This is a genomic window from Lactiplantibacillus xiangfangensis, assembly GCF_001438845.1.
GTDB lineage: Bacteria > Bacillota > Bacilli > Lactobacillales > Lactobacillaceae > Lactiplantibacillus > Lactiplantibacillus xiangfangensis.
Genome location: NZ_JQCL01000103.1, coordinates 225379 through 283049 on the forward strand (window position 1 = coordinate 225379; position 57671 = coordinate 283049).

Here is a 57671-nt window from a genome sequence, read left to right on the forward strand (position 1 = left end):
CGCGGTGCCAGACCGTACTTTGGCAGGCACCGTCCCCCCATAGCACACCAGGGTTGCCCGACAAAGCGAATACTTAGGAATAACTATCGCAACTGTTACGGTGTTAATAGCAATTTTAGACTTTTCAACCTTTAGTTAAATAACTAAAAGTTAAAAGTCATAAAAATCGGTAAACATGTCGCTTACATGCCGTCAAAATTCATTTAATTGAACGGCTGATATTGGAAAGCAATCCGGTCCGTTCGTGGTTGCCCCGGACGCAAGACGATGTTACCAAACCCAGTATGGTTGATGGCATCTGGAAGGGTCTGTGCTTCAACCGCAACTGCGTTATAGTCACCCCGCTGCTCCGCCGCGCTATCGAACGGATTGGCGGTAAAAATTACTAAGCCGTTCCGGTTTGAAAACACTTTAACTTGGTGATTACCGTTTGCATCCCCCAAGATAGCAATGGGTTGCCGCTCATCTGGCCGAACGACAAACGTCTCGTCGATTTCCTTTTTAGCCGTCATATTGACCACATCGTCTACGGCCACTTTCAACAACCGTGGACGGTTAAAATCAAAGGCCGTTCCCTTAACGGCAATCATTTCACCCGTGGGGACCTTTTGTTCGTCACAGACCAACCGTTGTTGACTATTAACTTGAAGTGACTGCTGAGCCAATGTGCACCGATCAATTGTCGTATTCCAATAAACGTGACTCGTTGGGTTGAATAACGTGGGCGCATCGGTCTTTCCCGTAAATTGAATCGTGACCCGATTACGGTTATCCAAACTGAACTTAATCACAACATCCAGGTTACCGGGGTACTGGTCAGTCGTACTCAAAATGTGTTTGGACAAGGTCACACTCACCGTCTCGTTTTCTTGCTCAAGCGCACCATCAAAATTAAGGGTGTTAAACCCGTGCGCTCCACCATGAATGGAAAAGCCCGTTCGGTTCATATCGACATGATAAGTTTTCTGATCAATTTTGAATTTTGCACCACTGAGTCTCCCTGCCACGCGGCCAATTGACTGTCCGACACAATAACCCACGCGCTGATAATCTGCAATCGAATCTAGTCCCCAAATCAACGGAACTTTTTGTCCCTTTTCATAAACGTTAAATGATTGCCAAATCCCACCATAACTTAGAATTGTAATTTCAGTCTTGGCGTCATTCGTTAACGTATACTGCGTGACTGTCTCACCATCAACGACTTCCACAATCTTTTGCTCCGTCTTCAACTTTCATCGCCCCTTATAACGTCTTAGTGATTTTAAAAAAAAGAAACCAATCACGTCATCGGCAACTGGTTTCTGAATTCACTTGATTACCGGCTTAATTCTCGCCCACTTCATCTTGGTAAGCCGCGTGTGCCTGCGTCAACCAATCTGCTGGTAACTCCTTTGTCGTCATCAAGTACTGATAGTCATACAAATTGGGTAGAAAAGGTAACTTTAGAAAAGCTTTGGTAAACGCATTGGCCGCAATCTCACTTGTCCGTAAGATCGTGCCGTAGCGTTGCCAACCAAATACTTTCGTTAACTTGACCTTGGCAAGCTGTTCATTAACGGGCGTGGCTTTTTCCATTTCCCAATAGTGGAAAAATTCATGTGCTAAGTGAATCTTCAACGCTTGATCATAAGATAACCCACCTGAACGCGCCAAATTTTCAATTGATTCTTTGTAATAAGTCACTTTTGCCGTATGGTTAGGCCCTTCTTCATATTGTGCTCGTAGTTTAGTTTTAAAGAGCTGACCCGATTTTTCGACCTTAACGATTTTAATACTCGCCTGCTCGTATAAACGCGTAATTGAGGCGGTCGATACTTGTGAAGCTGCTTCCTGACCAATTTCCAGCGCCTGAGTAATGTAACTCTTTCGTGCTTCAGGGGGAATCTTATTGAACAGCAGATCCTGTTTGAGCTCTAAATATCCTAAAAATTCATCTGAATATGCCATTAGTTTCCTCCTAAAGTTAGGTTACTTATAAGCAACGGCGATGAGGTGGTCGTCATCCTTCACCATTTCTAGTTCCACGTCGACAATTGACATTAATTGTTCAATCGTTTGCATCCCCGTCAAGTCTAGCATCTTTTCTTTGTAGAATAAGAAGACCTTGGGGATAGTCGCATTGGCATCCGAATACGTCGTGTGATCGTCAATAAATGGCACTAGCGCATCATCGACTTCGTTCTTCTTACAATGCAACGTAAACGTGTTCTTCTGTTTAAAACGAATCACACCTTCACGGTCAATGACACAACTGTCGGTCTTCTTACGCTTAAAGAACAACATGCCACTAACGGTCGTCGCGTTTAGCAGTTTCCAACGCCCCGTTTCACTATCTAAACCAACACTGTTGATATCGGCGCCAAGCGCATTAGCCGCTAATTCGCGGTACTGTTGTTCATCCAAAGCCGCTTCACTGAAATTCTTTTGCCGCAGTTCAGTTGCACCAGTTGCTACCGCCCGCACAACGTTGTGCTGTGCATCAATTTCAATGTTCACATCAACGGTATCTTCATTGGCACCAGATTGAGTAATCTTTTCGATAACGTCCGCCCGAATTTGCTTAATATCCTGGTCAGTTGGGTTAGTCAATGACCGTTCGATCTGTTCACGCACCATTGCTAAAGCGACCCCAATCGTTGAGATATATGGCGCATTTTTTGCGATTTTAAACTTATTTTTAAACGCTTCCGCTAATGGTGGCGTTACGATTGAAGCACTTCCGCCGCCACCAATAAAGGTAACCATGTGCGGATCAAGATCGTAATCCGCAATCAAATCTTGAATGGTTGGTGATAGCTTCGCAATGGCCCTGTCAACGACTTGGCGAGCCGCTTCCTTGCCCGTGATACCTAAATGCTGACCTAACGCCTCCCAAGCAATCGCATTACTCTCATCAATACCGTGCGCGTAATCGTCATCCGGCACGTAGCCTAATAAGTTAGCCGCGCCAGCAAGGGTGTACGAATACACTCCCTCATCCGTTTTAACAACGGCGTATTCCGCCGGGTCACTTGGACGTGGTGAAACGTATTCCACCGTCGGATGACTAAACTGATCTGCCGGTGTAAAGCATTCATAATCTAAGTTTGCAATGTGCGCACTCCGCGGACCAACGTCTACGATTTTGCCATCGGTAATTCGAACCATACTACCACCGGCAACACCTAGCGTCCGCACATCCAGTGAACGTAGGTAAGTCTTATGTCCACCAACCTGTGCGTATTTGATCATGACTTTCCCATTTTTAATAACAGAAATGTCCACACTGGTCCCACCGACTTCGAAGAAGATCCCATCACTCACTTTTTCGTACATCAGGGCACCGGCAACTCCCGCTGCTAGTCCTGAAAGCATCGTCAAGATTGGCCGTTTACGAACTTCATTGATACTCATGACACCGCCATCGCAGCGCATGATCATCAAATTACTTTTAATATTCGTATCAATGACCGCTTGTTCCGTCATGTTAGCAGTTTGCATCATCTTAGGAATTAACGACGCATTGATGACCGCCGTCCTTGTCCGCATTTTCAGCCCATATAATTCTGAGATTTCATGTCCACCAGTGGCGTACAGGCCCTTTTTCTGGGCAACATCGATCACCGCTAATTCATTAGTTGGGTCATCAACGCTGTACGCTTCACTGGCCACCATAACTTCACAGTTGTCCTTCTTTAAATCATCAATCGTGTCCGAAACAAGCTGTTCGGTCAACTTACCAGAATCAAGAAACCGGCTTTCCGTTTTGAGAAACTTTTTAGGTGCTAATTCGATTGGTGGCACCTTGGTTTCTTTTTGAGCACCTTTACCATCTAACCCGGTTCCCATGCCAATGATACCGACACTTGCAACGTCTCCTTCGAGTAACGCGTTGGTGGCTTGGGTCGTGCCATGAGCAATAAAAACAACGTCTTCAGGCGCAATGTGCCCTTTTGCTAGTAGTTCCTTAATAATTCGGACAATCCCAACGGCCACGCCTTCTTCGTGCGTCGTCGGAATTTTAATTTTGTTAACGATTTCATAAGTTTCGTCGTCAATGGCAACGGCATCCGTAAACGTCCCACCAACATCAATTCCAATTCTAACTTTTCTACCCATCAAGATCACCCTTTACTAATAAAGCATAAATGACGCAACAATCAGTCCAACAAAGGTTGAGGCTGCTAACCAGAACAACGTTTTCTTCAAAATATCATTAACATCCGTCTTGGTAAAATCAGCAACCCAGACGTTTTGTGAGTTAGTTGGGTCACAAACCGCTTGGACGTTACTATCTAACCGTAAGGCAACCATTGCGGCAACTGGGTTCATTCCACCAGCGACTAATAACGTTAAGATTCCTGAACCTAATCCCCAAACGTTTAACGGGCCACGATAAATCGCTAACGGTGATAATAATCCAAAAATCAGGATAAACATCAATTGGTTTTGTGGCACGATTAATTGAATGGCTGGTTTCAAGATTGCTGCAACTTGAGGTGCCATAACACTGTTGAGTAACATCCCAATTCCCATCATCAAACCAATCGCACCCGCAACATCTTGAATCCCTTCTACGGCAGCGCTGCTGACCACGTGCACTGGCTTTTTCGGTGTGCTTAAAATTAACGCTGCAATAATCCCGATAATAATAGAAATAACTAATGGCATCTTAAATGCAAACACGAGAACAACCGGAACAATTGGTGCAATTAAAGCAATCGAACGAACTTGCTTTGAGCCACCGCCCATGTTGCCGTTGGGCATTGCCCAGGCACGACGTTTTTTGCCGGAAAATTTGACGAAGAAAACAATCATTAAGATAGCAACGATAATGAGTGGAATCCCACAAATCCAAGACCATTTAGTAACCGTTGCGAGTGGTAATTTCAAAACATCAATATAAACGGCTAAAGTTGAAACTGAGAAAGTAACCCCAATCCCATTTGCTAGTAATAAGATAATCCCTGCAAGCGTGGGGGTTAATCCGGCTGAAATCATAATTGGAATAATAATGGTCCCAACTAAGATGACCATCCCTAAACCATTACTTGCGGCAAAGATAATGGAACAAACTGCAAGAAACCCTAGTGAAATTGCTAATGTCCGATCACCAGCCAATTCTGCGGCTTTTTTGATAATCGCTTCCGTAACACCAATTTTGCTCAAGACTTTCCCAAAAATTGACCCGAAGATCAATCCCGAAATAGCCGTGGACATTCGCATTGATCCGAGTTCCAACACATCTTTGGCAATGGTATATACCTTCTCATCACCTGAAATAACTGGGACCCCAGCAATCAGTGCCATAATAATCGCCATGATTGGCAGGGCTAGCAAAGTCGGTAATTTTCTGGCCATCATCAACGCAACCATGATGGCAAACACGGCAAGAATGCCGATAACTTGTACAGTTTCCATAGTACCCTCCAAAAAATTTATTTTTCGATATAACTGCCTTGTGCAATTAACGTTGTTTGTAACGCTTCCGTATCAATTGCCTGAACAGATTGACCGTGTTTAACAGCTTGAGCAGCCGCAGTTCCACAGGCTTGACCTAACGCCGTCATCGTTGGTGTGGTCCGAATCGCTGCTTGGGCTTCAAAACTTGCGGAAACACACCGTCCCGTCACTAATAAGTTGTTAAATTCATTCGTCACCATAATTTCATAGGGAATCTGGTAGTAACTGTCCATGACCTTACGATCAAAAGTCTGGCTAGTCATCTCACTGGCCGTCTTGGCATGTACCGATGAGGTTCCTTCCCCTTTAGGATTATGAATATCAATCGGATAACCATTATGGGCAATCGTCGACGCAAACTTCTTACTTTGAAGAACGTCATCCCCGGTTAAAACGTAGCGTCCTTTAATTTGCCGCGAGCCCCGAATTCCCACACTTGGTCCAGAGTAAGCAATTTTAGCATTTTGGAAGCCCGGAATATGATGGACTAAAAATTGATATAATTCCTGACACTGTTTTCGGCCAACCATTTCTGCGTGCGTTAAGCTCTTAGCATCAACCCCATTTTCATTAATAATCCGGGTTGTATTCAGAATAAATTCACCAGGGTTATTCGTTTCAAAGAAAAGAATGTCTTCACGCGGAATTGAAATCTCACCGTTGGCTTTGGCCTTTTTGAATTCATCGTTGAACCCAATAAAGGACAAATTGTGCACGTGTTTCATGACATTCAAGTCACGGTTAAGCCGTGGAAAGCGCGCGGGATCTTTTAGCACCGTCGCCCGGAGTTGCTCGGTATCGACCCCATATATTTTCAAATTCATCGTTAATGGTTGGGCTGCGTGGTCACTCTCCCGACCGTATTGGAATGGGACACCGCTCATGGTAGCCAAATCGGCATCCCCAGTTGCATCAATGAACACATCCGCAGTAATCGCTGATACGCCATCTTTATTTGTCACGTACAGTTTAGTAATTTGCTTATCTTGCTGCTCCGAACCTGTTAAATACGAGTGAAATAAAACGTCACATCCAGCCTCAGTTACCATCTGATCCAAAACGTATTTCAAACCTTCAGCATCAAACGGTGTGACGTAAGAGATATAGTTTGTTGAATCTAGCACATGTCCCGGTGAATAATGTCCTGCAACCAACCGATCAACGATTTCTTGACCAATACCTTTGATTACCTGCTTTTCACCCGCAAAAAACGTCATCATGGGACCAACTCCCATGGCAGTCAATGACCCGCCAAAGTAGCCGTGCTGATCAATAATTAATACTTTCGCACCATTGCGTGCAGCGGCAATTGCTGCACAGACGCCGGACACACCACCACCCATAACAACAACGTTATAGTGGCTTTCTTCTTTATTAATCTTAAGCATCGCTGAGCCTCCAAAGTTTGATTGTGTTAGCGCTTTCACAGTCTTAATATACAACACTTTCAATTTATGTCAACGTTTTTGAATATTTTTTTTAGTTTTTCTGACAGTTTCTGATTTTTTGAGAATTTTTTACAAACATCCTCGATTGAGATTGCCCCTGTTTAGGAGTACAATATGTAAGATAAACGCCGGTATAAAGGGAATTTAAAATACTTCATCAACAAATTAAGGGAATGAATACGATGCAATCTGCAGTAATTATGAAAATCTTGTCGTTGCAATCGAGTTTCACTGTCAGCGAGAACGACATTGCGCAGTTTGTGACACGTGAACCCGAGTCCGTTATTACGAGTACCATTACGGAATTAGCTAAAAAAATCAATACATCCGAAGCAAGTATTAATCGTTTTTGTAAGAAAATCGGTTATAAGGGATTTAATAGCTTTAAAGTCGCTTTAGCACAAAGTAACTTTCAACGTGAACAAACCACGCAATCCGCAACTCATGAAAGCAACACGATTGAAGAGATGTCGAGCGACTACCGTTCAATGATTATGAACACCTCTGCTATGTTAGAAATGAACACCATTCAAAAAGCAACTAAGCTCATCAAAACCGCCACCGTGGTCCACGTGATTGCGCTCTACACCACGTCTTTTGTGGCGCAGGAATTTTCATTTAAACTACGTCAATTAGGTATGAACGTCAGAGTTTATACGGAGATGCTTGAAGTCCAACTTGGTATGGCTAACATGGATAAAAACTCCGTTGTCATCGCAATCGTGCCATCAGTGGCCAGTCGTGACGTGATTTCATTTATTACGACTGCTAAGGAGCACAACGCAAACGTTGTATTGATTTCCGGTAACGATAGTACCGAAGTCAATGACTCCGTCGACGTAAAACTCATCGTTCCCGATCATATGTTGGCGCATAATCCACTCATCTTTTCTAACTCACTGATGTTTTCCTTCGTAACTGATATTCTAATCGCTGAACTAATCTCCAATGACAAGAATTTAAAACAACGCAAGCTGAATAGCGACACCATCATTAATTCATTTCAAAGTGCCAATAGCGGCTTGTTTGAACGCTATTAACCTAAAACAGGGAACGAAAGTCATCATTTTCATGACTTTCGTTCCCTGTTTTAGGTTTAATTTATTTCAGTAAATCTGCCGCCATGGCATAGTCCCCGACCGTAGCCGAGCCGTTATTTGGCACTTGTGACCGCACAATCAGTTCATCTAAGTCCGGTAACGCAACGTAGTTATTGTTCAACTGTTCCACGTATTTGCGAATCTTAGGCATTTCAGCATCGCTTAACACGGAACCCCCGAACACAATCTTTTCGGGTGCTAAATTCAAGTAAGTGTTGAAGGCCAACTGCGCAGCGTAGTAGCTGACGTAGTCAAACACGACGTTATCCCGTGACAAATCTTCACCACGTTGACCAGTTCTTTTCTCAATTGCTGGACCAGCGGCCATTCCTTCAAAGCACCGGTTACCATGGAACGGGCAAGCCCCTTCAAAGTGATCATCGGGATGCGGCACGACCATCGTATGCCCCATTTCCGCGTGGGCCCGACCGCCAATAAAATGGCCATCCTGAATGGCACCGCCACCAATTCCAGTCCCAATCGTGAAGTAAACTAACGAATGGTTAGCTTCACCGGCACCGACCCGATATTCGCCATAAGCTGACGCGTTAACGTCCGTGGTAAACGCAATCGGCACATTCAGGGCCGCTTTTAACGTCCCCACGATGTCTGCGCCCTGCCATCCTTTTTTAGGTGTAGCAAGGACGTGGCCGTACGTTGCTGAATCCTTGCGAATGTCAATCGGACCAAACGAGCCAATTCCTAACGCATCGACAGGGTGAGCTTCAAAAAACGCCACACATTTTCCTAAGGTTTCTTCAGGCGTCGTCGTCGCAATGCGGGCACGCTCCTGCGTCTGCATCGTTTCGTCTGCGACCGCTACCACAAACTTAGTTCCGCCAGCTTCAATACTACCCAATCTTTTATTCATCTACTCATAACTCCTCTTGATTTCGTTTGAATGCGATTACATTATAGCATTTCAGAAATTACCAGTCATCCCGAAAAAAGTAGCCACTTTACTTTTAGCAGTTAAGTCTGTGATATCAGCGACAACCAGACTAAGTTTTATCTTTAATAACTAGAGGTTGAAAGTTAAATTTATGAATTGGTTATTGTTATATCAGTATTTAAACTAATACAAATTAACTACTTGTGAGTGAGTCCGGTTATCCAAATCACAATAGTAAATCTGTTTTGAGCGCAGTCGGATAGTCTTGGTGTGCTGTGTCGGCAAGATTGGCAGACGTTTTTTATCTGCCAATCTTGCGGGGCGATTCAAAGACGTGGGCTGGCGGCTTTGAATCGAGGTCGCAGACCGTAGTGTGGCTGCGGCCGTCCCCCATAGCACACCGAGGCTATCCGACGGAGCGGATAATTTAGAAATAACTATCACTACTATTACGATGTTAATAGCAACTTTAGACTTTTCAACCTTGAGCTTTATAACTAAAAGAACCAGCAACTCATCGATTGAGTTGCTGGTTCTATTAAGCTTATTGCATGTGTAATAAGCCCATCTTTTCCATTGTTTCAGCAATTTGTACGGAGTTCCATGCGGCACCCTTTAACATGTTGTCCGAAACATCCCACATCTGGAAGGCTTGTGGCGTTTCTTGATCTGGACGAATCCGACCAACGAAAGTATCGCGGGAACCTTCAGCATCGTGAGCTTGTGGATAAATTTGATGATCAGGATCGTCTTGTAATACGATGCCCGGAGCTTTTGCCAAAACATCTTGAATGTCTTTGACCGTTGCTTTAGGATCTTCAACTTCAAAGTAAATTGATTCTGAGTGCGCTACAGGAACGGGAATCCGTACACAAGTAGCGGTTACTTTGATGTCTTTACTATCCATATCATCTAACATGATCTTTTTGGTTTCGTGAATCATCTTCCACTCTTCATGAGTGTAGCCATCTTCTTCAAACACGTCGATTTGTGGTAGCGCGTTAAAAGCAATTGGGTAGTGTTTCTTGTCGCCAGAGACTGGTAAGATATGGGCTTCCATATCCTTGCCATCAAGGTAAGCTTGCGTTTCATCACGCAATTCCTTTAAGGCCCGGTTTCCAGCACCACTAACGGCTTGATAAGTTGAGACAATGACCCGTTTCAGCCCAAAGGCCTTGCGGATCGGTTCGAGAGCAACCACCATTTGGATCGTTGAGCAGTTCGGGTTAGCCACAATACCGTGGTGTGCCTTTAATGCTTCTGGGTTAACTTCAGGAACGACCAATGGAATTTCCGGATCCATCCGGAAAGCACTGGTATTATCAACAACTACCGCCCCCCGTTTAACAGCTTCTGGGGCAAACTTTTTCGATACGGAGCCACCCGCTGAGAAAAGGGCCAAATCAATTCCTTCAAATGATTCGGGAACCGTTTCTTCAACAGTTAAAGGTTGACCGTTGAATTGCAATTGTTTCCCTGCTGAACGACTTGATGCCAATAGCTTAACCGAATTGACTGGTAAACTTGTTTGTTCCACCATTTTGATCATCCGTGCACCAACTGCACCGGTTGCACCGACAATCGCGACGTTATATCCACTCACTATGAAGACCTCGCTTTGATAGTTATTGAAACATTATTATAGCACGATTTTAAAAATTAGAAAACAATGAGTCAATTTAATTATAAATTACTAATGTCAATTAACATAGACTTGGACCCATCCGGCGTATACTAAAGGCAATCAAGAAAGTGAGGGAATACGATGTGCACTAGCCTAACTTATACGGATACTACCGGTCAGCCGTACTTTGCCCGAACCATGGACTTCCCCACCACGACGCCTTGGCGACCGATCTTTTTGCCACGCGGTTATTCTTGGCCCACCGGGTTAAGTTTTACGCGTCAAACCCGTTACGCCATCTTGGGGGGTGGTCGGTTACCGCAAAATTTTGCTAGCTGCTTAATGGCTGACGGTATCAACGAAGCCGGTCTCGCTTGCGCCGAGTTATACTTGCCACACGCCGTTCATTACCACTCGGATGAACAACCAGGGACCGTTAACTTAACCCCGCAAGGATTTATTAACTGGGTTCTCGGTGAACATACTAGCGTCACTGATGTCTTAACTGACCTTGCCAACGTCACTTTGGTCGCCAAACTTTGGGGTGGTGACGACCAAGTTTATCCCTTCCACTGGTCGCTTTGCGATCGCAGTGGCCACAGCGTCGTGATTGAACCAACTACCAAACTACTGACCGCACAAGTTAACCCCAGTGGCGTTTTAACCAATACACCCGTGCTGGCACGCCATTTAGCGAATCTGAACCACTATTTAGGCGTCACTGGCTCCCAGTTTTCAGCGACCACCGTTAGCGCCGCCAAAAATTGGTTAAAGCAACAACGTCCCCTACCAACCGGGCCACTCCCGACGGACCGCTTCATTCGCACAGCGATTCACCGCTTAGGAACCGCCACACTTACGCCAGAGCAAGTCAAACCAACTTTACTTTCCTGGTTAGCGGAAGTTAGCCTACCCTACGTTCCTGAACGGGAATCACTCAGTCATAATTACACTCATTACCGTAGTATTATCGATTTGCAAGCAACGACCTATCACTTTATGCCCCGCCATTCAGCTCAAGTTCGCACCATCCCATTGACGAAAACCATGAGCACAACTTGGCACGTCCCATTCATTTACCGGGCAAACTAGTGTCGTTGCTTCAAAAAGTGATCAAATTCAGTATTAATTGTTTGGCGAACACGGGTATCTTCTAGATCCGCCTTCGTCATTTTTTGATCGCCAGTGACCCGACTAACGACCTGTAGATAACCAAATAAAACCTGACTCGGATCCATGTGGTACTGACTTGCCAACGAGACGGCCAAATCATAACGATCCGGCCCCATCAGTGCAGAATAATCCATTTGTGTACATCCCCTTAAATTCGTAAGTTGATTGGTCTAACCAAGAGAACAATCTTTGTAAGTAATTATTTCAGTTTGTTTAAACCTAATAGCGTTTTAGAATAGCATAATTCGGATTAAATTACTGGAATTAGTCTCGGCCACCAAACCAACCACTCAAATCCCCGCACAATATGGTAAGATTATCTTAATAATAGTAAATATATTGTGGGAGAATCAGGACGAATGCGAAAGTTATTAAAGCCTAAATTTTTATTTTTATTTTTCTGGATTATTGCAGTGTTTGCAAGCATTGCAGTTCTACCAAATCTCGAATCATTTTTAACCCATCAAGAAGTTCGCACGACTCAATCGGGAGCGACTAGTAAACAGCAAATACGCTGGGGACACGGTCTAGCGAACACTCAATCACTTACCCTGGTCTTTAATAATCCCGGCGGCAAACTAACAGCTTATCAGAAATCCCAAGTCAGCAAAACACTTTCTAACCTCAATTTAAAAGCTGACTATTATGGCATCAAACAGTTACGTACGAATCAGATGATGACCAATGATAAGAAGTTACTAACCGCCAGCGACGGTTCAACTGAGATTGCCGTTGCCGCAGTTAAGTCGAGTGCGGAAAACTTACCAATCGTTGCTGAACAGATTAATAATGCCATCACCGTTTCAGGGCTCAATACGGCCGTGACCAATCCGCAATTGGTTGCACGCGCACACACTAGACAACGCGTCCGCGAAGTCATCAGCGCCTACCTCATTGGTAGTGCCGTGATGCTACTAGTATTAGGCTTTATTTTCCGCTCACTACTGGTTCCCCTCATCAATTTGTTAACGCAAGTGATCGTCTTAATCACGTCAACGAGTCTGGTGACTAACGCGCAAACCACTTGGCACCTCCCATTTTCAACCGAAAGTGTCGTACTAATTAGCCTGGTCAGCTTGCTAGTCACCAGCCTACTGACTTGGTCCTTCATGCGCGACTACTGGGCTGAAGACGTCCTTGCCGATGGTGATAAGGTCAGTCTGGCAACCATGGCGATTCAATATAAACGTTGGTTAGTTGTCCTATTACCCTTAGCCATTATTGCGCTCGTGCTTGGACAGACGAGTTGGCTATCACTAGCGTCAGCTTGGACGTTAGCCATCACCCTAGTCATAGCTGCCCTAGCGACCCCGACTCTCAACTACGCTTTTACTGCCTTACTTGGCGAAAGTATTTACTGGCCCGGGACGCGGGCTTGGCGACCACGTGCCAAAAACCTATGGGGACAATTCGCTCGCCTTAGTCACTGGCAACCCATCCTAGGGTTACTCGCCGCTGCAATTTTAATCGTTCCCGGATTATTAATGGCTAAAGTCCAATACGCGGACGATAATTTACGGCCAACTCATCAGGACCAACTCTCTTCTGCAGAACTAGGCCAACAAATTCTAACCGCTCATTTTGGCAATGGTGCCGCTGAGCCAATCGTCGTTACGATTCACAACGCGAAACCCATGACGACGCAAACAAACTTACAGGCGCTAGATGCCTTAACCACCAAACTTCAAGTGGTTAAAAACGTTGCCCGGGTCGTTTCAGTGACTCAACCAACTGGCCATCGCCTCAGTCCGTTTTACGTTAAAAATCAAATTGCCCTGATCAACGCCGACTTAGCTGGTAAGCAAGTCACGGTTACCGGTCTTCAAAAAACGATTGCAGCTAACCAGCAAGCCTTACAACAGGCTGAAACCAAGCAACATGCAAAGTCGGTTGACAAGCTGTCCGATCGTTTAAATAACGTCGCCACGACCAATGACGACCTGCTAGAACAGATTGCCGACTTGAATGATAAGTTGGCAGAACCGGCATCGACACCTAGCCATACTAGTCGCATTAATCGGTCATTTAACAAGTTAGATCGTTTAAATAGCCGCATGACTCGCCAACTTAACGGGCTGGTCGATCAACAAAATACGGTCGCTGAACAGGCTGGGCGCGCCAATCAAAAGGTTCGCAAAGTCAATAAATCTTTAAAGAAAACGACGCAGTCCCTTCAGACACTGCTGGCTTCACTTAAAGTCACGAGTACTTACCTTACCGGACTGTCCAACAGTCAAATTGGTCAAAGTTTTTATTTGCTAGCTAATGGTCATCTCAACGACGACTACCAAAATAGTCTCTTTACCAACGTCAGCAGCGATCAACACACGACGCAATTGACCATTACACTGAGCACTTCGCCAACTAGCGCAACGAGTTTAAAGACCATGAAAACTATTAAACAAGTGGTCAAGCACGGTTTATCCGCGACAACGTTAAGCCACGCAACGTTCACCACCAGTGGCGTCACGAGTCAACAAGCTGCTCATCACCAGCTGATTTCAAAGCACGGCTTGACGTGGACCATTCTAAGTCTAGCCATCATTGCGATTTGTCTCTGGTTAACCCTGAGTTCGTTTACGTTAAGTGCCTTACTCACAACCGGGTTAACCCTGCTACTCATTGCAAGCTGGGGTTGGACACAGTTGATTATGACCACTTGGTTTAACAACGGTCCCCTCAGTAGCAGTGTCTTCCTCTGGGGCGTTGGGTTATTAAGTCTCCATTGGTTGAGTCTCACCCTGATGACCGTCCATCGTAAACACTGGCTTCAACATTTCGATGACGCACAGTTACTTCGCCACTTCTACTTGTCTGGTCAATCCGTTTGGCCACTAACGCTTTTTGAACTAAGTTACTTGCTACCATTACTGTTAATGTCTGACGCCAACTTACACGCGTGGGCCGTTATGGGACTAGTTGGTATCACCATCAGCAACCTCGTGGTACCACTCGTATTACCAGGTCTAATCACTTGGACCGTCCGGCCACCAAAAGGACTCAAGAATTGGTTAATAAAACACCATATTTTAACGGCTAAATAATATATAAAAAGAATGGATGACTGCGTTTCGAAGACGTAGTCACCCATTCTTTTTTGCTATCTAACGTTCACTCATCACTAACAATCTTCAAATTAATTAGAACGCCGACGGTAGAAATGTAACCCCAACGCAACTAGAATTCCTGCCAAAACTAGGCCTAGAGCTGCATATAACCGTTGTGGTTGCTCATTAGTCTGCGGTAGCGTCGTCATTGAAGAACCCGTGCCTGGTTTAGTACCAGTTCCGGGTTGTCCAGGTTGATTGGATGACGAACTACCACCGTTTGCACCATTACTGCCGTTACCTTGATTCGAAGACCCTGGCGCCGTGACATTAGGATGTCCTGGTGTTGGCGTTTCGGTCCCCGGATTTTCAGGAGCAGGCGTACCCGTTCCAGGTTTTTCTGGTTCAGTGACACCGGGTTCTTCAGGGGTCCCAGGTTCTGGCTTCCCTGGTTCTTCCGGTGTTCCCGGTTCTTCAGGCGTCCCAGGTTCTGGCTTCCCTGGCTCTTCTGGTGTACCCGGTTCCTCACCACCACTCGTTTCCGGTTCATCGGTTGCTTTAACAGCCACCGCCGCCGTTTGACCAGCAGTAATCGTAAATGGTAATGGCGCGGAAGATAAGTCGTAGTTTGTTGGCGCTTTCGTTTCAACAAATTGATAGTCACCAGGTGTCAGACCATCTACCGTTAACTGTCCTTGCTCATCAGTTGTGAGGCCGCTTTTGATAACCGTCCCCGTCGCGTCCTTTAAGTCGTACACTGCACCGGCTAAAGCCTTGCCATCAGTCGCATCGGTCTTATTCAGTACGACCGATCCCGTTTCTGGTTCCACCGGTGTCTTCGTATCACCTTGACTAACTTGAACTGGTGTTGCGGTATCCTGTGCCGCGATGGTGAACTTGATTGGCGTACTGTCAAGCTCGTAACCAGCTGGCGCTTTCGTTTCAACAAACTGGTAGTCACCAGGTACTAAATCGCTGATAGCGATCTCACCATTGGCATCAGTCGTCAATCCGGATTGAATCACCTCACCGGTCGCATCTTGTAACTCATACTCAGCACCACTTAACTTAGCCTTGGTCTCAGCATCTTGTTTACTAAAAATAACTTTCCCGACGGGGTCACCGGCACCGATATCGTTGCCATTATCACCATTACCAGTACCACTGCCACCGTAGCTAACGTTGCCGCTAACAGTTGAGCCATTCATCGTGGCCGTATTAGTCCAGTTACTGCTTCCACTTGAAACATTGCTTAACTTGCTGTTGTAAACCATGTTGACCGCAGTGGTGACATTGCTAAAAGTAAACGTGAGGTTGCTACCATTGACGCTCACTTCCGGTGTAATGGTGCCACTTTGAACAAAGTTTCCCGCGTCATTATAAGTACCAGTGTAAGCAATCACTGACCCTGGCACAAACGTCTGATTGGGACTCAACGTATCCTTGACCACAACCGTACCAAGACTTTGGTTTTCAGGATTAAAGGCAACGTTCCACGTCAATTTTGAAGGTAACCCGTTGTTATCATACCCACTAATCCAACCTATCTTGTTAACGATCCAACCATAGTGAACGTCTGAATCCGACGTCCCCTTTGCATAAAATTCTAGCGTCCCCGACCGATTAGTTCCAGTCTGAGATAAGACGTTATTAAACGTAATCGTCCCCGTTGTCTGTCCAGCTTTGATCACAAAGTTCCCGACCGTTTGACCGTTATTGTCAACGATTGGAAAACTCAGATCAACCGGTGCAATCGCACCATTTGGCAGTTCAACCGTTGCAGTGTCACCGCTCGCAATCGGTTGGCCGTCACGAATGGACCAATCATACTTAACCGTATAATCTTCCCATTTGCTTAGCGAACCTGTATCCGAAACCACCGTCCCATGGCGGTCAGTAACAACTGCACTACTGCCAGTTAGCCCATTGGCGGGGATTTCAGCCGCTTTGGCGACCCGTCCCAATGCTAGAACCGTCGTAAAAACTGTCAACAGACCAAGGAGGACTGCAAACAATCTGACTCGCATCTTTTACTCCCCCATTCTCTCGTTCACCGCTATTTACCAAACGACCTTTTGTTAACGTAGCAACGATGATAACTATAGACTAGCACCACCGCTACTTTAACAAAGTCAACAATATACCCAACCGTTCACAGTTGTATACCAATAAGCTTGCTTGGATAGTTTTCCAAACAAATTCGCCCGTTAACAAAAAAAATAAGCACCCACCCAAAATGGTCCAAAGGGGGCTTCAAACACGCGTTGCGACCATGATAATCGCAAGGGTTTGGGACAAACTAAAAAAGTCATTCAGAAAATTTCTGAATGACTTTTCCTATTATTAGGTCCGCAACGTGAACCCTTGCATCCCCGTTTATAACGTATACTGCATGGCTTGGTGCTTCAAACCAGCTTCCATAAAGATGGGGCCAACTGCTTGAAACCCTAAATGCGCATAAAACTGCTGCGCGGTCACTTGGGCACCTAGTTCAAGCTGCTGATAGCCTTGCGTGCGAGCATCACTGATTAGCCGTTTAATCAAAGCACCCGCATACCCGTGTCCCCGCGCGGTCTTTAAGGTCGCCACCCGTTGAATATGTCCCGTGGTTGCATCATTGGGCGTGATCCGGGCTGTGGCAACGGCGTGCCCTTGGTCATCGTATAAAACGTAGTGCCACGTTGCGGGCGTAACCGTATCTAACTCTAGGTTAGGATCAATGCCCTGTTCTTTAATAAAAACCGCCTTACGAATCATGATTGCATCCGCGTAGACCGCCGAACTCGTTTGATTGCTTTGCTTAATCTCCATACCTTTAGACCACCTTTTAATGAAATTGAGCTTAACCGTTTTGCGTGCCAACGTCAACTGCCCATTTAACGCATTCTTAAAGATGTTAGCGATTGCGAGGTGGTGACTTATGTTAAAATGATTTGATGACTGCTATTTGAGTCATATCCAAATTTCTCGCAAATGAGGTCTTTACACATGCTTACCAAACTCCGTCAACACCTCAATACGCGGATTGGCTTCTTTTGGCTACTAGTTATTTTATTTTGGGCCAAAACACTTTTTGCGTATTTAGCTGAATTTTCATTAGGCGTTTCGGATATCCTGCAAGTCTTCTTGATGCTAGTCAATCCAATTGCTATTACGGTGTTTCTCTTTAGTCTGGCGTTTTACATTCGTAAAACCGGTTACTACTATTACATCCTCTTATTGATTGATGCTTTAGATACCGTTTTACTGTATGCCAACGTTATCTACTACCGCGAATTTACCGACTTTATGACCGTCAGTACCATCACCGGTTACTCTAAGGTTAATCAGGGCTTAACCGGTTCTTCACTGGCGCTGACCAATTGGTACGACTTCATTTATTGGGCTGATATTTTAATTATGCTGGCCCTATTTATCTTTCATCGGATCAAACACGACGACCGACCGATTCCTAAGCGAACCGCTTTTGCCTTCACTTCGGTGGCCATCGCCGGTTTCGGGTTAAACCTGACCTTAGCAGAATCCAACCGTCCCCAGCTATTAACGCGGACCTTTGACCGTAACTACATTGTCAAATACTTGGGACTTGATGCCTTCACCGTTTACGACGGGATCAAGGATGAGCAAACCAACCACCAACGTGCCAGCGCAAAGAAATCTGAGCTGGACACCGTCAAAGAATTCACGGAATCACACTACGCCGCTCCGAACGCGAAAATGTACGGTATCGCTAAGGGCAAAAACGTTATCGTGATTCACTTGGAAAGCTTCCAGCAATTCCTCATTGATAAAAGAATCAATGGTAAGGAAGTCACGCCATTCTTGAATAAGCTCTACCACAGTAATTCGACTTACGCCTTTAAGAACTTTTTCCACCAAGTCGGCCAAGGAAAAACTAGTGATGCCGAAAACATGCTAGAAACGAGTACTTACGGGCTATCGACTGGGTCACTGTTCTCACAGTTGGGCTCAGACAATACGTTCCAAGCGGCCCCCGCAATCTTGAATCAACGGGCCAAGTACTCCTCCGCCGTTTTCCACGGGAACGTGGCTAGTTTTTGGAACCGGAATAACACTTATAAAAATATGGGTTATCAGTACTTCTTCGACGCCAGTTACTTCGATACGACTGGTGACAAATCAACTGGGTACGGTTTGAAGGATAAGTTACTCTTCAAGAACTCCGTTGAGTACTTAGAACGGCTGCAACAACCGTTCTACGTTAAGTACATTACGGTCACCAACCACTTCCCATTCACGATGGATAAAGAAGATACTGATTTTAAGACGACCGATACTAGTGATTCTGCCATCAACGGCTATTTCCAAACTGCCCACTACTTAGACCAATCAGTGCACGAATTCTATAACTACCTGAAAAAAACTGGTCTGTTAAAGAATTCAATGATTGTCTTGTATGGGGACCACTACGGCCTCTCCAACAGCGAAAATGAAACGTTAGCGCCCATTTTAGGTAAATCAGCGAGTGACTGGACCTCGTACGACAACGCCCAGTTACAGCGGGTGCCATTCATGGTTAACATTCCGGGCACGACCGGGGGTAAAATCGAATCAACATACGGTGGTGAAATTGACGTCTTGCCAACCATCTTGCATTTGCTAGGAATTTCTAGCAAGCGCTACATTCAATTTGGGACCGACCTATTCTCTAAGGATCACGATCAAACGGTCGCATTCCGAAACCGCGACTTCGTTACACCTAAGTACACCGTTCTCAATGATAAAATTTATAGTAACGAGACGGGTGAACAAATCGACGCGACGGAAGAAGTCCAAAAACAGGTCGACGCTGATCAGAAAAAGGTGAACAAGGAACTGAGTCTCTCAGACTCCTTAAACAATAAGAACTTGCTACGTTTTTACACACCAAAGGGCTTCAAAAAAGTCGACGCAGCAAAATACAACTACGCTGACGGCCTTGAAAAAGAAATCGAACTTCAGAACAAGTTGAAGAACGGTTCCACTAGTCTCTACTCGAAGTACGGCAACAAGTCGACTGAGTCGTTGTACCGCACGGATGCACCAGAAGACAGTCATAAGAAGACTGATTCAACGCGGATCAAGATCACCAATCCTGATGACAACGATACTTCAGCTACTTCTAGCAGTAGTTCCAAATAAATAGTCTAAAAACAGTTCAACACTTAGATTGAAAGTCCCGCGCAGAAATTTAAAATTTCTGCGCGGGACTTTTGCTTTATTATCAGACATAGCGAACTGCCCGGTCTGGCACCTCAATTCGCAACCCCGCTCAATCGTAGTTAATGCTAAACTATAAATAAATCTATTTAAGGGGGCTCAATCAATGGGCGCTTGGCGTTTTTGGTGGGATGGTACCCGCCGCTTTTGGAAAAACTGGGGCAGCTACGTTGCTTTGATTTTTGGCACGAACTTAGTCATCAGCTACCTCGCAATTCCGTTTTTCAACTGGGCACTAGAACTACTGCTCAAATCTCAAGGGGTCACGTACGTTTCGTATACTAACCTTGGGCATATTATCATCCGGTACCCGTTAGCGGCGGTCGGGATGATAATTATTTTACTTGCTCTTATTATTCTAGTTTACTGGCAATTTGCCTTTCTGCTACTTGGCATCATGAACATCTTTCGGGGACGGCCGCAAACCGTGGTCGCCGTTTTACGTGAGACGTTTTCTAGTCTTCACGATACGTCGATCAGTACCTTTCTCTTTTTCATCGGCTACTTTATTGTCATTTTGCCATTTGGAAGTTTCATCTTCACGACCCCACTGCTAAATAAGGCCCAGATTCCAGCCTTCATTGTCAGCTACCTGCTGGATAACCCGTGGATGGCAGTTGGCCTAGCAGTCTTCTATCTGGGCGCCGGTTACATCGGAATTCGGTTGATTACACTGTTACCCCTGATGATTATCGACCAATTACCTTGGAAATCAGCTGTGGCGCGCAGTTGGTCCCAAACGCGTCACAAAACACTACGCTACCTCTGGTACATGCTCGTGATTTTAATTATGGTCACGCTAGTCGTTTCATTACTTTACGCCACTATCTACGCTGCCCAACTGGCACTGGATAAAACGGCTTGGGCCATGGCAGCGGCCACCGTTAACCTGTTCATCATGGAGAGCGTCACCGAGATCATCATCTGCTACACAACGGCCATCTTTATGATGCTGATCATTGCCTGCTATCGACAAGACTTCACGATTCTCCGACAACGGCCTTTCCACTTTAACGAAGCGCCCCGTTTGCGACGTTTCACACGCAGTAGCGTCATCGTCGGACTAGTCCTTGCTAGTGGTCTATTGGTGGCTTTTAACCTAATCTACTTGAACGGGCTAGCCATTACCAAGCCACTCATTATTTCCCACCGGGGTGTCGACGACGGCAACGGCGTTCAAAACACGATTCCAGCACTCGTTAAGACAAGTCAGTTGCATCCCGATTACGTTGAAATGGACGTCCAAGTCACGAAGGACCATCAATTTGTCGTGATGCACGACCCGAACTTAAAAACGCTAGCGGGCATTAAAAAGAAACCTGGAAAATTAACGCTTAAACAGTTGGAAAAAATTACCGTCCGTGAAAACGGCTACGCAGCTAAAATTCCAAGCTTTGATGCGTATCTAAAGGCTGCTCATCAGCGCCATCAAAAACTGTTGGTCGAAATCAAAACCAGTTCGGTCTACACCAGGGCCGACACGCAACGTTTTATTGACCGTTACGGTAAAACACTTATCGCCCATCACGATCAAGTTCACACGTTGAGCTACCGGGTCATGAGCGACCTGAAACACTTAGACAAGCAACAATTTGTGAGCTACATTTTGCCGTATAACCTGACATTCCCACATACCGATGCTAACGGCTACACCATGGAAGTGACAACACTCAATGATCGCTTCGTGGATAAAGCCGAGCGTTATCACAAAGCCGTTTACGCTTGGGACATTGATGATACCGACCAAATGGATCAGATGATGTTCATGGGCGTCACTGCGGTCATTACGGACAACCTCCATGAAATGCAAACAGAGGCTAAGACCAACACTGAAAATCCTAGTTACGCGAAGTTACTGTTGACCTTTATGAACGAGCTCAGTCTGACGAGTAATGACTAGGTATTTTTCATAATATTTGCTCCGTCGGGAAGCCCTGGTATGCTATCAGTGTCAACCAGATTAGGTTCATAAAAAAGGTCCTTATCATCAGCAACGAACTGATGATAAGGACCTTTTTCAATCTAATGGTGCGCGTTTTTCTCAAATAATGTTGTGCTGTGTAACGGACTGCGGCGTTCTGGATATAGCCGCATCATTAACTGGTTGACCGCGTTCGGTGCTTCACCGAAGCCACTGGCAATCAAACCTAACTTCCCAGGATAGGTTACCGTATCCCCAATGGCCGTAATTCCGGGAACATCCGTATTCATCTCGGTATCGACATCAAACAGATGGTTCGTCATGGTTGGCACAACGTCCCAATTTCGAATCACCTTATTATCCGCGATAAACCCATAATTAACGATCAAATCGTCCACGGCTAACGTTTCCTCTGCGGTTCCCCGGACTTCTTTCATACTCAAGTTAAGTTGCCCCGATGGTGTTTCAGCGAGCGCTTTAATCAAAAATGGGGTCTTGATTTCAACGGACGACGCCTTCAACAGGTCGACGCTGTGCTCCATTCCCCGGAACTGATTGCGCCGGTGCATGATGTACACTTTTTTAGCTACCTTTTCCAACATCAAAGCCATGTCGATGGCCGAATCACCACCACCGGCAACTAACACCGTTTGGTCCTTAAACTTATCCAGACTAGGAATATGATAAAATAGCTGACTGCCCTCAAAGTCACCGGCATTATCGACTGCTAAGCGCCGGGGTTCAAACGCCCCGCTCCCGGTCGCAACAATAATCGCCTTCGTATGTGAAACCGTCCCGTTGACGGTCGTGACCGTAAAGTCACCCATGGCGCCACTCACATTGACCACCGCACTACTTAGTGCGACATCAATTGGGAATTGCTTCATTTGGCTCGCCAATTGGCTAACCAAATCGGTCGCCTTAATGGCTGGGTACCCCGCAACATCGTGAATCATTTTTTCCGGGTAGAGGGCTTGGACTTGCCCACCCAACGTTGGAAGACTCTCTAATAACTGGACCCGCGCATTGCGCATCCCTGCATAAAAGGCTGCAAACATCCCAACGGGACCGCCGCCAATAATGGTCAAATCATATTCTGCACTCATGCTTTCACTACTTCCTAATCGTTTATTCGTTGGCTTAATTTTAGAGGATTCACTAAGGTTTTGCAAAACCAATTTCCCAATTTTCAACTATAATGGGTTTAGAAAGGAAAGTGATCGTGTGCGACGCTCTAAAATTATAACTTGTATGGCAATCGTCAGTGCGGCCGTTGTCACTCTGAGTGGTGCTTATTGGCAGTGGCGCTTGACACCCCTAAAACACGTTCAAGTCCAATCAACTAACATTCCGACCGTCTTCGTTGCCGGCGACTATGCGAAGGCCTTCTCAACTAACGGCTTCGTTCACCGACTGAGTGCGACCCACTTAATGACCCGGGCTTTGATGGTACACGTTGCTAAAAACGGGCACGTCGTCGTTAAACAGTTCGCGCCACTACGGCACAACCCGACCATTCAAGTCGTTTTTGCCGATAATCACCATTCCAAACGCCAAGCGCGGCAACTGGCGACCGTTATGCACCTACTTAATCAGCGTTACCACGTCCAGCAATTCAACGCGGTCGGCCATTCCTCTGGGGGCAACATCATTTTCGATTACTTGACCGCTAACCATCAGGAAGCTCAACCACACATCCAGCGCTTCGTCTCCATTGGGACCAACTATCCAAACGCCGCGCTGCAGCTTAAGCACTTGCCGCAACAAACTAAGATTCTAAACATCGCCGGCCAAATTTGGCGGACATCGGGTGACGGCGAAGTCCAATTAAATGGCATCCTCGCCTTTAGCAAGTTATTGACCGCCCATCACTTTGAAATTCAAACTAAAATCATTCACGGCAACCCGCTACGGACTGAACACTCGATGCTGCATATCAACCCGACCGTTGATGCTCAACTAGCAACTTTTCTATACGGTACTTCGAATTCTTAAATATAATCATCATTTTATCAATAGCTACGGAGATCACCTTGATCTTGCGTAGTTATTTTTTGTCCCTAATTAAAGGTTGAAAATTCTAAAATTGTTATCATCACCATAACAGTAACAATAGTCATTCCTAAATTATCCGCTCCGTCGGATAGCCCTGGTGTGCTATGGGGGACGGTCCCAGCCAAAGTGCTGTCTGCGGCCTCGATTCAAAGCCGACAGCCCACGTCTTTGAATCGCCCCGCAAAATTGGTAGATAAAAACCACCTGCCAATTTTGCCGACACAGCACACCAAGGCTATCCGACTGCGCTCAAAACAGTCCTACTATTGTGATTTGGATAATCGGAGGTTGTCACTGATGATATCAGTCGTGAAGGTGGCCTTAACCGGTGATTTTCCGGTCTTAGGCCACGGACGGTCCGGGGCAATTGCGTTTTTTGCAAGTGTTCCGGGCGAGGGGCTAGACCGCTCCCCAGGCTAGGCCCGGTCCCACGACCACATATCATCAGTGGCAACCGGACTAGCTTATACAAGTAGCTAATCCCCACCGATTGTCCAACAGAAACGACAATAGTAAAACTAATTTTAGCGCAGTCAGATAGCCTCACGTTTGACTACCTGACAAACGATTATTACGACTAAACCATCCCACGCTAACCATGTTAGATTAGCCTCGTTCGCCACTCCCAACGGCAATCCCGTTGTTTTTGACGCGAATTCATTTTAAAGATGGTGATAAGTATGACTTCACGGCCCATTTCAAACCGACAATTTCAACGTTTTACGACAACAACGCAAGCGACCACACACGTTCGTCATAATCAGCGCGCGGCTAGTAACTTAGCCCAGACTGATCAAAAGCAACGCGTCTTACGGCAACACCACACGCTAGTATTGCAAAAAAGCGATCACCACGTTTTACGTGGCAATCGCAGTATGACTCTGACGACTAAACATCACTAACTGATGTTAGGTCCATTTAAGTTCAGTTAAACGCGCTCTTTCAATTAGAACGTCTTTAACTGAACTTTTTTTGATACCTGGCTAGCTTGTTTAAGAATCTAAACTAACTATGTTAAAGGCAGCTAATCCTTTTCATGATCAAGTTTATTAAGGGCCCGCTTCAAAACATCTTGCGCGTCAGCGTCTAGCGACGGGTAAGCTAATGGTAATTCCCCCATCCGCTGATTGATGATTTCTGAAACGCAGAGACGCGAGTACCACTTGCTATCAGACGGAATCACGTACCACGGCACTGATTTTGACGCCGTTTGTGTAATTGCATCTTCATAGACCCGTTGGTAGTCGTCCCAGTATTTCCGTTCCCGGACATCAGCTGCTGAGAACTTCCAATTGTGACTTGGAATCTCAATCCGGCGAATAAACCGTTGCTTCTGTTCCGCCTTCGACATGTGGAGGAAGAATTTCAACACAAGGTACCCATTACGTTGCAAGTATTCTTCAAAATATTTTAGATCCTCAAACCGTTGCTCAAAGAAGGCGTCGTCCACTTGTTCTGGCTTTTGAATATCCCCAATGTGGGCGTTCAGAATAATCTCCGGGTGCACGCGGCTGACCAAAACGTCCTCGTAATAGGACCGGTTAAAAATGCCAATCATCCCTCGCTTCGGGACCTGGTCGTGGATACGCCACAAATAATCATGGGCGAGTTCGCGACTACTTGGTTGTTTAAACGACGTGACTTGGCAGCCCTGAGGATTGACCCCACTCATGATATGCGCAATCATACTATCTTTGCCCGCAGCGTCCATGGCTTGAAAAATAATCAAGACGCCACGCCGGTCTTGTGCGTATAGTTTGCCCTGTAACTCCGTTAATTGCTTAATATTTTTCGCAATCTCCGCTTTAATGGCCTTTTCGTCCGTGTACTTTTCATCTGGCGCCGTCGCTAATTTTGTTAGCCCTAACGTTTTCTTACCCGTATACCGATATTCTTTTTCAAAATTCACTGCCTGAACTTCCCTTCATCACCGGTTGATCATTGGCGTAGTCAATTAATCAATTTACTTTGACTGTAAGTATAAGGCAGCGATTACATTTTGACCAGTCATTCCCCGGTTTCATAATCCGAACAATTGCTAGTTTTATCCGCTTGGTAATTCGCAGTCAACCGTTGTCACAGCCGTCTGAAACGTTTACAATTAAATCATAGTTCTACCAAGGTTACCAATACGGTGAATACCTAATCAGGGAGGATGTTACTAATGGCAAAACGCAAAATGATTTTAGACTTGGATACGGGGATCGACGACGCACTGGCAATTGCTTACGCGGTCGGCGCTCCCGACGTTGATTTAATTGGGATCATTAGTTCATACGGTAACGTGGTCGTTCCACAAGCGGCCGACAATAGTTTACGGATTTTGGAATTACTTGGCGCAACCGATGTTCCAGTCTTTCTAGGTGAACCACATTCCAGTACGACCGAACATTTCGACGTTATGGCGATTTCACAACAGATTCACGGAAAAAACGGGATTGGCGAAGTTGATTTGCCAGCACCTAAACGTGCCGTTGAAACGCAGTCCGGCGTGGACTTCTTAATCGATGCCGTTCACCAGTATGGTGCCGACCTCACGTTAGTGCCAACTGGTCCGCTAACCAACTTAGCCGCAGCGCTCAAAAAGGCACCAGATATCGCGACAACGATTGGTAATGTCACTCTCATGGGTGGTGCGCTGACCGTTCCTGGTAACGTCAGCCATTTTGCCGAAGCAAACATCAACCAAGACGCAGAAGCAGCTAACGACGTCTTCACCAGTGACTTAAACTTGACCATGGTCGGATTAGACGTCACGTTGCGGACCTTGTTAACCAAACACGAAACGCAACAATGGCGTGATTTAAAGACTACTGCGGGTGCTAAGTTTGCCGACATCGTGGACTACTACATCGCCGCTTACGAAGTCACCAGTCCCGATTTACACGGCTGTGCCTTGCACGATCCATTAGCCGTCGGGGTTGCCTTAGACCCTAGCTTCGTCACCACGTTAGACCTCAACATGTTCGTTGAAGCAGAAGGTGTTGACTACGGCCGAACCATTGGCGACCCGGCCCGACTCAACGACCCAACCAACGTGACGGTTGCCTTAACAGTGGATAAAGATCGTTACTTGAAGACCTTTATGACCTACTTAACCACCCTCTTTAAAAAGAACTAACATCACTATTTAAAACCAAAATAACACTGTCCCACCGTCAAAATTTGGCTGGTGGGACGGTGTTATTTTTACCTCAAGCGCTAAACGTGGTAAATTGAATTAAAACGATTTGAAAGTGGGCATCATAATGGCACAAAAATACTACGCCGTTCGGCAAGGAAAACAACCGGGCATCTACCGGACCTGGGCAGAAACCCAAAAACAGGTCACCGGCTTTTCGCAAGCTCAATACAAGAGTTTTGCCACTGAAGCGGAAGCACAAGCCTTCATGCAAGGCAAAACGACAACACCAACCAAGAAGTCACGTACTAGCCGTACACACACAACGACCGCAACGCCCCCCATTAAAGCGGACATTACGGTCTACACTGATGGGGGCTCGCGTAATACTGGGAACGTTGCGGGTGGCCACGTCAAGCAAGAAGACCGGGCAGCCTGGGCTTACCGCATTGAACTTAGCGACCAACTCGCAACCGATTCCGGCGGCGAATGGGGCGCAACCAATAACCGCATGGAAATCATGGCCTTTTTACGCGCGTTGGAACAGCTACAGAAGTTGGGCCAAACCAACACTCAGATTCTATTCGTATTAGACTCACAGTACGTCCTAAACGCCGTCACTAAGGGGTGGCTTGCCGGGTGGAAACGGCGCGGATGGAAGCGCAGTGCCGGTCCCCTAGTTAATGCCGAGCTTTGGCAAAAAGTTGATCAACTCCTGCCCCAATTTAACCACCTGAATTTCAACTGGACCAAGGGCCACGCCACCAATCAAGGCAACGTCTTTGTTGACCACCTGTTGAACCAAACTATGGATCACATGGTTCCCGGCCAAGCCGCACCAACAACGACGGCGACGGTCACTGCCCATACCAAGACACCTAGTACCCCTGCTCCTAAAAAGCCAGCTCAACCGGCCGACCCCGCCGTCGCTAAGAAGTCCGTTGACGCCATCCGGAAAATGTTGCGAGACGCTGGACTTAACCAGGATTAGCCGCTCCGGCTGTCGAACTGATTTAAATTTCACCTTATTGCACTCAAGCATCAAAAAAGCTCGCCCCTGCTTAAAACAGGGACGAGTTTTTTCATTACCATCCTAATTGTCTTCATTCTTAGTAACTATCTCATGTTCTGAAAAATCAATCATGCTTTACGAGTCCGCATTGCGTTGATCAACACCACCAGATTTAATAAGATCAAAACGAGTAAGACACCCAAAGCCGCCGCAGATCCCAGTGCAGTCCGATGTGCATTACTACCACTGGCTTGCGTTTGGACTAAGGTGATGACCGCCGAAACAATCGATGTCCCGGTCGCTCCCGCAAATTGTTGCAAGGTATTAAAGACCGCATTTCCATCAGCTTGCTGCTTGACGTTTAACTGACTTAAACCACTAGTCATTGTATTTCCCATCGTCAGTCCCATACCGACCATAAAGATGATATACAGCACTAAGATGAGCGCACCCGTTAAGTGCAACCCAAACACCGTAAATAAGGCCACGGCTAGTGCAATAATTGTACTCCCGGTTAAAATCGGCTTTGCGGCACCAAAGGAATCCAGAATCCGTCCCCCTAGAGGCGCAAAAATTGCGCCGATTGCCGCCCCGGGTAAAACAAATAAGCCGGCTAATAAGGCCGATTTGCCGTTAACCAACTGAATGTAGTTTGGCAAGATAAAGGCTAAGCCCAATGCATTAATCTGAATTAAGAAGAACCCTAGCAAATGCCAATCAAAGGAACGCGTTTTAAAAATCGTTAGTTTAATCAATGGCTGCTTTGAGCGCCGGGTGAACCAAATAAACGCCGCTAGTCCGATTAACCCTAGGACTAGCCACCCAATCACTAACCACGGTTGCGTCCCTAATTGTTGCAAATGACTAAAAGCCATCGTAAATCCAACAAAGACCACCACAATTGCCAACCATCCCGCAACATCGAAGCCAGCTTTAACAGTGGGAGCCGCTTGCCGAATCGAAAATAACCCTAACAATAGTGACACGACTAGTAACGGCAGTAGTAAAATGAAAATCCAATGCCAACCGAGACCGCTGACAACAAGGCCACCAAATGTCGGTCCTAAAGCGGGCGCAATGGCTGTGATTAGCGTCCCAATCCCCATCAAAGTCCCCCGCTGCTGGTCAGGCGTCCAATCTAAAATGATATTGAACATCAGCGGTAACGCGATCCCCGTTCCTAGCCCTTGAATCAGTCGTCCTAATACCAACATCGAAAAGTTGCCAGCAATGGCGTCAATCACTAACCCGGCGATAAATAACAAGTTCGCCGTCACAAACAACGTCCGTGTCCGAAAACGTCGTTTTAAAAATGACGAAATCGGAACAATAATCGAAACGACCAGTAAATAGGCCGTGGTCATCCACTGTACCGTAGCCGTATCAATATTGAATTGTCGCATCAAGACTGGGAACGTGATGTTCATCGCGGTTTCAACAATTACCCCGCAAAACGACAGCAACCCGGTTGCCACGATTGCGAGAATTAATTTTAAGTCAACTTTTTTTGTCATAATTCAGCTCCTAACAGTTGATGGTTCTAATACGAACTAATTAGTTAGTATAACACACTCATTTAAAATTTAAAGGGCTATTTTACGTTGACTTGCCAGACTAGTTTACCTATAATGCACATTAGTTAAATAACGAACTATTAAGGAGATGCACCGCATGGAACGTTCTATCGGGATTGCAATCAAAAAGGCCAATAATGCCTTATCTCGTGACTCAGATCACTTTGCGAAACAATTAGGGTTGACCGGCATGCAAATCAGTACGATCAACTTCATTGCGGCCCATGAAACCACCCAAGATATTTTCCAACGGGATCTAGAACATGAATTTAATATCCGCAAGGCAACGGCTTCCAGCCTAGTGACGACCATGGTTGCTAAGGACCTTTTAATTCGCGTCCCCGCCACTAACGACGCCCGTTACAAACGCCTGTTGCTAACGCCGAATGCACGCCAACTGGCCACCAAAATCGAAGCCTTTTTTGAAGCTAGTGAACGCCGCATTCAGAACTTACTCGGTCCCGCCTTTGAATCGACCTACACTCAGCTAACACAAATCAGCACGGACTTTACCGCAAAAGCAACTGAGCAATCAAAAAAAGACTAGCCCATTGGTTAGTCGTTTTTTGATTGCAGCGAAATTCAAGCTCCAAACTTTACTTTTAAATTGATGATTGTGGGCAACGTCGCCGTATTTAAAAAAAATGTTACGCTTAAATCCAGCCAACCTGTTTCAAACCGTTAGCAATTCCATCATGGTCACAATCAGTGGTCGTTAGGTCCGCCAACGCCTTAATCTCAGGCGCGGCGTTTCCCATTGCAATCCCAGTACCCGCACTCTGTAGCATTTCGCGGTCATTTTGATTATCTCCGAATGCGACCACGTTTGCGGGTGCAACGTTGAGGGCAGCCGCCAGTTTCGCAATGCCTTGAGCCTTAGAACCTACCTTAGGAATCACGTCGACTCCACATTCGTGGAACCGAACAAATGAGAATTCGTCAGGATGTGGTAATTTGGCGTCCACCGCTTTAGGATAAAACATCATCGCTTGGTAAACGTCGTGATGTAAATAATAATCTGGCGCATAGTCTAATTCTGGCGCTTTAAACGTATTAAGCACCGAGTCCGTCAGCTCAGACGGCTTCGTGTGAATATGTAACCCGTCTAGCGATTCAACCACGATATCAACGGACTGCTGGTCGGCAGCGTGAATCAGCTTAGCCAAATTTTCACGGGACAAGGTGTGTTGATGCACTTGCTTACGGTCAGCAAAAGCTGCCGAACCATTGCATAAAACGTAGTCGCTTAAATCTAACGCCTCAATAACGGGCCGCGCCATGGCCAAGTTTCGTCCAGTAGCGATTGCCACGTGAATCTGATTATCCTTTAACGCTTGAATACTGGCAATCGTGCTGGGCAACAACTGCTTTTTACTATTTAATAACGTATCATCAATATCGAACACTGCTAATTTTGCGACCATGTTTCAAATGCCTCCAACTTACCGTTTAATAAAATCTGATTTGATCAATTCATGGGTGCGACTCGTTCCGATGGCTAGTCGAAACGCGGCTTGCCCTAAAGCTTCCAAGTGATGATCAATCGTGGAGAAGTGCAACAACCGACTTGAAAGTAAATTTTCTTGTCCAATGACTGGAATCGGTGGTTGGTGTTGATCCACAAAGTACTGGTGGATCCCCGCACCGATATCATCCCCATTGGAAAAAATGGCATCGACCGGGTGTTCAGCTTTTGCGAAATATGCCCCGGCCTGGTAGCCGTCGTCATAAGTGACCGCACCCGTAAATAAATTAGTGTCCGTGAGCTTACCGTAGACTTCCTGGTAAGCCCTGCGCGTCACCCGGGTGCTTGCACTAATCACGTTATTGCGACTAAGCACAACACCCATCGTTTGATAGCCTTGTGTCTGGGCCCACTTAAGCGCGTACACGTAGGACGCCATCCGGTCTGTAAACGCCGCGGCCAGTTGCCGCTCATCACCGGGATCTTCACAACAAACGATTTGTCCGTACTTGCGGTAACGCTCCAACGTATCTAGCGAACTACTCCGAGAAGTGAAAATCAATGCGTCATACGCTTTCCCCCGCAACTGTTCCAAGTAGTGCCGTTCAATGGTCATATCGTAGTTCGTCGGTAGCAACGTAATTTTATACCCCGCTGAAAAGCCCGCCCCAACAATGCCGTCAATGACCCGTGCAAAATACGGATGGTTCGCGTATGGTAATACGACACCAATCGTCTTGGTTTGACCATTACTCAAGTCGCGCGCGACCCGGTTAGGAACGTAATCCAACTGTTGCATAATTGCTTCAATCTTTGCCCGCTTATCATCGGCCACGTACTTCTGATGATTAATCACCCGCGAGACTGTTGAAACTGAACAACCTGATAACCGCGCAATGTCATGAATATTCGTCACAACAACCGCTCCCCCTTCTTTAATCATTCCATAACAAAACCTGGGATGTTTCATAAAATTACCATAATTTATGAAACCGGTCCCAGGTCAAGTGTTTTTTACCAATTAATTAAATTATCGCCCAGAATCGGCCATTTTTTCCAGTCAGAAACTGACACTTAACGACGGCACTGCTTGATACCGGTCGCTAACATTTGAATCTGTAACAAAGTTTCGTCATCCTTCACGACTTTAGGGCGGCCATTCACAATGGTTTCATAAAGGTCATCGTAAACCCGTGAGTAATCCCCAACTTCTGAAACCACTTTTTCTTCATGATACTGACCCGCATCATCCATGTACGTCAACGTGCCGTAGTTTTCCGGTTGGTCAACCCCAAAGTCCGCGTGGTTTGGCATGTAGAAACGTTTTAAATCGGCCTCTTGGCGATCCTTGTCCGCCTTGACGAACATGCCCTTTTTCCCGTAAACCACAAAGCTGGGTCGCGGCTTGATACGGAAATAACTCGATTTAACGGAGACTTTCAACGCACCATAGTAAAGATCAATGTCGAAGTAGTCGTTCATCCGGTCGGCACCTAACAATTGGCGAACGTCGTAGTGGACGTCATCGGGATGCCCGAAGTAAGCAATCACTTGATCTAGGGTATGGCACGCATGCCCGTAAAGGTAACTAGTATCCAATGAAAAATGGTCCACGTTGGTAGGTACTTCCGGCCGGAAATAGTCAAAATGCATTTCGACTTCTAGTAAGTCACCTAAGCGGCCGCCTGCGATGACTTTTTGCATGGTCAAATAATCCGAGTCATACCGTCGATTTTGATAACATTCGACTAACAAGTTCTTCTGCTTAGCTAAGTCAAATAGTTCCTTAGCTTCCGCGACGGTCTCAGTAAACGGCTTTTCTACCAGCGCATTTTTACCATGATTTAAAACGTCTTTAGCGAGGCTAAAGTGCGTTTTGCTGGGCGTTGAGACAACCACTAATTGGATTTCTGGATCATTATAAATATCATTGATATCCGTCGTGTAATGAACCCCATCGATTGGCGTCCAATCCTGGCGTCCAGAACGCGAATAGATGGTTTTAACTTTGATCTTATCCTTAAGCTTCAATGCAAATGGTAAGTGGTAACGGTTGGCGCTCTTACCGTTACCAATGTAGGCAATCGTTAACATGTTGATTATTCCCCCAATATAAGTTGATAAGTTAATTATACGGTGTTGCCACCACAAACCAAATGATTTCACTTAACTTGTTTTTTTCGATTACTGGCAAGTAAATTATTAAGCCATTCGCTGTGCAGATGATGTCTTGTCGTTCCAAAGTGGAGTAAAATTAAATAAACTAACTAATCAAGGGGGAATTTTGGCGTGCAAACTGTCTTTTTAGTACTACTACTTATCGCTGCCGTCGTTGCAGCTAACGCCGTTTATGCCCGTTTTAACCTAGTTCCAGTTGCTTTTTTACAAATTGGTGCGGGCTTATTATTATCTTTAATTCCACTTTATCAAAACTTTGAATTGGAACCCGAGATCTTCCTTTTCGTCATTATTTCAGTCCTCATGTTCAATGATGGTCAAAATACCAGTATTCGTAAGCTCAGCCGCAATTTTGGCACGACCTTATCGCTGGCAGTCGTGTTAGCCATGGTGACCATCCTCATCGTTGGGGGCACGACTCACCTACTGATTCCACAATTTTCACTAGCTTTGGCACTCGCGCTTGGTGCAATCATTACGCCGACCGACGCCGTTGCCGTTTCGTCAATTACGACTAAGGTTGCCGTTCCAGGCCGGGTGATGGACACCTTGGAAAACGAATCCTTGTTTAACGACGCATCCGGTATCGTTGCGTTTAACTTGGCCATCGCATCGCTAATTACCGGTCAATTTTCCGTGTGGCATGGAATTGGCAACTTTTTCTACGTCTTTGTCGGTGGGATCTTAGTCGGACTCTTTCTTGGCTACGTCATTGTGGCGGGTCGAATTATGCTCATCAACATGCGGGTCGATACGCCTTCCGTAATCGTGCCCTACACACTACTGACCCCCTTCGTCGTTTACTTTTTAGCTGAAGGTATTGGCGTTTCTGGAATTCTAGCGGTCGTCGCTACCGGACTGATTCACGGGATTCAGTCTGAACGGTTACGCTTAACGACTTCCCGGTTACAAATTGTCATGACCACAACTTGGTCGATTGTGGCCAGTATCTTGAACGGAATCGTCTTCGTCCTTTTAGGTGTCTCATTACCAAGCGTGATCAGTCACCTACAACAACGTGATACCGGTTCCGTCGCCGTCTTGATTGGCCTCGGAATCTTGCTCTACGTTTTAATGACCTTCGTTCGCTTCTTGTGGCTGCGGTTTGACCTAGCCAGGATTCGCGCATGGAACAACCACGAAAAGACGCGCAACGCCTTTGTAGTGGCCTTAAGCGGGGTCCACGGAACCATTACACTGGCCATGGCCTTTTCACTCCCCCTAACCTTAAACGGGGCCGCCTTTCCTTACCGTAACGATATTATCTTCGTAGCGGCAGTCGTCATTCTGACGAGCTTGCTAGTGCCAACGATCTGGTTGCCACTGACCTTACCAAAACAAGTTGAAAAAGTCACTGAAGCGGAACTAGCAACGGCTAAGTCCGAAATGGTTGCCGACGCTATCACAAGGCTACAAAACAGTCACAGCGATAACCCGACAACCAGCCAAGTCACCATGATTTTAGAGGGACAACGGGCTTTAGACGGACGCCCCAAACGTTCACAGCTGACCGAATTATTTGATCAGACCTACACCATTGAACAGCAAACCATTGACCAGATGGTCGCACAGGGTAAAGTGTCAGATGAACTGGCCGAACGCTACATGCAAGTTGCTAGCAATACCCGGCTACACAATCAACGAACTTTCTGGCAACGATTCGGTTTGTTCTTCAAATTCATGGTGATTGGTAAATGGTCGCGAAATCAACGGGCCCGTGCACGCCGCAAGGAACTTCACCAGTACAAACCGCGCGCTGGCCAGACCCGCGAACAGTTGACTGCTCGCAAAATGGAGATGTGGACACAGCTGCGAACGGTCGAGCAACAACCCTACGCGGCGGTTCGTCAATTTCTAACGAGTCACACGACTCCGGATAACCAGCAAGCCATTGGGATTGTTCGGCGGGCATATGATGAACGCCACCGTCGCCTATCTGGAAATCGAGATTCTCAGAAGGACCAAAATGAGATGCTGATTGAGGCGTTCCAACTAGAATACAACTTTATTCAAAGCCAAATCGGCACCAAAAAATACAGTGCTGAACTAGGAAACCAACTCTACGAACAAATTTCAACCGACCAACTCGTATATTTACAGTCCGTCAACGCAGATTGATTTTGCTTAACCATTCGTCAAACCGGCGGATGGTTTTTATTTTAAAAAATAAAGTGCCCCATAATTGTTAGAATTGCTGATCTAACAATTATGGGGCACTTCAATTCCTAATAGACTGTTTTTGAGCTAAGCGCGTCGGCGCCGAATTCCAAACCAGCCGACTAACGAGAACATTAGCCAACCAATTACCATTAACCAAACTGATTCAGATTCATCAGTTTGTGGCAATGTTTGCGCAGCTTTACGTGGCGTTGTTTTAGGCGTCATATTTATCTGAGCCACCGCTGGCGTGACTGCAATAGTCACTGCGGTTGGTTTAACTGGCGTTTCCGGAACAACTGGTGTCGTTGGTGAAGGCATCACGTGATCTGGTTGCACCGGTTGACCTGGCGTAGTTGGTTTCATAGGTGTTTCAGGTGTTTCAGGTGTTTGCGGTACTATTGGTGTTTTTGGTTCTTCCGGTGTTATCGGAATTACCGGTTTCGTCGGCGTCTTTGGTTCTTCCGGTGTTGTCGGAATTACCGGTTTCGTCGGTGTAGTCGGGATTAACGTATTTGCCACCGTTTGTTCCTGGTTAGCTACTTCAGCGGAAATCACAATTTCTAGTGCTTTCGTACTGATTTGATAACCAGCAGGTGCAGCTGTTTCAACTAAGGTGTACGTGCCTAAGGCTAAATCCTTAAAGGTGAGTTCACCATTAGCATCAGTCGTGCCTTTTGCTACCAAGTTACCTGCCGCATCCTTTAATTCAAAGGTCGCACCAGCTAATTTGGTTCCAGTCTCACGATCAACCTTGGTAATCGTTAATTGACCTTTAATTGCATCATCCGCAACTGTTTGCGTCTGGTTAGCTACTTCAGCGGAAATCACAATTTCTTGTGACTTAGCACTGATTTGATAACCAGTAGGCGCAGACGTTTCAACCAAGGTGTACGTACCAAGGGCTAAATTATCAAAAACAAGCTGGCCATTAGCATCGGTCGTGCCTGTTACCACATTACCCGCTGCATCCTTTAATCCAAAGGTCGCACCAGCTAATTTAGTTCCAGTCTCACGATCGACTTTGGTAATCGTCAGTTGACCCTTAATCGCATCATCCGCAACTGTTTGTTCCTGATTAGCTTGTCCAGCAGAAATCACAATTTCTTGTGACTTTTCGCTAACTCGATAACCAGCAGGTGCATTTGCTTCAACTAAGGTGTACGTGCCTAAGACCAAATCCTTAAAAATAAGTTGGCCATTAGCATCGGTTGTACCCGTTGCTACCAAGTTACCTGCCGCATCCTTTAATTCAAAGGTCGCACCAACTAATTTGGTTCCAGTCACACGATCAACCTTGGTAATCGTTAGTTGACCCTTAATCGCATCATCCGCAACCTCTTGTGCTTGGTTAGCCGCTTCAGAGGAAATCACAATTTCTTGTGAGGTCGTACTGATGTGATAACCAGCAGGCGCAGACGTTTCAACCAAGGTATACGTGCCAAGGGCTAAGTCCTTAAAAATAAGTTGACCACTAGCATCAGTCATACCCGTTGCTACCAGGTTACCTGCTGCATCCTTCAATTCAAAGGTCGCACCGGCCAACTTGGCATCAGTCACACGATCAACTTTAGTAATCGTTAGTTGACCCTTAATCGCATCATCCACAACTGTTTGTGTCTGGTCAGCTTGTTCAGCAGAAATCACAATTGCTTGTGAGGTCGTATTGAGTTGATAACCAGTAGGCGCAGACGTTTCAACTAAGGTGTACGTTCCTAAGGCTAAATCCTTAAAAATAAGTTGGCCGTTAGTATCAGTTGTTCCCGCTACCACGTTACCCGCTACATCCGTCAGTTCAAAGGTCGCACCAGCTAATTTGGTACCAGTCGCGCTATCAACTTTGAGCACCGTCAGATTACCTTTAATCTCAGCATCCGTAACCGTCACTGTTTGATAGTTAACTTGACTATCCAAAGTAACGTTCTTAATATCAGAATTCACGGTATAGCCTACAGGTGCTTTAGTTTCTTGGACCTGATAAGTACCTTGTTTTAGATTAGCAAAAACAACTTGACCATTTTCGTCAGTTGTTTTCTCAGCAACCTGCTTACCATCAGCATCCGTCAGCGTAAAGATTGCACCAGCTAACTTATGACCAGACTCATCAGTCTTATTGACTGTAATCGTCCGATAAGCGTTCGTTAGTGTAACCGTATTGCCGACCGTAGCTTGACTGGCTTCATAGCCATCCAATGCAGATTCCTGCACCGTGTAGATATAAGGAGTGCCTTTAGCGTCACTAGTTAGCAAATTATCGAATGACCCTTGATATTTATTTTCAGGAGTCAAAGTCAAAGTTTGTGTAGTTGGATTACCATTCAGATACAAGGTCACTGTGACATTTGGTGTCACTTCCGGAGCGTTGACCCAAACTTTCTTAACCGCCAAACTCGTCGTTGGAATTGGATCATCAGAAACTGTTTGTGTAACGAGATAGGTATTAGTCGTACCATCAGACGGAGCAACAATCGTAATTTCACGTGACGTTTTGTCTAACAAGTAGCCCTTAGGTGCAACCTTTTCAACTAACAAATACCTTCCGGCAGCCAAGTTTGCAAACACCACTCGACCACTTTCGTCAGTCTTTAAACCAGTTTGCAAAACAACACCATCAGCTGTTTGTAATTCATAAACAGCATCCGGTACTGCAGCCCCGGTTGTACTATCATTCTTATACACAATCAAGTCATAAGTCTTCCAATCTGCTGAACCTTCAGCACCATAATGATATGAAGGATTCGAATTAACAGTTTGGGGTTTGTCATCACCTTCTCCAGGAGTGGTAGTTCCGCCTTCTCCAGGAGTGGTAGTTCCACCATCTCCTGGATCAGTCGTACCGGCTGGTGTATAGGTGGCACTTGCATTGTTAGCATAGGTCTGGTCAGGCTCAATTGAAGCCTCATAAAAAATATTAATAGCAGTAGTAATGTTTCCTAAACTGATGGTCATCTGATTACCATTTGTGGTCACACTTATAGCTGTAGCTGATATGTCCTTAGCAGGTGTAAATTTTTTATCCTTAAAGCTGTAGGTACCAAGTTTACCCTGATCTCCAACTGCTTCATTTGGAACAAATTGTCCGCCAATATAGTCACCACTTTCAAAGGTAACATGGTCATCATCACTAGTACCGTAAGTCTGATACTGGCCTAGTTGATCAACAACCGTGACATTGTTCCACGCTTCGCCACCAATATTCACAACTACTTGCCATAGCATATACGTTTGATCCTCAACTTTAATTGGCCAGCCAACCTTATTAATTTTAGCTTTGTCATCACCAACCTTAGGATCCGATCCAGATACATAAATAGATAACGTTCCCTTCCGGCTAGACACGTTACTTAACTTACCGTTAAAAGTCAGTGTTCCATCTTGAGCGCCATTAGCAATTGAAAAAGTTCCAATTGATACACCAGCGTTATCAGTCACGTCTACCGCAGTACTACCAATAGTAGCTAGAACATTGTCAGGCAATTTTACCGGCGCTGTATCCCCATCTTTGACTGGTACACCATCATCAATCCACCAATTATATGTTACCAAATAGTTTGAATAGAGGCTGAGCGCATCACTCGCACTATACTTGTTACCCTTGCTATCCGTCACAGTAGCATCATCCGCTGAAAGTCCATTAACTGCAAACTTAGCTTGGGCTGCTAAAGCAGCAAGATTACTGTAGCTTAATTTCATTAAACTAGCTTTGGGTAGAATATTAAGCGACCCTTTTTGACTAGTCGTGACGGGCGAATATTGTTGCGTCACCGTCTGTTGCTTACTATTTTCAGCATTATCTGATTTAGCTTTAGTTTGCACTTTAACCGAATCACTTTTGCTATCCTGAGGTGCGGAACTGCTGCTGGAAGATTGTTCCTTATCCAACGTATCAGACGAAGCTGAACTTGAGCTTGCAGCACTGCTACTAGAAGAGCTCGCTTTACCCGTCGTATCGGATGAAGTTGAACTCGAGTTTGCAGAACTGCTGCTCTGGCTAGTCGACACTGGCGTTGAAGAACTGCTTGACGTTGCACTACTTTTAGTAGAACTACGCGTTGACAGGACAACTTTCTTTGCTGGTGTCGTTGACTTTTCACTTGAAACTGATGCTGCATCGACAGTTGATTTAGCGGCAGTTGTCGCCGTTGAATCTGCTTTAGCGGCGGTGGCATTGGTTGCTAACAAAGTCAGCAACGTTGCTGTCCCCGCTAAAAAAGCTTTAAAGCGTTGATTCGTATTATCTAATTTCATCATTTTCCCTCCCTTCTATAATGAGATTGAAGGTTAAGGTCAATCAGAGGTTAACCTAACCAATTAATTATAATCCCAATTGCATGAGCATAACAATGATTGAAACAGAATATTGTCAATCCAATCAACTGTTATTTTGACGACCACATAAAAAAAACGTATTCACTGGATGTCCAAACAGTTGACAAGTTCTGAACCAACTTATACATTGAGGACTAAGAAAACCCAACTGCGGGTTCTCTATCTCAGTGTGACCACTTAGGAGGATTTTTTATGCCATCGAAACAAGCCTTACTAATCATCGATTACACCAATGACTTTGTCGCTGACCAAGGCGCGCTCACGTGCGGACAACCAGGGCAACTGCTTGCAACGCCCATCGTGACGTTAGCCGACCAAATGCGTACGGCGGGTGACTGGGTCCTATTGCCAACCGACGTCCATACGCCCAACGATCCGTACCATCCCGAAAGCAAACTGTTTCCGCCCCATAACGTTCGTAACACTTGGGGACGTGAGCTATACGGGCCTTTAAAAGACTGGTACGCCGAACACCAAGATGAAGCAACCGTTTGGCAATTCGACAAGACCCGTTACAGTTCGTTTGCCGGAACTGATCTTGATCTGCGTTTACGAGAACGCCACGTCGACACCCTGCACTTAGTTGGGGTCTGCACAGATATTTGTGTTTTACATACTGCCGTCGACGCCTACAACTTAGGCTATCAACTCGTTATCCACGAAAATGCCGTCGCGAGCTTTGACGCCGCCGGACACGACTGGGCACTGCGTCACTTTAAAAACACGCTCGGAGCCACCATCGTTTAAGCCTAATAAAAATAAGGATTCAGAAATTTTAAAATTTCTGAATCCTTATTTTTATTTAACGGGGGTCAACCCACGCATTAAGACTTCCACCGCTTCCTGACTGGCCTTATCAGCGTCAAAGTCAGCCGTTGGTGCAAGGAAGACCTGTGGGAAAACGTAGCTACCAAGAATGCCTACCAAATAACGAATGATACGCATATTTGGCCAATCTACCAATTCACCACGATCTTTAAATTGCTGTAATACCTCGCCGACTTGCCCATTCACGACCGCTTCCACCTTACCTGACAGGTCCGTAATAATTTTAGGATTACGCAGAATTTCTTGAGCAAAGACCTTAATTTGTTGCCGATTTTCAACCGCAAACGTCATCCGATCCTGAATGGCATACTGCAAAAAGGACTTTAAATCGACTAAATTATTGGTCTTGAGTTCATCGAGAAATTCAGTCGCCACCATCGGCACCACGTGGGCTACGATGGGATCCAAGATTGCTTTTAAAATTCCATCTTTAGTCTTGAACTGCTTAAATACTGTCCCTTCTGAAACGCCGGCAGCCTTAGCAATTTCACTAGTACTTGTCCGATCAAAGCCCTGTTCGGCAAACAAATTCAGGCTGACTTGCAAGACCGACTGTTGCTTAGCGGATAGGTCAGACTCTCGCAACGTCTTTTTAAATAAGGTTTCAACATTATTGACTTGCATCTAAATTCCTCACGTTCATTTTAACTTTTAATCAAGTATACGGCACGCTGACGACCACGCCAACCGACAATCTACCGTGGTACTTTTCCAAACTGACACTTAAACTTTTCGATAACGTTTTAACCCAATAATGTTTAAAAGCGTTAAAACCACTAGGAAAATTAACAGGATGCCAATATCAAATCCCAAATCAAAGATCGAGGTGCCGCGCATCATAATATCAGTAACGGCATCACCAGCGTATTTAATTGGAATAATGTAAGAAATCACCTTGACCCAAGTTGCCATCGAATCCAGTGGAATAATTCCGGAGAAAAAAATTTGCGGGACAATCACTAGCGGAATAAACTGCATCATTTGGAATTCGGAATTAGCAAACGTGGACAACAGGATTCCAAAGGCTAACGCCACCAACGCTAAAATCAGGTTAATAACGATTATGCTCGCCATACTTCCAACAACTTCAGTCCCGAGCATCCAAACGGTAACCAAAACGATTAGAATCGTTTGAATGACTGCCAAGATACCGTAACTCAACATGTACCCAAAGACGATGGAAGCACGTCTGACCGGCGTTGCTAACAGCCGCTCCAGGGTTCCAGTTGTTCGTTCTTTTAATAGGGCCATCCCAGAAATCAAGAAAACAAAGAAGAACACGAAAAAGCCCATTAAGATCGGTAACATCTTAGCAAAGTAGCCAGTATCCTTATCCCCATAAACGTAGTGATTCGTAATCTTAGGCGTCTTTTGACTGGTTGACTTAGTCGCGGTCGTCGTGGACGTAGCCTTCGTCGAGGCGACCCGTTTAGCCGCTACCGCACGTCCGCCAGTCTTAGCTGTGGTTGCTTGTTGTTTTTGAACGGCTCGCAATTGGGCCTGCATCTTGACCGTCGCCTTGGTACTCTTCTTCAAAGCCGACTTCAGCTGCTTAATACTCGTTGCGGTCACCGCATTCCTAAAAGCTAACTTCACGGTCGCCGTCTTCGTTGAGTCCGTATTGGCGTAAGTCAAGCTATAATCGTTCCCATTTTTCTTAACAATGGCATCAATATTTTCCTTGGCCAACGCTTGTTTAGCGGCACGCTTAGTATCATATTTTTTAACGGTGACGTGCTTAATGTCGGCCATTTGCTGATTCAACTTATGGCTAACCGAGACAGTCCCAACCGTCACATCAGTTGATGAATTAGTATTAAAAATAACACTCATCAGTAACATAATTAAGATTGGTGCGAAAAACATCAATGCTAATGTCCGCTTGTCACGGAAGAGTTCCTTTAGCACCCGGTTCATAATTGCAATTGTTCGCATTACTCAGCACCCTCCGCCTTCAAAAAGACCGCTTCAATCGTTGCCACTTGATATTGCCGTTCCAAGGTAGCTGGTGTATCAAATGCCATCACCTTTCCATCCAATAACAGGGCCACGCGGTCACATAATTCTGCTTCGTCCATCACGTGGGTCGTAATCAAAATACTACGACCTTCATCACGAATCCGGCTAAGTTCAGCCCAAATCTGCCGCCGCAAAGCTGGATCGATTCCAACGGTTGGTTCATCCAGGATCAACAAATCGGGCTTACCCATCAGCGCAATTGCTAACGATAATCGTCGCATCATCCCACCGGAATACCCAGCGACCCGCTTATCCAAGTCTGCAGTCAGGTCAACGACCTTAGCCACGTAGTCCACCTCGGCGTTAAGGTCACGCTTAGCGATGCCTTTCATCAAACCGTAAAACTTTAAATTTTCACGTCCAGATAATGCGTCGTATAACGCATCCGTTTGGGCCATGTACCCGATGCGGCCAAGTAATTCTCAGTTAGGCATCGTTGTATCAAAGACTTTAGCCGATCCACCACTAGCGACTTCCATCCCCAGTGCCACCTTGATGACCGTCGACTTCCCAGCCCCAGATGGCCCAATCAGCCCAACGATTTCTCCTGGATTGACCGTCAAGTTAATATCTTTTAAGACCATTTGATTGCCAAACTTTTTGGCCAGATGTTGTAAATCAATAATTGCTTGCGCCATACGCTTGCCCCCCCTAATAAAATCACACTGGTTAGCTTAGTGAGTGAGCGATTACTCACTTAATAAAATCTATTATAGTGAGTGATTACTCATTGTCAATCTTTTTTATCAACACTCAGCCTTAAGACCAACAAAAAAGCAGTAACTAACGCGCCACTGCGGCGAATTTAGTTACTGCCAATCGGTAAAGTATTTTGACAACTAATGGTACTAATCTAACTTAGGTTCGACCCACTTTGAGAGAATCCAAACGTTTAATGCCCCTTCGGCTAAGATCACAATCGCCATGACAGCGACGCCTACCCACATGTTATCAATAACGCCGCCATTGATTGCCTGACTCGAAAGGAAACTAAGCCCGCCAATTAAGGCGCTAACAAGCCGCAGGGCGATCAACATGACACCAATGTAAATGATCACGTTTACGACCCCTTGACGAAAACGTGGCAAAAAGCTGCTGGCCGCGTTCGTCACGAAGTGGACTAGGCTGATCGTACTCCAAATTAGTAAGAGTGCCATGATACCAACCACGACCGCAGTTAAGCCAAGTTGGACTAAGTTGACCTCACTGTTTAGCTGGCTAAGCCCTTCCGGCACCCCGTTGAAGACTTTGCCCAAACTGTTATAACCAATCAACAAGGTTATGCCGAATAGAATTCCTTGAACTAACCACAGGTAGATTTGGTTGGCCAACGACGCCCCTAGGTTAAGCAAGTAGAGCTTCCAGTCGCTGATGGGAATCAACCGGTACGTTTCCGTCATGACCGTCCGCTCATTTTGAACAGCTAACATGACTAGGCTGACCACGCCAGGAATCATCATAAAACCGCAGAGTGTAAAGAACGGCGTGTAGGCATGAAAGTCGCCCATAATTGCTTGCCAGAGACCTGAAATGACGAGCATTAACAGTTCAAACGCCACCACCCAGTTCATTAAGACAAACCGCGGCCAACTTAATTGCTTAAATAACGCCCAACTCTTAGTCATTGTCAGTCCCCCCTTCGTATAATTGTTCATAATAAGTTTCAATATCCATGTGCTTTTGGTCTCGAATCGTCTCAGTCTCCTCATGCACCACGATCGTTTGATCCTTAACAACAACGATTTCATCTAAAATCGGCGCAATTTCTGAAACGTAATGGTCACTCACTAGTAACGTTGCCGTGTCTGGTAGCCAGCGAATAATACTATTAATGATCTTTTTGCGACTCATACTGTCGATCCCACTAAAAGGTTCATCCAGTAAGTACAGGTCAACTTGGCGACTTAACGTCAAAGCAATAATCAACTTTTCGCGGGTTCCTTTCGATAAGGCGGCCAATTTTTGCTGCCCATCTAAGTCTAAAAACTGTGCCAATTCCTGATAGCGCTGACTGTCAAAGTCCGGATAAACCGCGTCATAGAACTGTTCAATGCGACTAATTTTTTGATTAGGTGCAAATCCCTTCAAGTGATCCGTAAAACTAACGTGTTGTTTACGGCCGACCGGTGTACTGGATCCACTGACCGTAATGGCGCCAGACCCCTTCGCGCTTCCGGTGATTAACCGCATCAAGGTCGTCTTGCCGGCACCGTTTGCGCCTAATAAACCGACCACTTTTCCACCCGCCAGCGTCAACTGCACATCATGCAAAATATGACGTTGATTACGGTTATATTTTAAACTTTCAATCGTTAAGATGGCTGTCATCTTGATTTCCCCTTTGCTGGACGTACCGCTGAACACTGGTGATAATCTCATCATCGCTCAAATTTAAAGCGTGTAATTCGTGATAAACCGTTGCGAGTTGCTCTTGCACCAATTGTTGCTTCAACGTCGCTATTTTTGGTTGGTCTTCGGTCACAAAGTTGCCGCGACCCCGCTGTGAAACTAAAAAGCCTTCCGCAATCATCGTACCAAGCGCGCGTTGGACCGTATTCACGTTCACAGTAAGGTCTAGCGCTAACTGCCGCACTGCGGGGAGCTGCTCACCCGGCTTTAACTTGCCCGTCACCATTTCATGGTAGATAACTTGCTTAATCTGTAAATAAATTGGGACTTTATCGTCAAATTCCACTGACTTACGCCTCCCTAGTGTTCTATTTAACTATTACAATATAACACTGGGTCAATTTTTGTGCAACCAAAAAGTCATTAGCTTCCCTGACAGCGCTTTCATTTTCAACTTGATTGTTTCCCCGACAGCGCTATACTTGGATTAAGGGGATGAGCACATGCTTAAAAATGAAAATGCGATTACTTTGACCACTGCGATTGACGTTGCTTACAACGATCCCGCAGTCCAAGCAGTCCCAGAATTGGTTCAGCTATTATTAAAAGCAGCTCAAGCTCTCGACTGTGTGGCTGATCACCACCAAGTCGCTAGTCAACTCAATCACGACTTAGCCACTTGGGGACGCGCCCACACCAGCGGTCCCGCAGCTTTAGATGCGCTCTACTTGGCAACGCTCAAGGATAGTACCGGATTGGCCTATCAAATGCCTTACCAACAAGCGTAATCATGATTGGCCTAAAAGGGTTCGGTCCACTGATATCAGTGAGCCGAACCCTTTTAGTTAATTCACGTATTGGGCTAAAAAGCTAGCCACGTGTTGTTTATAGTTTTGATAATTTTGGGTAATCGCCGTTGTGTGCCCAGCGCCTTTAACGAGCCACAGTTGCTTAGGCTGGTGCGCATTTTGATACAACGTTTTACCCATACGGGGCGGCACAAAATCGTCCTTGGTTCCACTAATAATCATAATCGGCAACCGGTTCTTTTTGATTGCAGCGACCGCGTCAGCTTCTCTGAAGTTATAACCCGCGCGCAACTGGGTAACCATACTCGTCACGTCAACCAATGGGAAGGCCGGCAGATGATACATTTGCTTAGCTTGATAGCTGATGATGTCCTGCGCACTGGTAAAGGGACTGTCAACCACGTACGCCTTAATTTGTGGAACCTGGCGCTCACCACTTGCCATGGTCATCCCGGCTGCCCCCATACTGATGCCACTCATCACGATCTGCGTCGTCCGCGTGCGCTTAACGACCGTCTTAGCCCACTGCAAATCATCGCGTCGTTCCAACCAGCCGTAACCCACGGCCTGACCCTGACTATCACCGGACGCCCGGGAATCAGGAACCAGCACATTGTAGCCCAGCTCGTGATACATCCCCGCCCAGGCGCCCATTAAAGATTTATTTCCCGCAAAGCCGTGAGCCAGAACGACCGTTTTTCGCGCATCTTTATTGGGAACGTACCAAGCAACTAACTTCAAATGGTCTGGCGTTTCAATTTTCCAAGTTTGTTTTTTTACGTGTAAGTACCAATATTTTTCTCGGTAGACCGCGCTCTTTTTCGATAACCGCGTGCTCTGAGTAATGAATCCTTTGTCACCGCGGGCAATTGCCACGTGGTAAAAATAACTGCCGGCACCAATCAGGCCACCACCAACGATAACGATGATAACGCCTAACGTTATCCACAACTTTTTCACTTGCGCTCCCCCACTTTCATCCTTAAATGAAGATTCACGAATTTACAGCGTGATATTCGATGAATTTTCGCCACACCCATAATAATAACGTTTATAATTGAAGATAACTAGACCAGATTGGGAGGCCCAAAAATGCATTATTCAGAAACTTGGGATTTAGACCGAATTTTTCCGGGTGGTATCAGCTCGCCGAAGCTTCAAGCGAAAATCACAAAGATTACGCAACAACTCGCTGAAGCCAGAACCGCGCTGACTAATTGGCGCACTGACGCTGACACACCCGACAACGACTGGTTCGTTCTCATTGTTAACGACTTACAAAAGATTCAGGCTGGTCTTGCCCAGTGCGAAGTTTTCGTTGTTGCGGTCCAATCCGCTGACGCCAAAAACACTCAGGCTGGGACCATCTTGAACCAACTCTATCAACTTGATAATCAGTTAGATAACCTGCTGAATCGGTTCAAAAAGGGCTTGGTTAATCTTGATGACTCAACGTTTAAAACCATTTTAACGCAGCCAGCATTAAAAACCGTTGCCTTCAACCTGACTGAGATGCGCGAGCAGGGACGCGATCTTTTAGCCGATTCAACTGAAGCATTGATCAATAACTTATCCTTAGACGGTTTTCAGGCGTGGAGTGACCATTACGACACCCTTGTTAACCAGCTCAAAATCAACTATACCGACGAACACGGACAGACCCATCAATTATCTGCCGGTCAAGCCCAAAACATGCTAGCAGCGGCGATGCCTAATGCGCAACGCGCGCAGTTAATGCAAAATTGGGAAGCCACCTGGCAAGCAAACGCCGCCCCCTTCGCCGATACCTTGAACCACTTAGCTGGCTTCCGCCTGACTAACTATCAAGCACACGGCCTGACCAACTTTTTGCAAAAGCCGCTAGAACTTAACCGAATGAGCCAAGCAACCCTTGACGCGATGTATCAGGTCGTGGCTGAGGATAAGGGCTTGTTGCTTCACTACCTCCAACGTAAAGCCGCGTTGTTAGGTAAATCACAGCTCGATTGGCAAGACGTGGAAGCCCCGCTCGACTTAGGCGGCCAACCTACTAGTCAAACTTACGACCAAGCCGCTGACTTCGTGATTACAAACTTCCAGAAGTTCAGTCCTAAAATGGCGCACCTCGCCAAGTACGCCCTCGAGCACCGCTGGGTTGAGGCTGAGAATCGCCCTAACAAGCGTCCCGGCGGCTACATGGATAACTTACCGGAGACTCAAGAATCACGCATCTTTATGACCTTCACGGGGTCACCAAACGACACCGCAACGTTGGCCCACGAACTAGGACACGCCTTTCACGCCGACGTTATCAAAGACTTGCCACTCTGGCGGCAGGATTACGCGATGAACGTCGCCGAAACCGCATCGACTTTTTCAGAGTTAATCGTGGCGGATGCCAGTGTCAAAGCAGCCTGCGACCCCAAAACTAAGCTACAACTATTGGATACTAAAATTCAGAATCCATTAGCCATGTTCTTAGATATTCGGGCGCGCTTCCTCTTTGAGACCCGCTTTTACGACGCGCGCAAACGGGGAATCGTCACCCCTGACGAGTTATCCACGCTGATGCTTGACGCACAAAAGGAAGCCTACGGGAACGCCTTAACCACTTACCACCCAATGTTTTGGGCTAGCAAGTTGCATTTCTACCTTTCAGACGTTCCGTTCTACAACTTCCCGTACACGTTTGGTTATTTATTTAGCCTCGGCATCTACGCCCAAGCCAAGCAGCAACCCGACTTTGAGGACCGCTACATTGCGCTACTTCGCGATACTGCCAACATGACCACCGAAGAACTCGCACAAAAACACCTCGGGGTTGATTTGACCAAGCCAGCCTTTTGGCAAGCGGGGGTTGCGCTAATCAAACGCGATATCGATGAATTTATGGCGTTATCCGCGCCACTACTATAAGAAATGGAAGTGATCACATGTTTCCTGAACGTTTAAGAGCCCTCCGACGGGGACAAAAAATGACGCTGGCCGAATTGGCCACCGCCTTAAATGACCAACCCGACGCCGACATTACGACCCGTCAAAATACGGCGGCCCAAATCGGAAACTGGGAACGTAATTTGCGAACCCCTTCCTACTTGGAAGTACGCAAGTTAGCTGAGTATTTTAACGTCACAACGGACTACCTGTCTGGTCGCGCCGACCAAGAAGAATACGATCTCGGTCGCATCTTTCTCTCCGGTAAGCCACTGACCTTTAACGCTGAAAAGCTCAGCAGTGAAGACCGATACGAACTGTTTCAATTGATGAACGGTTACCTTCACGGTCGCCAACAGCGTCCAGCACCCGATACGACCGGGCAAGAAGAACTGGACCTTCACTTTGATGATTAGGAGTCTTTATGAATCCCAAAAAACTAAAACAATTAAAAAAGCGGGCTAAGCAGCAAGCCACCCCGCCTTACATTGAACAGATGCAACGTTACCGAACACTTTTCAAAGATGACCCCAAGATTTTAGTCATGATCAATAACGTTTTGGAAAGCGACCGGCTGTTAGCGGCCGGGCTTCCCCCGCAACAATTACCCGTCCTACAAGTCCCTGACCACTTCCAGGACGAACTCTTTGCGCGGATCAATCAGAGTTTCGCCATTGGGGACCCTGCCGGTGACGCCGAATGGGAACGCCTTTCCGACGCCCTTCCAAAAGTGGATAAGTTACTGCGCGACTTTCGGGATTACGTTGAGGATAAGTACGGCATGTGGGCCTACATCAGTGCCCCGTTCCTAAAGGATCTCGCTGACTTTGTCGGGGACGCCCCCGTTTTGGAAGTCATGGCTGGTAACGGCTACGTTTCCAAAGGGCTACGCCGGTTACATCCTTCACAGACCATCTACACGACAGATTCTAAGGCTTGGACCCACGAAGCGAATAATCAGACCGGCCGTCAGCCTGTGACCGCTATCGAACCGTTAGATGCCATCAGTGCCTTCAAGAAATACGCCGACCAAGTCAAATACATCATTATGGCGTGGTCACCGGATAAATTGACCATCGACTGGGAGTTACTACAAGCGATTCGTGCCAGTGGGACGAACATCACGTTGATTTGCATCGGTGAAAAGTACGGGGCCACGGGTTCCAAACAATTTTGGAATCACGCGGACTATCAGTCCGGCGAAGCCGTCGAGCAGCTTAACCGCCACTACCGGCCATTCGACCTGATTCACGACCAGGTGTATCTTATTCACTAGTTAATGGAACGAGAGTGGGACAAAAGACGGGTTGCTACCGAGCATAGCCTAGAAATACGAATGATTGTGCATTTTCAATCGTTCGTATTTCGTAGCTAAGCGGAGGAAGCAGTCTTTTATCGCACGTTTCGTGCTATAAATATTCGGAGATGCAAAAACGAGTTTGGGTTTTGTCCCAAACTCGTTTTTGCATCCTAAGTTATAACGTTTTAATGACCCGGGCAGGAACCCCCGCTACAACGGTATTAGCTGCCACAGATTTGGTCACCACGGCGCCGGCACCCACGATAGCATTCTCACCAATGGTCACCCCCGGCAAAATCAAGGCCTTGGCACCGATCCAGGCACGTTTTCCTACCTGAATGGGTTTCAAGTCCAAATCATGGCGATGCTCTGGATCAAATTGATGATTGACCGTAATCAAGCTGGCGCCGGGACCAATCAAAACATCGTCGGCTAGCGTGATGCCACCCAAATCGGTAAACATCACGTTATTGCTAACGTAGACCCGTTTTCCCATCTTGATATTGGCACCGAAGTCGGTGTAAAACGGTAGCCGAATTTCGACCGACTCATCTAACGATTGCCCCGTAATCTCACTCACCAGTGCCCGCGTTTCCGCGACATCGTGTGGCTGGTCATTGAGTTCCTGAACGAGCCGTTGATTACGTATTGACCGCTGATGCCGCTGCACATCTATTTGTGGTGCAAACATGTTTGTCCATCCCCTATAAGTTTTGAATTCAGTATAAGGGGCACCCGTAACAATGTAAAATGCCTATCTTTCATAGGACTCGATAGCTTTTTAGCATAAAAAGAGTGGGCCAAAAGGCGGTTAGCTTGCGAGCATTAACGTGAAATCAGCGATTATTCCTGGGTTGGGAATAGCCGCTGATTTCGGGTTAAGCGGAACAAACTGCCCTTTGACCCACGTTTCGACCATAACAATAGGAAAAGCCAACCAGAAATTTTCTGATTAGCTTTTTGAATTTGGTCCCTAACGCTTCCCTTATTAAAAGAATCTTTTTAATATCGACTTAATCCAACAAATGCGTCGCCAAAAAGTCAACGGCCGCTTCATGCATCCGGTGAGGCACGTGATGCACCCCACCATCCGCACGTTTAAAGACGGTCTGTGCTAAGGCGGCGTCATCTTGATACCGTTCTTGAAAGTCAGCCACATACTTGTATGGCACCATCTGATCCGCCGTCCCGTTAAAGAAAAACATCGGGCGACCATTCAACCGGTCCACGTGCTGTGACAAGTCAAATTGACCAATCTGATCATACGTTTTCGTTAACAGATCCGCTGGTAATTGGGCTTTTAACTCGGCCGGAATCTGTGCCACTTGGTCCTTCGCAAAAGCAACTGGTTCTGGTGACCCAATTAGGGAAACGCCAGCAACAACGTTGGCCTGAGTCGCCATGATACCAGCAGCGGTAATGCCACCCATGGACGTTCCCATAACGCCGACCTTTTCAGGATCGGTAATGCCCGCGCTCACCAGTGCATCGACCAATTTGGGAAACTCCGCGACTGAATGGCCAACAATCGACCAAAAATGTTCTGGGTGTCGATCTAAATCAACCCCTTCGTTACGACTGCCGTGCAGGTACGCCGTGGGCAAAATCACGCGAAAGCCGCGCCGCACCAAATCATAGCTTGCGACCAATTCAGATGACGTCTGCGTTGTCCACCCGTGATAGTCAATAACGGTTGGTAGCTTAGTTTGGGCCTGACTAGCCGCAAACACGTGTAATACCGGTAAATCCGCAATTTTCGTGGTCCGAACGATCACGTCTTCAAATACATTGGTTGTCATGTTTATCACCATTTCCAAGATTAATAGTTCATATTCTAGCAGAGAACGACTTGCAAACCAATCAAAAAACGTTAATTACCGGTTCTCTTCCCGATAATTAACGCTTTGTTAAACCTTACTTTTCTAAGGTATCTAAGAAATCTTCAACTTGTTTCTGGGTCTTACGGAACTTGTCAACGTAACGACCAGTTTCTTGACCATCTTCAATACCGACAAAACTAGGAATCCCCATGACACCCATATCTTGTGCGATTTCAATATTCGCATCGCGGTCAACCGTGATCCAATCATATTGATCATATTTAGCTTCGATTTGAGGCATCACTGGCTTGATAAAGGCGCAATCCGGGCACCAATCCGCCGTGAAAAATAACATGTGTTTGCCAGTTTTAATGCGTTCGCGGATTTCCGCGTCACTTAAAGTTGCTGTTGCCATTTCAATGCCTCCAATTTAATTATTAATCATAGTTTAACACATACTAAAAGTAAGTAAAGCGTTTTGGCTTACTTTTGTGCTTTTTCAAGCGCCTGCTGTAAATCGGCTTGAAGGTCCACCACGTTTTCAATCCCGACTGACAGCCGTAACAAGTTCGCCGTAATCCCCTTAGCCGCTCGTTGTTCTGGGCTTAGATCCGCGTGCGTCTGAACCGCTGGCACTGTGACCAAGCTCTCGACACCACCTAAACTTTCAGCAAATGAGACGACCTTTAATGCCTGCAAAAACTGGTCAACATCGGTCCCCGTAGCTAAGTAGAAACTGATCATACCACCCCGCCCAGGATACAAGACCCGTTCAACGTACTGATTTGCCGTTAAAAATTTGACTAGTGCCTGCGCGTTCGTTTCGTGTTGGTGTAAGCGCAGCGGCAACGTCTTAAGACTCCTTAATAATAACCACGCGTCAAACGGATCCAGCACGGCGCCCGTCGTAACTAGGTTGAATTCTAATTGTTTAGCGTCCGCTTGATTTTTAGCGACCACCGCGCCAGCCAAAATATCATTATGCCCAGCAAGGTACTTTGTCGCTGAATGTACTACGATATCGGCACCTAAATCGAGGGGCTTTTGAATCAGTGGCGTGTAAAAAGTGTTATCCACGATTAACTTAATGTGGTGTGCGTGAGTTGTCGCCGCGGTTTTCTTAAGATCAATGAGCTTCATTGTAGGATTGGAAGGTGTTTCTAACCAGAGTGCTACCGTATGCGCATCAATCAACGCTGCTAGTTCACTTTGGTCCTGTCCATCCCATACTGCAAACGTCAAATGGTAGTGATCATGTAATAAGTCAAAGAACCGGTAGGACCCACCGTATAAATCGTCCGAAATAATAATTTTATCCCCGCTATGAAAGAGCGTGAAGACTAGCTGAATCGCTGCCATTCCGGAAGTCAATGCGTAAGCCGCTACCCCGTGTTCCATTTGTGCTAACGTCGCTTCCAACACGCCACGTGTCGGTTGCGCTTCCCTTGGATAATCAAACCCCGTAGACTGCCCCAGTCCGGCATGCCGGTACGCAGTGGATAAGTAAATCGGGGCAGAAATTGCGCCCGTTTTGACGTCATCCGTTCGGTTCCCGGCTTGTGCTAACAACGTTTCAATGTGCCATTTTTCATTAGAATTTGTCATATCAATCACCCTCGCTCAGTTTGCTCTTACGTTTTTTAGTTCATTAAAATCGGCTTAACCAATCCCCAGCTACACAAAAAAAGCCCCCGTCCTTCATGGGACGACGGCTTCGTGTGACCACCCAAGTTCAATAGCGGGTCACCCCGCTAAACTCACTAAGTTGTTTCCAACTTGCTGGGGTATCGGCCAGTGCCGCTAGCGCAGCCCAACGACCGCCACTAGGCATTCCGAGTTCATCTTCACAAAAATCCAACCGACCGTTTTCCACTTAACACGGCTCCCTGTGCGATTATTTTTAAGCTACTCTTCTCATCAACATGTATTTTAATTATATTCTCATTCTACTCTAATTATAAATAAGGCGTCAAGCAAGACCACCGTTTTATTTTGCATTACTGATCATAGTGTTCTAAAGCCGCCGCGCGAATCAACGTCCACGCACTATTCGTCTGAAATTGGGTCGGGTGAACGGCTACTTTACTTAGGGCTTCCGCGTCATTGGCAAGTTGCCATGCCCGTGAACGGCCGCCAGCATGGCATACATCCAATACGTCCGCTTGATCTAATAAGTATTGTAGCAAAGTCGTTAAGGGTTTAGGGGACGCCACTAATTGTAGCGAAGTGACTTGCGCGGCCATCAACCAGCACCGCGCCTGATCGGCCAACCCCCGCAAACGGACGGCGCTAGTTTGACAGTTGTCAGTTGCGGGTTTGAAGGCCTGAATCGTTAAACTCAACAAGGCTGCCGCGACGTTCAGTAACGATGCGTGTTCCAGCACAGCTAGGTCACCTACCAAGTACCATTGCCGGCGAAGTCCCGGTGTGATTTGAAGGCCTTGCTGGTTTGCGACTTGGGCAATCTGATTGAGTAACCGCGAATAAGCCGTATGTGCTAACCGGTCATTCAACACTGCCAACGTTTCCTGTGGATAAATTTCACACGTCTCGTCATTCGGGTCCCAGACAAGCAAGTCGTAATCCGCACTATTTTGAACTGCCAATACGGCCGCCGTGGGATCTAATTGCCACTTCTCCGCTGGCTCAAAGTCACGACCGATCAGTTGTACTGTGTATTTACGCACCGTTATCACCCCCTCAAGTTTACAGCCCAGCTTAACACCTTACGGTAACTGTAAGGCAACCTAAAAACTTGGCCTTTTTTTATCACTCGTACGGGCAAATCTGTTTACAACCCAAGTGTTGATGATTAGACTAACAATAATGATTCAATTTAAATTGACAATCAAAAGGCTGGTTGACACCCTTAGGAGGAATTAAATTGTCCTACACAATTCAAGAAGTTGCTAAGAAAATGGCCATTTCTACTTACAGCATCCGGTACTACCATGACCACGGCATGCTCCCTTTCGTCAAGCGTGACGAAAACAACAACCGGGTTTTCGAAGACGTCGATCTTGAATGGTTAAACCTGATTATCTGCCTGCGTTCCACTGGTATGCCCGTCGAACGGATTCAACACTACTTAAAGCTTGTTCAGGAAGGTGAACAGACGGTCCCTGAACGCTATGAAATGATGAAGGTTCAGCAACGCCGGACCTTAGATGAAATCAACGATCTCCAAAATCATCTCAAGACTATTAATCATAAGGTCGATCACTACGCCGACGTTTTGATTAACAATAAAGTCGACACGATTGTTCCTTCCAATATGGAAGAAGCTGAAAAACACGAAGTTTACCAGGAAAACCCGTCGTAAATTTAAACATCCAAAAAGGACTTGAGAACGTTCACTGACGTTACCCAAGTCCTTTTCTAATTTACATTTAGCTTAGAAATGAATGTACTTAAGAATCACGAGGAAGTACACCAATATAACTACCGCGAGTCCGAGCGTTTCTAGTAAAGCAATCCACTGACCACCCGCAGTTCGGCCCCGTGGTCCAAAGCACAAGTAACCCCCACCACACAATACGGCTAACGTGCCAAGGTCTAAGCCCCAACTATGATTGAACATATAAACAAACGGGCCAATAATTGCTGCAACTAAGGCGACCCACTTAAAAATAACTAGAATTCGGCGTCCGAGACGCTTATCTTTTTCATCATATATTTCATGTTTAACTTTCTTTTTCTCCGCTGCCATTCCAACGCACCTCAATTTCACGTTCAATTAGATTAACCATTCTAGTATGCCGTAATTAGAGGTACTTTTCAAGAAGGCGCTTACTGGAACTTATTACAAAGAACGTCCCGGCTATGTGGGACGTTCTGCTTGCCGAAGGACGCTGCAATTTCACAGCGCCTTCACGATCTTTTTAATTAGATGGACTGGTTGCGACCACGCGCCAAGTGCTGCCATTTGAAAGGGATTGTTGTTCCAAGCTTCCCTGCGCGTTGACACGGAACCGACCGGCTAAGTGATCCGCTTCGGTACTACTATTTTCATAAACGTCAACGTAAACTAAACCTGACCGTTGATATTGCTGGAAAATAAAATCATCCTTAGTGACACTCGCGCCTTGATACTGCTTCTCGACTTGCGCCCAGGCCCAATTATTGACTTGCGTCGTTGTTAAATTATTTCCAGCCGTTGAACTGGTCGCCGTAGTACCGGATTGTGATGAACTCGTCGCAGCCGTTGAAGCCGACTTACTAGAGGCAGTGGTTGCGGTTTTACTTTCACTACTAGTACTTTCCCCACTGCTAGTCTTGGACTTTTCCGTGCTACTACTATCACTAGCTTCCGAACTACCTTTTTCAGCCGCAGCCTTGCTGCTAGCCTTACTACTAGTCACAACCGATGAGCTCACTTCTGACTGTGTCGAAGAAACGTGGTCACTCTTAGGCCAGAGGTACACACCGCCACCTAAAACAGCGAGGCCGGCGACCACGATGCTGCTAACTAACACCTTTTTCATAACTAATCAACTCCCCAAAAATTAATAGTTTTGATGCTAACTTAACAATACGCTACCTGGGGTCATTTTACCAACGATTACCTGAGTTAAACAAAAAACTTAACATTTCATTACAACAAAAAAAGCGCTCAGAAATTAATCCGAACGCTTCATTCACGGCACTGGTAAACCAGTGGGGGTGACATTCCACAATATCAGTGACCCAAGCACTCTGAAATACGTCAGAGAAACGTGCCCCGCTATCAATTTAGTCACTAGCCGCTCGCGCGGAACTTCCATTGCTGGAAATCTGACTTTATCGACTCATCGCATTCACTACCCTATCATCTTTGGTCACTAATTGCAAGCTAATCAAAAAAATCGCCACCTTGTTAGCACGCGGCTAACTGGGTGACGACCATCAGGCACAATGATTTGGCTTGGCTCCATATCATGAAGCTATCATACCGAATCACTGTAAAGATATCATTGATATTTTGTAAAACTTTCACCTAAGCGTCCGCTTCGGTGATTTGGTTTAATCGTTCAATTTGTGAATCAAGCCACGTTGTTAATAACTTGGCCGCACCGTCCTGATCAGCCAAGACGTCATCGGCCGTACCAAGCTCATCAATTCGTAATCCTGAAGGCAATGCTTCAGATTCCGCAATCATGTATAACCGGATTGGCATCGTTTCGTCAGCATCCGTTACTTTGCCGATTTCCGTCAAGTTAGCCAAAGGAAGGTTAATGACACTCGTCTCTAGCCAAAAGCTCACAGCGGGCTCGTGAGTAGTCGTCAGCGTTGCCTGTGCAAGCTGATCAGCGGCCACATCCTTCAAAAAGTTCGTCAGCCACGGTTGCACTTGCTTCGTCAACGTCTCATATTTTCCATCCAGAGTCGTTACGCTAAGCTTCTCAGCAGTGACATCATCAATAAATGCTTGTACGTTTCGTTGCATATTATCCCTCGTTTAGTTAGTTTTATGTCGCCAGCGTGTCAATAAGACGAGCGTGTAGAAGTTAATCCCCAACCCAATCGCGCCAATGACTTCCAATAACAACTTAATTTCCATTCCAGCCGTACTTTGATACCCCGCCATTAAGGCGTTGACTAGCCCTAATGAATAAATCAAGATAACGATTCCGAGGACGTAAAAGCCGAGCATTCGGTTTAAATACACTGCTAAGATTCCAACGAAATAGAGTACTAATGCAATTAAGAGCCCTTGCCACATTTCTGGTAATGAAATTAGTTTGGCTTGTAAGTGAAAATGGCTAATTGACATCATCCAATTGACGATACCGTAACAAAAAAAGGAAACAAACGCAAATGCGACTAAGCGAGTCAGTTTCAAAAAAACACTCCCGTTATTGGGCGATTAAATCAATAATGTCTGTCCGGGAAA

At 46.1% G+C, this 57671-nt stretch carries 51 protein-coding genes and 1 pseudogene (1 of these 52 running past the window's edge); 17 read left to right on the plus strand and 35 right to left on the minus strand.

Annotated features, from left to right (window positions below; translation table 11 throughout):
• Positions 1–203: 203 nt before the first annotated feature.
• The 5 genes from IV64_RS13675 to IV64_RS13695 form a co-directional block, all read right to left on the minus strand.
• Positions 204–1232: an aldose epimerase family protein gene (locus tag IV64_RS13675; protein ID WP_057707920.1), complete on the minus strand. Its 1029-nt coding sequence runs from the start codon at positions 1230–1232 to the stop codon at positions 204–206.
• A 94-nt stretch (positions 1233–1326) separates the two neighbouring features.
• On the minus strand, positions 1327–1950 hold the full coding sequence (locus IV64_RS13680; RefSeq protein ID WP_057707922.1) for a hypothetical protein: 624 nt from the start codon (positions 1948–1950) through the stop codon (positions 1327–1329).
• A gap of 21 nt (positions 1951–1971) precedes the next feature.
• Positions 1972–4101, minus strand: a complete 2130-nt coding sequence (locus tag IV64_RS13685) for a hydantoinase/oxoprolinase family protein (protein ID WP_057707924.1) — start codon at positions 4099–4101, stop codon at positions 1972–1974.
• Between the two features lie 15 nt (positions 4102–4116).
• Entirely contained in the window at positions 4117–5403 is a 1287-nt protein-coding gene (locus IV64_RS13690; protein ID WP_057707926.1) for a citrate transporter, read from the minus strand.
• A gap of 17 nt (positions 5404–5420) precedes the next feature.
• Positions 5421–6833 (minus strand): FAD-dependent oxidoreductase, encoded by a 1413-nt coding sequence (locus tag IV64_RS13695; RefSeq protein WP_057707928.1) that lies wholly within the window; start codon positions 6831–6833, stop codon positions 5421–5423.
• A gap of 242 nt (positions 6834–7075) precedes the next feature.
• On the opposite strand from IV64_RS13695, the gene IV64_RS13700 reads away from it, so the two are divergent.
• Positions 7076–7933: a MurR/RpiR family transcriptional regulator gene (locus IV64_RS13700; RefSeq protein ID WP_057707930.1), complete on the plus strand. Its 858-nt coding sequence runs from the start codon at positions 7076–7078 to the stop codon at positions 7931–7933.
• 61 nt (positions 7934–7994) lie between these two features.
• Here IV64_RS13700 and IV64_RS13705 read toward each other — a convergent pair whose 3' ends face one another.
• Both IV64_RS13705 and IV64_RS13710 read right to left on the minus strand, forming a co-directional pair.
• On the minus strand, positions 7995–8864 hold the full coding sequence (locus IV64_RS13705) for an ROK family protein (protein ID WP_057707931.1): 870 nt from the start codon (positions 8862–8864) through the stop codon (positions 7995–7997).
• Between the two features lie 565 nt (positions 8865–9429).
• Positions 9430–10488 carry an aspartate-semialdehyde dehydrogenase gene (locus IV64_RS13710; RefSeq protein ID WP_057707933.1) on the minus strand — a complete coding sequence of 353 codons (1059 nt, stop codon included), beginning with the start codon at positions 10486–10488 and terminating at the stop codon, positions 9430–9432.
• A gap of 162 nt (positions 10489–10650) precedes the next feature.
• On the opposite strand from IV64_RS13710, the gene IV64_RS13715 reads away from it, so the two are divergent.
• Entirely contained in the window at positions 10651–11601 is a 951-nt protein-coding gene (locus IV64_RS13715; protein WP_057707935.1) for a linear amide C-N hydrolase, read from the plus strand.
• Here IV64_RS13715 and IV64_RS13720 read toward each other — a convergent pair.
• The gene (locus IV64_RS13720; RefSeq protein WP_057707937.1) at positions 11598–11816 is read right to left on the minus strand and encodes a hypothetical protein; all 219 of its coding nucleotides are present in this window, start codon (positions 11814–11816) and stop codon (positions 11598–11600) included. The genes IV64_RS13715 and IV64_RS13720 overlap by 4 nt on opposite strands.
• A 225-nt stretch (positions 11817–12041) precedes the next feature.
• Between IV64_RS13720 and IV64_RS13725 the strand changes: the two genes are divergently transcribed.
• A complete protein-coding gene (locus IV64_RS13725; protein WP_057707939.1) occupies positions 12042–14726 on the plus strand; it encodes an MMPL family transporter in 2685 nt (894 codons plus the stop codon).
• Positions 14727–14818: 92 nt separating this feature from the next.
• Here the strand turns inward: IV64_RS13725 and IV64_RS13730 are convergent, their stop codons facing one another.
• Both IV64_RS13730 and IV64_RS13735 read right to left on the minus strand, forming a co-directional pair.
• Positions 14819–16756: an LPXTG cell wall anchor domain-containing protein gene (locus IV64_RS13730; protein WP_057707941.1), complete on the minus strand. Its 1938-nt coding sequence runs from the start codon at positions 16754–16756 to the stop codon at positions 14819–14821.
• A gap of 349 nt (positions 16757–17105) precedes the next feature.
• Entirely contained in the window at positions 17106–17540 is a 435-nt protein-coding gene (locus tag IV64_RS13735; RefSeq protein ID WP_057707942.1) for a GNAT family N-acetyltransferase, read from the minus strand.
• A 177-nt stretch (positions 17541–17717) separates the two neighbouring features.
• Between IV64_RS13735 and IV64_RS13740 the strand changes: the two genes are divergently transcribed.
• The gene (locus IV64_RS13740; RefSeq protein WP_057707944.1) at positions 17718–19871 is read left to right on the plus strand and encodes an LTA synthase family protein; all 2154 of its coding nucleotides are present in this window, start codon (positions 17718–17720) and stop codon (positions 19869–19871) included.
• Positions 19872–20055: 184 nt separating this feature from the next.
• Positions 20056–21849, plus strand: a complete 1794-nt coding sequence (locus tag IV64_RS13745; RefSeq protein WP_057707946.1) for a glycerophosphoryl diester phosphodiesterase membrane domain-containing protein — start codon at positions 20056–20058, stop codon at positions 21847–21849.
• A 122-nt stretch (positions 21850–21971) separates the two neighbouring features.
• Here IV64_RS13745 and IV64_RS13750 read toward each other — a convergent pair whose 3' ends face one another.
• Positions 21972–22976 carry an NAD(P)/FAD-dependent oxidoreductase gene (locus tag IV64_RS13750; protein ID WP_057707948.1) on the minus strand — a complete coding sequence of 335 codons (1005 nt, stop codon included), beginning with the start codon at positions 22974–22976 and terminating at the stop codon, positions 21972–21974.
• Between the two features lie 118 nt (positions 22977–23094).
• On the opposite strand from IV64_RS13750, the gene IV64_RS13755 reads away from it, so the two are divergent.
• Both IV64_RS13755 and IV64_RS13760 read left to right on the plus strand, forming a co-directional pair.
• Positions 23095–23865, plus strand: coding sequence for an alpha/beta hydrolase (locus IV64_RS13755; RefSeq protein WP_057707950.1), 771 nt, complete (start codon positions 23095–23097; stop codon positions 23863–23865).
• A gap of 740 nt (positions 23866–24605) precedes the next feature.
• Complete coding sequence (locus tag IV64_RS13760) at positions 24606–24827, plus strand: hypothetical protein (protein WP_057707953.1); 222 nt, start codon at positions 24606–24608, stop codon at positions 24825–24827.
• A 122-nt stretch (positions 24828–24949) separates the two neighbouring features.
• Here the strand turns inward: IV64_RS13760 and IV64_RS13765 are convergent, their stop codons facing one another.
• The gene (locus tag IV64_RS13765) at positions 24950–25834 is read right to left on the minus strand and encodes a polyphosphate kinase 2 family protein (RefSeq protein WP_057707955.1); all 885 of its coding nucleotides are present in this window, start codon (positions 25832–25834) and stop codon (positions 24950–24952) included.
• 255 nt (positions 25835–26089) lie between these two features.
• Here IV64_RS13765 and IV64_RS13770 point away from each other — a divergent pair, with 255 nt between their 5' ends.
• Positions 26090–27046 (plus strand): nucleoside hydrolase, encoded by a 957-nt coding sequence (locus IV64_RS13770; RefSeq protein WP_057707957.1) that lies wholly within the window; start codon positions 26090–26092, stop codon positions 27044–27046.
• A gap of 127 nt (positions 27047–27173) precedes the next feature.
• The gene (locus IV64_RS13775; RefSeq protein WP_057707959.1) at positions 27174–28037 is read left to right on the plus strand and encodes a ribonuclease H family protein; all 864 of its coding nucleotides are present in this window, start codon (positions 27174–27176) and stop codon (positions 28035–28037) included.
• Between the two features lie 149 nt (positions 28038–28186).
• On the opposite strand, the gene IV64_RS13780 is transcribed toward IV64_RS13775, so the two are convergent.
• The gene (locus tag IV64_RS13780) at positions 28187–29572 is read right to left on the minus strand and encodes a DHA2 family efflux MFS transporter permease subunit (RefSeq protein ID WP_057707961.1); all 1386 of its coding nucleotides are present in this window, start codon (positions 29570–29572) and stop codon (positions 28187–28189) included.
• Positions 29573–29729: 157 nt separating this feature from the next.
• Between IV64_RS13780 and IV64_RS13785 the strand changes: the two genes are divergently transcribed.
• On the plus strand, positions 29730–30179 hold the full coding sequence (locus IV64_RS13785) for a MarR family winged helix-turn-helix transcriptional regulator (protein ID WP_057707963.1): 450 nt from the start codon (positions 29730–29732) through the stop codon (positions 30177–30179).
• 106 nt (positions 30180–30285) lie between these two features.
• Here IV64_RS13785 and IV64_RS13790 read toward each other — a convergent pair whose 3' ends face one another.
• The 3 genes from IV64_RS13790 to IV64_RS13800 form a co-directional block, all read right to left on the minus strand.
• Positions 30286–31056 (minus strand): Cof-type HAD-IIB family hydrolase, encoded by a 771-nt coding sequence (locus IV64_RS13790; RefSeq protein WP_057707965.1) that lies wholly within the window; start codon positions 31054–31056, stop codon positions 30286–30288.
• Between the two features lie 18 nt (positions 31057–31074).
• Positions 31075–32013 carry a LacI family DNA-binding transcriptional regulator gene (locus tag IV64_RS13795; protein ID WP_057707967.1) on the minus strand — a complete coding sequence of 313 codons (939 nt, stop codon included), beginning with the start codon at positions 32011–32013 and terminating at the stop codon, positions 31075–31077.
• 158 nt (positions 32014–32171) lie between these two features.
• Positions 32172–33191, minus strand: coding sequence for a Gfo/Idh/MocA family oxidoreductase (locus IV64_RS13800; RefSeq protein ID WP_057707969.1), 1020 nt, complete (start codon positions 33189–33191; stop codon positions 32172–32174).
• Between the two features lie 195 nt (positions 33192–33386).
• Between IV64_RS13800 and IV64_RS13805 the strand changes: the two genes are divergently transcribed.
• The gene (locus IV64_RS13805) at positions 33387–35393 is read left to right on the plus strand and encodes a Na+/H+ antiporter (protein ID WP_057707971.1); all 2007 of its coding nucleotides are present in this window, start codon (positions 33387–33389) and stop codon (positions 35391–35393) included.
• 126 nt (positions 35394–35519) lie between these two features.
• Here IV64_RS13805 and IV64_RS13810 read toward each other — a convergent pair whose 3' ends face one another.
• The gene (locus IV64_RS13810; protein ID WP_162261266.1) at positions 35520–39680 is read right to left on the minus strand and encodes a SpaA isopeptide-forming pilin-related protein; all 4161 of its coding nucleotides are present in this window, start codon (positions 39678–39680) and stop codon (positions 35520–35522) included.
• Between the two features lie 273 nt (positions 39681–39953).
• Between IV64_RS13810 and IV64_RS13815 the strand changes: the two genes are divergently transcribed.
• On the plus strand, positions 39954–40508 hold the full coding sequence (locus IV64_RS13815) for a cysteine hydrolase family protein (RefSeq protein WP_057707974.1): 555 nt from the start codon (positions 39954–39956) through the stop codon (positions 40506–40508).
• Between the two features lie 51 nt (positions 40509–40559).
• Here the strand turns inward: IV64_RS13815 and IV64_RS13820 are convergent, their stop codons facing one another.
• The 6 genes and pseudogenes from IV64_RS13820 to IV64_RS13845 form a co-directional block, all read right to left on the minus strand.
• Complete coding sequence (locus tag IV64_RS13820) at positions 40560–41213, minus strand: TetR/AcrR family transcriptional regulator (protein WP_057707977.1); 654 nt, start codon at positions 41211–41213, stop codon at positions 40560–40562.
• A gap of 99 nt (positions 41214–41312) precedes the next feature.
• A complete protein-coding gene (locus tag IV64_RS13825; protein ID WP_057707978.1) occupies positions 41313–42524 on the minus strand; it encodes an ABC transporter permease in 1212 nt (403 codons plus the stop codon).
• Positions 42524–43246, minus strand: a pseudogene (locus IV64_RS13830) (ABC transporter ATP-binding protein). The gene IV64_RS13825 and the pseudogene IV64_RS13830 overlap by 1 nt, the downstream one beginning before the upstream one ends.
• 210 nt (positions 43247–43456) lie before the next feature.
• Positions 43457–44233, minus strand: a complete 777-nt coding sequence (locus IV64_RS13835; RefSeq protein ID WP_057707980.1) for a hypothetical protein — start codon at positions 44231–44233, stop codon at positions 43457–43459.
• Complete coding sequence (locus IV64_RS13840; protein ID WP_057707982.1) at positions 44226–44936, minus strand: ATP-binding cassette domain-containing protein; 711 nt, start codon at positions 44934–44936, stop codon at positions 44226–44228. Before IV64_RS13840 ends, IV64_RS13835 begins: the two co-directional genes overlap by 8 nt.
• On the minus strand, positions 44914–45303 hold the full coding sequence (locus IV64_RS13845) for a GntR family transcriptional regulator (RefSeq protein ID WP_057707985.1): 390 nt from the start codon (positions 45301–45303) through the stop codon (positions 44914–44916). Before IV64_RS13845 ends, IV64_RS13840 begins: the two co-directional genes overlap by 23 nt.
• Positions 45304–45460: 157 nt before the next feature.
• Here IV64_RS13845 and IV64_RS13850 point away from each other — a divergent pair, with 157 nt between their 5' ends.
• Complete coding sequence (locus IV64_RS13850) at positions 45461–45745, plus strand: bacteriocin immunity family protein (RefSeq protein WP_057707987.1); 285 nt, start codon at positions 45461–45463, stop codon at positions 45743–45745.
• Positions 45746–45802: 57 nt separating this feature from the next.
• Here IV64_RS13850 and IV64_RS13855 read toward each other — a convergent pair whose 3' ends face one another.
• Positions 45803–46726, minus strand: coding sequence for an alpha/beta hydrolase (locus tag IV64_RS13855; RefSeq protein WP_057707989.1), 924 nt, complete (start codon positions 46724–46726; stop codon positions 45803–45805).
• A gap of 132 nt (positions 46727–46858) precedes the next feature.
• Here IV64_RS13855 and IV64_RS13860 point away from each other — a divergent pair, with 132 nt between their 5' ends.
• The 3 genes from IV64_RS13860 to IV64_RS13870 are packed head-to-tail and all read left to right on the plus strand — an operon-like array spanning position 46859 to position 49955.
• On the plus strand, positions 46859–48661 hold the full coding sequence (locus tag IV64_RS13860) for a M3 family oligoendopeptidase (protein WP_057707991.1): 1803 nt from the start codon (positions 46859–46861) through the stop codon (positions 48659–48661).
• A gap of 17 nt (positions 48662–48678) precedes the next feature.
• Entirely contained in the window at positions 48679–49095 is a 417-nt protein-coding gene (locus IV64_RS13865) for a helix-turn-helix domain-containing protein (RefSeq protein WP_057707993.1), read from the plus strand.
• A gap of 8 nt (positions 49096–49103) precedes the next feature.
• Positions 49104–49955, plus strand: coding sequence for a hypothetical protein (locus IV64_RS13870; protein WP_057707995.1), 852 nt, complete (start codon positions 49104–49106; stop codon positions 49953–49955).
• Positions 49956–50154: 199 nt separating this feature from the next.
• On the opposite strand, the gene IV64_RS13875 is transcribed toward IV64_RS13870, so the two are convergent.
• The 6 genes from IV64_RS13875 to IV64_RS13895 all read right to left on the minus strand — a co-directional run bounded on the left by IV64_RS13875 (position 50155) and on the right by IV64_RS13895 (position 54486).
• Complete coding sequence (locus tag IV64_RS13875) at positions 50155–50670, minus strand: DapH/DapD/GlmU-related protein (protein WP_057707997.1); 516 nt, start codon at positions 50668–50670, stop codon at positions 50155–50157.
• Positions 50671–50992: 322 nt separating this feature from the next.
• Complete coding sequence (locus IV64_RS13880) at positions 50993–51778, minus strand: alpha/beta fold hydrolase (protein ID WP_057707998.1); 786 nt, start codon at positions 51776–51778, stop codon at positions 50993–50995.
• Positions 51779–51893: 115 nt separating this feature from the next.
• Positions 51894–52214, minus strand: coding sequence for a thioredoxin family protein (locus IV64_RS13885; protein ID WP_057708000.1), 321 nt, complete (start codon positions 52212–52214; stop codon positions 51894–51896).
• A 68-nt stretch (positions 52215–52282) separates the two neighbouring features.
• On the minus strand, positions 52283–53404 hold the full coding sequence (locus tag IV64_RS13890; protein ID WP_057708003.1) for a PLP-dependent transferase: 1122 nt from the start codon (positions 53402–53404) through the stop codon (positions 52283–52285).
• Positions 53405–53531: 127 nt separating this feature from the next.
• The gene (locus tag IV64_RS14485) at positions 53532–53672 is read right to left on the minus strand and encodes a hypothetical protein (protein ID WP_157061197.1); all 141 of its coding nucleotides are present in this window, start codon (positions 53670–53672) and stop codon (positions 53532–53534) included.
• Positions 53673–53796: 124 nt separating this feature from the next.
• Complete coding sequence (locus IV64_RS13895) at positions 53797–54486, minus strand: hypothetical protein (RefSeq protein WP_057708005.1); 690 nt, start codon at positions 54484–54486, stop codon at positions 53797–53799.
• A gap of 197 nt (positions 54487–54683) precedes the next feature.
• Between IV64_RS13895 and IV64_RS13900 the strand changes: the two genes are divergently transcribed.
• Complete coding sequence (locus tag IV64_RS13900) at positions 54684–55121, plus strand: MerR family transcriptional regulator (protein WP_057708007.1); 438 nt, start codon at positions 54684–54686, stop codon at positions 55119–55121.
• A gap of 72 nt (positions 55122–55193) precedes the next feature.
• On the opposite strand, the gene IV64_RS13905 is transcribed toward IV64_RS13900, so the two are convergent.
• The 5 genes from IV64_RS13905 to IV64_RS13925 all read right to left on the minus strand — a co-directional run.
• Positions 55194–55508, minus strand: a complete 315-nt coding sequence (locus IV64_RS13905; RefSeq protein WP_057708009.1) for a hypothetical protein — start codon at positions 55506–55508, stop codon at positions 55194–55196.
• A 172-nt stretch (positions 55509–55680) separates the two neighbouring features.
• Positions 55681–56283 carry a hypothetical protein gene (locus tag IV64_RS13910; RefSeq protein ID WP_057708011.1) on the minus strand — a complete coding sequence of 201 codons (603 nt, stop codon included), beginning with the start codon at positions 56281–56283 and terminating at the stop codon, positions 55681–55683.
• A 491-nt stretch (positions 56284–56774) separates the two neighbouring features.
• Positions 56775–57224: a hypothetical protein gene (locus IV64_RS13915; protein WP_057708013.1), complete on the minus strand. Its 450-nt coding sequence runs from the start codon at positions 57222–57224 to the stop codon at positions 56775–56777.
• A gap of 12 nt (positions 57225–57236) precedes the next feature.
• Complete coding sequence (locus IV64_RS13920) at positions 57237–57620, minus strand: hypothetical protein (RefSeq protein ID WP_057708015.1); 384 nt, start codon at positions 57618–57620, stop codon at positions 57237–57239.
• Positions 57621–57633: 13 nt separating this feature from the next.
• A protein-coding gene (locus IV64_RS13925) for a lipoate--protein ligase (RefSeq protein WP_057708017.1) crosses the window boundary here: on the minus strand, positions 57634–57671 show its end. It continues 976 nt past the right edge of the window; only the last 38 of its 1014 coding nucleotides appear in the window; its start codon lies off the right edge, out of view; the stop codon is at positions 57634–57636.

Coding starts and splice junctions, on each gene's coding strand:
- IV64_RS13875 (WP_057707997.1), bottom strand. CDS start 50,670: ATGTTTGCACCACAAATAGATGTGCAGCGGCATCAGCGGTCAATACGT.
- IV64_RS13760 (WP_057707953.1), top strand. CDS start 24,606: ATGACTTCACGGCCCATTTCAAACCGACAATTTCAACGTTTTACGACA.
- IV64_RS13780 (WP_057707961.1), bottom strand. CDS start 29,572: ATGACAAAAAAAGTTGACTTAAAATTAATTCTCGCAATCGTGGCAACC.
- IV64_RS13685 (WP_057707924.1), bottom strand. CDS start 4,101: ATGGGTAGAAAAGTTAGAATTGGAATTGATGTTGGTGGGACGTTTACG.
- IV64_RS13820 (WP_057707977.1), bottom strand. CDS start 41,213: ATGCAAGTCAATAATGTTGAAACCTTATTTAAAAAGACGTTGCGAGAG.
- IV64_RS13740 (WP_057707944.1), top strand. CDS start 17,718: ATGCTTACCAAACTCCGTCAACACCTCAATACGCGGATTGGCTTCTTT.
- IV64_RS13700 (WP_057707930.1), top strand. CDS start 7,076: ATGCAATCTGCAGTAATTATGAAAATCTTGTCGTTGCAATCGAGTTTC.
- IV64_RS13825 (WP_057707978.1), bottom strand. CDS start 42,524: ATGCGAACAATTGCAATTATGAACCGGGTGCTAAAGGAACTCTTCCGT.
- IV64_RS13715 (WP_057707935.1), top strand. CDS start 10,651: ATGTGCACTAGCCTAACTTATACGGATACTACCGGTCAGCCGTACTTT.
- IV64_RS13880 (WP_057707998.1), bottom strand. CDS start 51,778: ATGACAACCAATGTATTTGAAGACGTGATCGTTCGGACCACGAAAATT.
- IV64_RS13890 (WP_057708003.1), bottom strand. CDS start 53,404: ATGACAAATTCTAATGAAAAATGGCACATTGAAACGTTGTTAGCACAA.
- IV64_RS13775 (WP_057707959.1), top strand. CDS start 27,174: ATGGCACAAAAATACTACGCCGTTCGGCAAGGAAAACAACCGGGCATC.
- IV64_RS13690 (WP_057707926.1), bottom strand. CDS start 5,403: ATGGAAACTGTACAAGTTATCGGCATTCTTGCCGTGTTTGCCATCATG.
- IV64_RS13770 (WP_057707957.1), top strand. CDS start 26,090: ATGGCAAAACGCAAAATGATTTTAGACTTGGATACGGGGATCGACGAC.
- IV64_RS13835 (WP_057707980.1), bottom strand. CDS start 44,233: ATGACTAAGAGTTGGGCGTTATTTAAGCAATTAAGTTGGCCGCGGTTT.
- IV64_RS13870 (WP_057707995.1), top strand. CDS start 49,104: ATGAATCCCAAAAAACTAAAACAATTAAAAAAGCGGGCTAAGCAGCAA.
- IV64_RS13910 (WP_057708011.1), bottom strand. CDS start 56,283: ATGAAAAAGGTGTTAGTTAGCAGCATCGTGGTCGCCGGCCTCGCTGTT.
- IV64_RS13720 (WP_057707937.1), bottom strand. CDS start 11,816: ATGGATTATTCTGCACTGATGGGGCCGGATCGTTATGATTTGGCCGTC.
- IV64_RS13810 (WP_162261266.1), bottom strand. CDS start 39,680: ATGAAATTAGATAATACGAATCAACGCTTTAAAGCTTTTTTAGCGGGG.
- IV64_RS13800 (WP_057707969.1), bottom strand. CDS start 33,191: ATGTTAACGATTGCCTACATTGGTAACGGTAAGAGCGCCAACCGTTAC.
- IV64_RS13915 (WP_057708013.1), bottom strand. CDS start 57,224: ATGCAACGAAACGTACAAGCATTTATTGATGATGTCACTGCTGAGAAG.
- IV64_RS13730 (WP_057707941.1), bottom strand. CDS start 16,756: ATGCGAGTCAGATTGTTTGCAGTCCTCCTTGGTCTGTTGACAGTTTTT.
- IV64_RS13885 (WP_057708000.1), bottom strand. CDS start 52,214: ATGGCAACAGCAACTTTAAGTGACGCGGAAATCCGCGAACGCATTAAA.
- IV64_RS13745 (WP_057707946.1), top strand. CDS start 20,056: ATGGGCGCTTGGCGTTTTTGGTGGGATGGTACCCGCCGCTTTTGGAAA.
- IV64_RS13865 (WP_057707993.1), top strand. CDS start 48,679: ATGTTTCCTGAACGTTTAAGAGCCCTCCGACGGGGACAAAAAATGACG.
- IV64_RS13785 (WP_057707963.1), top strand. CDS start 29,730: ATGGAACGTTCTATCGGGATTGCAATCAAAAAGGCCAATAATGCCTTA.
- IV64_RS13790 (WP_057707965.1), bottom strand. CDS start 31,056: ATGGTCGCAAAATTAGCAGTGTTCGATATTGATGATACGTTATTAAAT.
- IV64_RS13750 (WP_057707948.1), bottom strand. CDS start 22,976: ATGAGTGCAGAATATGATTTGACCATTATTGGCGGCGGTCCCGTTGGG.
- IV64_RS13860 (WP_057707991.1), top strand. CDS start 46,859: ATGCATTATTCAGAAACTTGGGATTTAGACCGAATTTTTCCGGGTGGT.
- IV64_RS13680 (WP_057707922.1), bottom strand. CDS start 1,950: ATGGCATATTCAGATGAATTTTTAGGATATTTAGAGCTCAAACAGGAT.
- IV64_RS13850 (WP_057707987.1), top strand. CDS start 45,461: ATGCTTAAAAATGAAAATGCGATTACTTTGACCACTGCGATTGACGTT.
- IV64_RS13735 (WP_057707942.1), bottom strand. CDS start 17,540: ATGGAGATTAAGCAAAGCAATCAAACGAGTTCGGCGGTCTACGCGGAT.
- IV64_RS13840 (WP_057707982.1), bottom strand. CDS start 44,936: ATGACAGCCATCTTAACGATTGAAAGTTTAAAATATAACCGTAATCAA.
- IV64_RS13695 (WP_057707928.1), bottom strand. CDS start 6,833: ATGCTTAAGATTAATAAAGAAGAAAGCCACTATAACGTTGTTGTTATG.
- IV64_RS13725 (WP_057707939.1), top strand. CDS start 12,042: ATGCGAAAGTTATTAAAGCCTAAATTTTTATTTTTATTTTTCTGGATT.
- IV64_RS13905 (WP_057708009.1), bottom strand. CDS start 55,508: ATGGCAGCGGAGAAAAAGAAAGTTAAACATGAAATATATGATGAAAAA.
- IV64_RS13705 (WP_057707931.1), bottom strand. CDS start 8,864: ATGAATAAAAGATTGGGTAGTATTGAAGCTGGCGGAACTAAGTTTGTG.
- IV64_RS13815 (WP_057707974.1), top strand. CDS start 39,954: ATGCCATCGAAACAAGCCTTACTAATCATCGATTACACCAATGACTTT.